Source organism: Alkalibacterium sp., assembly GCF_046484155.1.
Lineage (GTDB): Bacteria > Bacillota > Bacilli > Lactobacillales > Carnobacteriaceae_A > Alkalibacterium.
In genome coordinates this window covers 1-57,671 of the sequence record NZ_JAWOBT010000104.1, presented here as the reverse complement: position 1 = coordinate 57,671, position 57,671 = coordinate 1, and the positions used below count along the sequence as shown (strand labels likewise).

General features: G+C 37.6%; 54 protein-coding genes, 1 riboswitch and 1 other annotated feature (1 of these 56 running past the window's edge). Of the genes, 3 read left to right on the top strand and 51 right to left on the bottom strand.

Translation table 11 applies throughout. The annotated features are described in order from the left end of the window. The 17 genes from R6U02_RS07590 to R6U02_RS07510 all read right to left on the bottom strand — a co-directional run. Nucleotides 1-220, bottom strand: the beginning of a protein-coding gene (locus R6U02_RS07590) for an ECF transporter S component (protein WP_410263010.1). It extends 392 nt beyond the left edge of the window; only the first 220 of its 612 coding nucleotides appear in the window; its start codon is at nt 218-220; its stop codon lies off the left edge, out of view. 159 nt (nt 221-379) lie between these two features. Continuing rightward, nucleotides 380-497, bottom strand: a riboswitch (FMN riboswitch). A gap of 90 nt (nt 498-587) precedes the next feature. After that, nucleotides 588-2,390, bottom strand: a complete 1,803-nt coding sequence (locus R6U02_RS07585) for an ATP-binding protein (RefSeq protein ID WP_410263009.1) — start codon at nt 2,388-2,390, stop codon at nt 588-590. A 4-nt stretch (nt 2,391-2,394) separates the two neighbouring features. Next, the gene (locus R6U02_RS07580; protein ID WP_410263008.1) at nt 2,395-3,141 is read right to left on the bottom strand and encodes a response regulator transcription factor; all 747 of its coding nucleotides are present in this window, start codon (nt 3,139-3,141) and stop codon (nt 2,395-2,397) included. Nucleotides 3,142-3,264: 123 nt separating this feature from the next. Beyond that, entirely contained in the window at nt 3,265-3,984 is a 720-nt protein-coding gene (locus R6U02_RS07575) for a pseudouridine synthase (RefSeq protein ID WP_410263007.1), read from the bottom strand. Beyond that, the gene (gene scpB, locus R6U02_RS07570) at nt 3,938-4,549 is read right to left on the bottom strand and encodes an SMC-Scp complex subunit ScpB (RefSeq protein ID WP_410263006.1); all 612 of its coding nucleotides are present in this window, start codon (nt 4,547-4,549) and stop codon (nt 3,938-3,940) included. Before scpB ends, R6U02_RS07575 begins: the two co-directional genes overlap by 47 nt. Next, on the bottom strand, nt 4,542-5,315 hold the full coding sequence (locus tag R6U02_RS07565; RefSeq protein ID WP_410263005.1) for a segregation and condensation protein A: 774 nt from the start codon (nt 5,313-5,315) through the stop codon (nt 4,542-4,544). The genes scpB and R6U02_RS07565 overlap by 8 nt, the downstream gene beginning before the upstream one ends. A 34-nt stretch (nt 5,316-5,349) precedes the next feature. Beyond that, on the bottom strand, nt 5,350-5,703 hold the full coding sequence (locus R6U02_RS07560) for a GNAT family N-acetyltransferase (protein ID WP_410263004.1): 354 nt from the start codon (nt 5,701-5,703) through the stop codon (nt 5,350-5,352). Between the two features lie 18 nt (nt 5,704-5,721). Beyond that, nucleotides 5,722-7,053, bottom strand: coding sequence for a diaminopimelate decarboxylase (lysA, locus tag R6U02_RS07555; RefSeq protein WP_410263003.1), 1,332 nt, complete (start codon nt 7,051-7,053; stop codon nt 5,722-5,724). Between the two features lie 156 nt (nt 7,054-7,209). Next, on the bottom strand, nt 7,210-8,031 hold the full coding sequence (locus tag R6U02_RS07550; RefSeq protein WP_410263002.1) for a purine-nucleoside phosphorylase: 822 nt from the start codon (nt 8,029-8,031) through the stop codon (nt 7,210-7,212). A 23-nt stretch (nt 8,032-8,054) separates the two neighbouring features. After that, nucleotides 8,055-9,224, bottom strand: a complete 1,170-nt coding sequence (gene deoB / locus R6U02_RS07545; protein ID WP_410263001.1) for a phosphopentomutase — start codon at nt 9,222-9,224, stop codon at nt 8,055-8,057. Between the two features lie 121 nt (nt 9,225-9,345). After that, nucleotides 9,346-10,245 carry a site-specific tyrosine recombinase XerD gene (gene xerD, locus R6U02_RS07540; RefSeq protein WP_410263000.1) on the bottom strand — a complete coding sequence of 300 codons (900 nt, stop codon included), beginning with the start codon at nt 10,243-10,245 and terminating at the stop codon, nt 9,346-9,348. 14 nt (nt 10,246-10,259) lie between these two features. Then, on the bottom strand, nt 10,260-10,718 hold the full coding sequence (locus tag R6U02_RS07535; RefSeq protein ID WP_410262999.1) for a Fur family transcriptional regulator: 459 nt from the start codon (nt 10,716-10,718) through the stop codon (nt 10,260-10,262). Between the two features lie 104 nt (nt 10,719-10,822). Further along, the gene (locus tag R6U02_RS07530) at nt 10,823-11,689 is read right to left on the bottom strand and encodes a S1 RNA-binding domain-containing protein (RefSeq protein ID WP_410262998.1); all 867 of its coding nucleotides are present in this window, start codon (nt 11,687-11,689) and stop codon (nt 10,823-10,825) included. 151 nt (nt 11,690-11,840) lie between these two features. After that, complete coding sequence (gene pyk, locus R6U02_RS07525) at nt 11,841-13,598, bottom strand: pyruvate kinase (RefSeq protein ID WP_410262997.1); 1,758 nt, start codon at nt 13,596-13,598, stop codon at nt 11,841-11,843. A 71-nt stretch (nt 13,599-13,669) separates the two neighbouring features. Then, entirely contained in the window at nt 13,670-14,632 is a 963-nt protein-coding gene (pfkA, locus tag R6U02_RS07520) for a 6-phosphofructokinase (protein ID WP_410262996.1), read from the bottom strand. 199 nt (nt 14,633-14,831) lie between these two features. After that, on the bottom strand, nt 14,832-18,140 hold the full coding sequence (gene dnaE / locus R6U02_RS07515; protein ID WP_410262995.1) for a DNA polymerase III subunit alpha: 3,309 nt from the start codon (nt 18,138-18,140) through the stop codon (nt 14,832-14,834). A gap of 116 nt (nt 18,141-18,256) precedes the next feature. Next, the gene (locus tag R6U02_RS07510; protein ID WP_410262994.1) at nt 18,257-18,598 is read right to left on the bottom strand and encodes a metal-sulfur cluster assembly factor; all 342 of its coding nucleotides are present in this window, start codon (nt 18,596-18,598) and stop codon (nt 18,257-18,259) included. A 185-nt stretch (nt 18,599-18,783) separates the two neighbouring features. On the opposite strand from R6U02_RS07510, the gene R6U02_RS07505 reads away from it, so the two are divergent. Then, nucleotides 18,784-19,596, top strand: coding sequence for a Cof-type HAD-IIB family hydrolase (locus tag R6U02_RS07505; RefSeq protein ID WP_410262993.1), 813 nt, complete (start codon nt 18,784-18,786; stop codon nt 19,594-19,596). A gap of 151 nt (nt 19,597-19,747) precedes the next feature. On the opposite strand, the gene R6U02_RS07500 is transcribed toward R6U02_RS07505, so the two are convergent. The 12 genes from R6U02_RS07500 to R6U02_RS07445 form a co-directional block, all read right to left on the bottom strand. After that, entirely contained in the window at nt 19,748-20,419 is a 672-nt protein-coding gene (locus tag R6U02_RS07500; RefSeq protein ID WP_410262992.1) for an ABC transporter ATP-binding protein, read from the bottom strand. 9 nt (nt 20,420-20,428) lie between these two features. Further along, the gene (locus tag R6U02_RS07495; protein ID WP_410262991.1) at nt 20,429-21,520 is read right to left on the bottom strand and encodes an ABC transporter permease; all 1,092 of its coding nucleotides are present in this window, start codon (nt 21,518-21,520) and stop codon (nt 20,429-20,431) included. Between the two features lie 182 nt (nt 21,521-21,702). Then, nucleotides 21,703-23,577, bottom strand: a complete 1,875-nt coding sequence (locus R6U02_RS07490; protein WP_410262990.1) for an oligopeptide ABC transporter substrate-binding protein — start codon at nt 23,575-23,577, stop codon at nt 21,703-21,705. Between the two features lie 19 nt (nt 23,578-23,596). Beyond that, a complete protein-coding gene (locus R6U02_RS07485; protein WP_410262989.1) occupies nt 23,597-24,544 on the bottom strand; it encodes an ABC transporter permease in 948 nt (315 codons plus the stop codon). Nucleotides 24,545-24,580: 36 nt separating this feature from the next. Next, nucleotides 24,581-25,540 carry an oligopeptide ABC transporter permease gene (gene opp4B, locus R6U02_RS07480; RefSeq protein WP_410262988.1) on the bottom strand — a complete coding sequence of 320 codons (960 nt, stop codon included), beginning with the start codon at nt 25,538-25,540 and terminating at the stop codon, nt 24,581-24,583. Between the two features lie 2 nt (nt 25,541-25,542). Next, nucleotides 25,543-26,535: an ATP-binding cassette domain-containing protein gene (locus R6U02_RS07475; RefSeq protein WP_410262987.1), complete on the bottom strand. Its 993-nt coding sequence runs from the start codon at nt 26,533-26,535 to the stop codon at nt 25,543-25,545. A 1-nt stretch (nt 26,536) separates the two neighbouring features. Further along, nucleotides 26,537-27,541: an ABC transporter ATP-binding protein gene (locus R6U02_RS07470; protein ID WP_410262986.1), complete on the bottom strand. Its 1,005-nt coding sequence runs from the start codon at nt 27,539-27,541 to the stop codon at nt 26,537-26,539. Nucleotides 27,542-27,779: 238 nt separating this feature from the next. Continuing rightward, nucleotides 27,780-28,019 carry an acyl carrier protein gene (gene acpP, locus R6U02_RS07465; RefSeq protein ID WP_410262985.1) on the bottom strand — a complete coding sequence of 80 codons (240 nt, stop codon included), beginning with the start codon at nt 28,017-28,019 and terminating at the stop codon, nt 27,780-27,782. Between the two features lie 174 nt (nt 28,020-28,193). Beyond that, nucleotides 28,194-29,195, bottom strand: coding sequence for a phosphate acyltransferase PlsX (plsX, locus tag R6U02_RS07460; protein WP_410262984.1), 1,002 nt, complete (start codon nt 29,193-29,195; stop codon nt 28,194-28,196). 24 nt (nt 29,196-29,219) lie between these two features. Continuing rightward, nucleotides 29,220-31,253, bottom strand: a complete 2,034-nt coding sequence (gene recG / locus R6U02_RS07455; protein WP_410263061.1) for an ATP-dependent DNA helicase RecG — start codon at nt 31,251-31,253, stop codon at nt 29,220-29,222. 85 nt (nt 31,254-31,338) lie between these two features. Next, on the bottom strand, nt 31,339-32,991 hold the full coding sequence (locus R6U02_RS07450; RefSeq protein WP_410262983.1) for a DAK2 domain-containing protein: 1,653 nt from the start codon (nt 32,989-32,991) through the stop codon (nt 31,339-31,341). A gap of 45 nt (nt 32,992-33,036) precedes the next feature. Continuing rightward, nucleotides 33,037-33,402, bottom strand: a complete 366-nt coding sequence (locus R6U02_RS07445; protein ID WP_410262982.1) for an Asp23/Gls24 family envelope stress response protein — start codon at nt 33,400-33,402, stop codon at nt 33,037-33,039. 377 nt (nt 33,403-33,779) lie between these two features. On the opposite strand from R6U02_RS07445, the gene rpmB reads away from it, so the two are divergent. Next, on the top strand, nt 33,780-33,968 hold the full coding sequence (gene rpmB, locus R6U02_RS07440; RefSeq protein WP_410262981.1) for a 50S ribosomal protein L28: 189 nt from the start codon (nt 33,780-33,782) through the stop codon (nt 33,966-33,968). 61 nt (nt 33,969-34,029) lie between these two features. Here rpmB and R6U02_RS07435 read toward each other — a convergent pair whose 3' ends face one another. The 22 genes from R6U02_RS07435 to R6U02_RS07330 all read right to left on the bottom strand — a co-directional run bounded on the left by R6U02_RS07435 (nt 34,030) and on the right by R6U02_RS07330 (nt 57,295). Then, on the bottom strand, nt 34,030-34,677 hold the full coding sequence (locus R6U02_RS07435) for a thiamine diphosphokinase (RefSeq protein WP_410262980.1): 648 nt from the start codon (nt 34,675-34,677) through the stop codon (nt 34,030-34,032). Further along, nucleotides 34,670-35,329, bottom strand: coding sequence for a ribulose-phosphate 3-epimerase (rpe, locus tag R6U02_RS07430; RefSeq protein ID WP_410262979.1), 660 nt, complete (start codon nt 35,327-35,329; stop codon nt 34,670-34,672). The genes R6U02_RS07435 and rpe overlap by 8 nt, the downstream gene beginning before the upstream one ends. After that, nucleotides 35,329-36,243, bottom strand: a complete 915-nt coding sequence (gene rsgA / locus R6U02_RS07425) for a ribosome small subunit-dependent GTPase A (protein WP_410262978.1) — start codon at nt 36,241-36,243, stop codon at nt 35,329-35,331. Before rsgA ends, rpe begins: the two co-directional genes overlap by 1 nt. A 15-nt stretch (nt 36,244-36,258) precedes the next feature. Continuing rightward, nucleotides 36,259-38,271: a Stk1 family PASTA domain-containing Ser/Thr kinase gene (gene pknB / locus R6U02_RS07420; protein ID WP_410262977.1), complete on the bottom strand. Its 2,013-nt coding sequence runs from the start codon at nt 38,269-38,271 to the stop codon at nt 36,259-36,261. Then, the gene (locus tag R6U02_RS07415) at nt 38,272-38,991 is read right to left on the bottom strand and encodes a Stp1/IreP family PP2C-type Ser/Thr phosphatase (protein WP_410263060.1); all 720 of its coding nucleotides are present in this window, start codon (nt 38,989-38,991) and stop codon (nt 38,272-38,274) included. 127 nt (nt 38,992-39,118) lie between these two features. Then, nucleotides 39,119-40,471: a 16S rRNA (cytosine(967)-C(5))-methyltransferase RsmB gene (rsmB, locus tag R6U02_RS07410; RefSeq protein WP_410262976.1), complete on the bottom strand. Its 1,353-nt coding sequence runs from the start codon at nt 40,469-40,471 to the stop codon at nt 39,119-39,121. Further along, entirely contained in the window at nt 40,446-41,408 is a 963-nt protein-coding gene (fmt, locus tag R6U02_RS07405; RefSeq protein ID WP_410262975.1) for a methionyl-tRNA formyltransferase, read from the bottom strand. The genes rsmB and fmt overlap by 26 nt, the downstream gene beginning before the upstream one ends. A 16-nt stretch (nt 41,409-41,424) precedes the next feature. Then, entirely contained in the window at nt 41,425-43,839 is a 2,415-nt protein-coding gene (priA, locus tag R6U02_RS07400; RefSeq protein WP_410262974.1) for a primosomal protein N', read from the bottom strand. A gap of 13 nt (nt 43,840-43,852) precedes the next feature. Next, nucleotides 43,853-45,052 carry a bifunctional phosphopantothenoylcysteine decarboxylase/phosphopantothenate--cysteine ligase CoaBC gene (coaBC, locus tag R6U02_RS07395; protein WP_410262973.1) on the bottom strand — a complete coding sequence of 400 codons (1,200 nt, stop codon included), beginning with the start codon at nt 45,050-45,052 and terminating at the stop codon, nt 43,853-43,855. A 151-nt stretch (nt 45,053-45,203) separates the two neighbouring features. Further along, nucleotides 45,204-45,416, bottom strand: coding sequence for a DNA-directed RNA polymerase subunit omega (gene rpoZ / locus R6U02_RS07390; protein ID WP_410262972.1), 213 nt, complete (start codon nt 45,414-45,416; stop codon nt 45,204-45,206). Further along, nucleotides 45,417-46,034, bottom strand: a complete 618-nt coding sequence (gmk, locus tag R6U02_RS07385) for a guanylate kinase (protein WP_410262971.1) — start codon at nt 46,032-46,034, stop codon at nt 45,417-45,419. It lies immediately after the preceding gene. Nucleotides 46,035-46,116: 82 nt separating this feature from the next. Continuing rightward, on the bottom strand, nt 46,117-47,478 hold the full coding sequence (locus R6U02_RS07380) for a patatin-like phospholipase family protein (protein ID WP_410262970.1): 1,362 nt from the start codon (nt 47,476-47,478) through the stop codon (nt 46,117-46,119). A 172-nt stretch (nt 47,479-47,650) separates the two neighbouring features. Then, nucleotides 47,651-48,283, bottom strand: coding sequence for a V-type ATP synthase subunit D (locus tag R6U02_RS07375; RefSeq protein WP_410262969.1), 633 nt, complete (start codon nt 48,281-48,283; stop codon nt 47,651-47,653). Between the two features lie 5 nt (nt 48,284-48,288). Next, the gene (locus R6U02_RS07370) at nt 48,289-49,665 is read right to left on the bottom strand and encodes a V-type ATP synthase subunit B (protein ID WP_410262968.1); all 1,377 of its coding nucleotides are present in this window, start codon (nt 49,663-49,665) and stop codon (nt 48,289-48,291) included. Further along, nucleotides 49,658-51,442, bottom strand: coding sequence for a V-type ATP synthase subunit A (locus tag R6U02_RS07365; protein ID WP_410262967.1), 1,785 nt, complete (start codon nt 51,440-51,442; stop codon nt 49,658-49,660). Before R6U02_RS07365 ends, R6U02_RS07370 begins: the two co-directional genes overlap by 8 nt. 12 nt (nt 51,443-51,454) lie before the next feature. Continuing rightward, complete coding sequence (locus R6U02_RS07360) at nt 51,455-51,766, bottom strand: V-type ATP synthase subunit F (protein WP_410262966.1); 312 nt, start codon at nt 51,764-51,766, stop codon at nt 51,455-51,457. Beyond that, the gene (locus R6U02_RS07355) at nt 51,756-52,760 is read right to left on the bottom strand and encodes a V-type ATPase subunit (protein WP_410262965.1); all 1,005 of its coding nucleotides are present in this window, start codon (nt 52,758-52,760) and stop codon (nt 51,756-51,758) included. The genes R6U02_RS07360 and R6U02_RS07355 overlap by 11 nt, the downstream gene beginning before the upstream one ends. Nucleotides 52,761-52,773: 13 nt before the next feature. Beyond that, complete coding sequence (locus R6U02_RS07350; protein WP_410262964.1) at nt 52,774-53,355, bottom strand: hypothetical protein; 582 nt, start codon at nt 53,353-53,355, stop codon at nt 52,774-52,776. Between the two features lie 92 nt (nt 53,356-53,447). After that, complete coding sequence (locus tag R6U02_RS07345) at nt 53,448-53,924, bottom strand: V-type ATP synthase subunit K (protein WP_410263059.1); 477 nt, start codon at nt 53,922-53,924, stop codon at nt 53,448-53,450. A gap of 16 nt (nt 53,925-53,940) precedes the next feature. Continuing rightward, entirely contained in the window at nt 53,941-55,899 is a 1,959-nt protein-coding gene (locus tag R6U02_RS07340; RefSeq protein ID WP_410262963.1) for a V-type ATP synthase subunit I, read from the bottom strand. Then, nucleotides 55,886-56,212, bottom strand: coding sequence for a hypothetical protein (locus tag R6U02_RS07335; protein ID WP_410262962.1), 327 nt, complete (start codon nt 56,210-56,212; stop codon nt 55,886-55,888). The genes R6U02_RS07340 and R6U02_RS07335 overlap by 14 nt, the downstream gene beginning before the upstream one ends. Before the next feature lie 40 nt (nt 56,213-56,252). Further along, nucleotides 56,253-56,299: a sequence feature (sodium ion sensor (DUF1646 type); this cis-regulatory element may regulate processes involved in with the transportation of sodium ions), on the bottom strand. Between the two features lie 123 nt (nt 56,300-56,422). Further along, entirely contained in the window at nt 56,423-57,295 is an 873-nt protein-coding gene (locus tag R6U02_RS07330; protein WP_410262961.1) for a DegV family protein, read from the bottom strand. 150 nt (nt 57,296-57,445) lie between these two features. On the opposite strand from R6U02_RS07330, the gene R6U02_RS07325 reads away from it, so the two are divergent. After that, nucleotides 57,446-57,671, top strand: a 226-nt coding sequence (locus R6U02_RS07325) for a hypothetical protein (RefSeq protein ID WP_410262960.1), incomplete at its 3' end; no start/stop codon positions are given.

The following is a 57,671-nucleotide window of genomic DNA, read 5'->3' as shown; positions in this document are numbered from 1 at the left end:
CACCTTTTTGTGCATAGGATAGAAGTGAGCGGATAAACGCAATGGTAATACCGGCAGCTGGACCATAAACATACATCCCGAACAACACGGCTAAATCACTAAAATCAACTTTCAAAAACGGTGACCCCGGCAGTACCGGAAATGCTAACATAGAAATCACCCAAGCCAATGACGCTAACATGGCAACGCCTACCAGCTTCTTCGTCTTACTGTTTGTCATAATAAATCCTCCTGAAAGGATTCATCCTACTAAGGGTGAACTTCTCTGAACACAACCATGTCACTATCGCCTGAAGTATGAGGATACAAAAAACTCTATTTATCCCTGTACTTCAGGTGACAAATAGAGCATTAGACAGAGTTATATTCAGTCAAAAAGCTCCATCTTCTTTATCCAGACTTTACTGTCGGTACTGGAATTGCACCAGTTCAGCAATTTTAATCGCTCGTGGACTTTACCACCGGTCGGGAGTCACACCCTGCCCCTGAAGATGAATCATAAATTATTTTATTTTCAATACTAATTATAAAGAATTAATTGAACAAGTCAAATCTGTTGCACCTTACGCAGATATTATCTTGATGATTTAATCTTCCTGGTTCATTGGTATATGAATAATAAAAGAAGAACCTTCATTCATTGCTGATTCAACTTCTATATATCCTCCATGTGCTTCAACAATATTTTTAACTAGCGATAAGCCTATCCCTGTTCCTTTGGTATTAGGTGCGTAATTATTTCGAGATTTATCCGCTTTGAAAAAACGATCAAAAATATAGGGTAAATCATCCTCCGGGATACCTGTACCTGTATCTTTAACGATCATGACGACTTCTTCAAGTTTCTCTTCTTTAAGTAGTTGAAGCGTCACTATTTTTTCTTTTTTATCAGTCATGCTTGTGTGTCTGATTGCATTATTAATAATATTAACGAAGACCTGGTCCATCTTATCTTTATCAATCATTTGATGCACAGTTTCTTTAGGGGCTTCCATCTGCAATGATACTTCAGCATCGCTCGCCATATTATCAAAACGGAACAAAAGGTTTCTTAAATAGCTGTTGAGATTGACTTCTGATTTTTGTAATTCAATATATCCCGCTTCCATCCGAGATAAGTCAAGCATTTCATTTACCATCCGATTCATTCTTTGAGACTCATCTCGGATGATCTGAGCCATCTCTTTTTTCTCTTCAACACTTTCAGCAACATCATCCAGTATCGCTTCACTATAGCCTTGGACCATAACAAGCGGTGTGCGCAGTTCATGTGAGATATTATTTATAAAATCTACTCTCATTCGATCTAATCGATGTTCTTTCGTTAAATCTTTAGTCGAGACGACTAAGCCTCTAAGATCATTACTGTCAGATTCCATTAGCGGTAAGATGGTCACCACATAAAACGTTTCTTCCATTTCTATAGTAAATTCCACCGATGACTTAGTGTCGATTACTTCGTTTAATTTTTCATCAACACTAACAAATTTATCATGGCCCGAGAAGTTAGATTCTTCCACCTGGTATTGAGTTACAAACAAGTCTCCAACAGGGTTAGATAATAACAAGGTTTTATCAATATCGTAATATAAAATCCCTGTTTCGATATTTTCTAAAATATGGCTCAACAATTCTTTCTCTTGCTTGACCACGGTTCGATTCGTTTCGAGAGAATGGCCCATTTTATTCATAGCCATGGCAAGTTCAGACAAGTCATCACGACCCGAAATAGGTAGTTGATGGCTGAAATCATCTCGAGCAAAATCGAAAGCTATGTTCGTCATAGCGTTGATAGGCTCCGAAACGTTACGTTTCAAATACATATAATAATATAGAGCAGCTAACATATGGGCAATAATCAAACCTGTTAATAAAAAAGTCATGCGTCTTTCTATATCAACAAGAAAGGACAGATCTCCGTAAGAATAAAACAGAGCATCTTCCCCGTCAATTTCTGTGGGTTGAATATGAAAAACATGTGGGATATTTGTTTTATATTCTTCAACTAAATCGGAACGAATTTGTACAGGCTCGCTGGAATCAATATTATCCATGATCCCCGGTTTGTTTTCCATACTTTCTTTTTTTTCTTCTGCAAAGGGCAACAGCCACTCTTCATCGTTAGGAGTATACGTGTCATCTAATAACAAAGCAAAGTCTATATGCATATGGAAATCATTAATTGCTTCAATATTTTCCAACAAAAAATGCGGATCCGCTAATGCAAGGCGCTCCACATTTATAATAACCTGTTCATATTCATTCATATAATTATCTTTGATTTGTTGAGAATAAAAGACACCATAAAATATAGTCGTAATGACGAAAGATAACAAGGTGATTCCAAACGTAATGAGCCAAATTTTAATTGCCACTACATTTAACTTCATACAATTACTCCTCTTCGTCATCAGGATAAGAATTTAATTTGTAACCTAGACCCCATACTGTTTCAATCATTTTAGAAGCGACATCTGATTCTTTTTTGAGTTTCTCTCTTAATCTTTTAACATGTGTATCCACTGTTCTTAAATCACCAAAAAATTCATATTTCCATACTTCTCTGAGTAACTGTTCTCGGCCAAATATTTGATCTGGAGAAGACATCAGATAATGGAGAAGATCATATTCTTTTGGAGTTAAATTAACTGGCTGGCCGTCGGCAGTAACTCTTCTTGAATCATTATCAATTTCTAAATGAGGTAACGTGAGCGTGTCCGATGTGTCCCCGTTGGTACCACTTGGTGTATCACTTTTAGTACGTTTCAAAATAGCCGCTACACGCAATACTATTTCCCGTGGACTAAATGGTTTGACGATATAATCGTCGACACCTGCTTCAAAACCTTGAATACGATTCAACTCTTCTCCTTTAGCTGTCAGCATCATGATCGGTGTCTCTTTTTCTTTTCTGATTTCTTCAGCTACTTCAAGACCATCCATTTCTGGCATCATCACATCTAAAAGAATGAGATCATAATCATTTTCTAAAGCCATTTCTAATGCTTTTTTTCCATGTTCAGCCTCTTCAATACTGTAATCTGCTTTTTCTAAATACATTTTCAGTAGTCTTCTGATTCTATCTTCATCATCAACTACTAGCAATTTCTTTTTGTTGTCTTGATTAGTCTCTTCGGTCACGTTTAGACACTCCTCTAATTCATACTTTAGTCATGGCTAGATATCAAATACTTTCAGCAAACCTCATCTATGATTATTATAACGAATGTGATCTGTTTCTGCCAACATATTCACTTTTAGGAGTTATTCTTTTATAAGTTCTTTTAATTTGTTTACTTCAAACGTTTTAAGTTGACGCCATTCTCCCGATTGAAGACCTTCTGTTGTTAAAAACCCATATTTGTCTCTGTTTAATTTCTCGACAGGAAAACCAACCGTTTTAAGCATTTTTTTCACCTGATGATTTTTGCCTTCATGAATAGTTAATTCAACCATACTAATATTTTTCTTAGGGTCGATATCGATAATTCTTGCTTTAGCGGGTCTTGTTTTGTAACCATCTATATTCAGGCCTTTTTCCAATTTGGAGATAGCCGTTTTATTGATCAAACCTGTCACTTTAGCAACATATGTTTTTTCGATGCCATATTTTGGGTGTGTCAACTGGTTGGTCAGTTCTCCATCATTCGTTAATAAAAGCACGCCTGTAGTATCGTAATCTAAACGTCCAACTGGATAGATACGCTGATCGATGTGTGAGAAGAAGTCCACAACCGTTTTTCTTCCCTTGGGATCATCCGCACTTGAGATAACACCTCTGGGTTTATTTAAGAGAAAATATAACTTTTGTTCTTTAGCAATAGGAACACTGTCTACTTCAATAGTGTCGTCACTGCTTACATTTAAACCCATTTCGGTAACTACTTCCCCGTTCACTTTTACTCTGCCTTCTTTGATCAATTTTTCTGATGCTCTTCTAGAAGCTATTCCCGCGTGTGCCATTACTTTTTGTAGACGTTCCATAATAATCTCCTTTAAATTCTAATTCTTCACTAAACAAACTTTGACTTTCCATTTCATCTTCAACTTCTAATTCTGGTAGTTCAGTTAAATCATTTAATCCAAAATAATCTAAAAAATAATCTGTTGTTCCGTAGAGTACTGGTCGACCTGGTGCTTCAACTCGGCCGATTTCATGGATTAGATTTCTTAACTTCAGCTTCTGTAAGCTTGATGATAACTGTACGCCTCTAATATCCTCTATCTCCATCCGAGTGATGGGCTGTTTATAAGCAATGATAGCCAGCGTTTCAACCGAAGCTTTACTTAACTTTTTAATCAGAGGTGATTTTGCATATTGCTCTATTATGACTGAAAATTCTTTTTTTGTGACTAAACGGTACGTTTCAGCCGTTTCTATTAATTTCAAGCCACTATTTTCTTCATTCAAATATTGTTCTGATAGGTCTTCAAGGCATACTCTAACGTGGTCAGGGGTAGATTTTGTCAATTGAGCCAAGTCGTTCAACGTTATCCCTTCTTCGCCGGCCACAAATAACAAGGCCTCGTATGTAGCAAATTCATTCATTTTGCTCACTCAATCCTTTCTTTCCCTGTTGTACACTAGATAGATAAATTTCACCGAAACTGTCAGATTGTTCAATTGCTACTTTATTTTCTTTAATCATTTCTAGCAAGGCTAAGAACGTGACAACATACTCTTTTTTTGTCGGTTTAGTGAACAATAGTCGAAAAGGTATCGCTTGTACACTCGAGAATATCCTTTTTTCTAGCCATTCTATTTTTTCGTTAACGGTAATTCCTTCTAAATCAATCGTATTTGGAGTAGGATCCAGCCATTCTTTTCTTTTGAACAGTTCACCGAACGCTCCAATTAAATCACTTAATCCTAACTCCCCTGTTTCAAGTGGTATAAACTGTTGAAAGTGTGTTAAGTCCTCGTGTGGTTTAGAAAAATATTGTTCACGGTTCCTACGGTTTTCATCTAATTTACTCGACACATACTTGATTTTCCGATATTCTAAAAGTTTTTGTTGTAGTTTTTCAATTGAATCTTCTTCAACATTAAACTCTTCACCCACTTCTTCCCAAGATTCATTTCTTGGAAGGAGCGATTGACTTTTAATTGACATAAGGGTTGCCGCCATAACTAAATATTCTCCTGCCACGTCAAGTTGGAGCAGCTGCATAGCATGGAGATAATTTAGATATTGTTCGGTTATTTCTTTAATCGGTATGTCGTAGATATCGATTTCCATCCGGTTGATCAGATGGAGCAGCAAATCAAGTGGTCCTTCAAAAATATCTAGGTTAACTTTCCATTTATCACTCATTCAGTTTCCTACTTTATAATGTCATATTAATTATCTAAGCCTTTTGCCACTTAGTCAAAATAGATGCTGTTTCCAGCGTTCCAACAATACGTTTCGGTGCGCATTGTTTTGACAGAGCATTTAACATGCTGGATGCCATGCCTTCTTCTCGGTAAGACGGGTTCACAGCGATGTGTCTTAAAAGGACCATTTCTTCATCTTCTTCAATGCCGATAACACCAGCCAAATCACCTGTTTCTTCACTTTTCCATAAGAAAAGCTGTCGATTATCTTCTTGATTGTACCATTCCATTTCTTTTGTTAACCGACTTGTTTCTTTCAAATCAGGAATGTATGACAGTAATCCCATCGTTATTTTCTGATAATCAGCTTTGTATATGACGAGCATGAAAGTCCTCCTGTTTTGTTACCAATTTTCGATACTATTTTCTAATTTCAAATAGTCTTGAACTGTTTCTCTCTTGATTGCTAAAAAATCTTTACCCTTCTCTACAAATACCACTGCAGGTCTGGGTAAGCGATTATAGTTGCTCGCCATAGAATAACCATATGCACCGGTACTGAATATAGCTAAAATATCTTTATAAGTGGGGCGAGGTAACGTGATATCCCATATTAACATATCTCCACTCTCGCATGCTTTTCCGGCGATGGATACTAGTTCTTCACTGTCTCCGTTGACTCTATTTGCCAACACTCCAGTATACTCTGCTTGGTACAGCGCGGGTCTGATATTATCCGCCATTCCCCCATCTACCGAAACATATTTTCTGATTGCCGGAATATTTTTTTGACTTCCTACCGTATACAGACTTGTTCCAGCTTCTCCTACGATACTTCTACCTGGTTCAATCCAAATTTCCGGAAGATCTAGTTCGTTTATCTTGGCATGCTTTCTTACAGCATTCATAATAGCTTCAGCGTAGTCTTTCAAAGGAAGTGGCGTATCTGCCTCCGTATAGCGTATACCGAAACCTCCACCCACATTGAGTACGTTTAAGGTGAAATCAAATGACTTTTCCCACTCTTTTGCTTTGACTAAAAGTTTTTCAATGACTGCTTGATACCCGTCGACTTCAAAAATCTGAGAACCGATATGGGCATGTAAACCGATACAATTGATATTTTCAGCTGATTTTATCTTTTCAATAGCCCCTTCCACTTGTCCTGAGGCTAAATCAAATCCGAACTTTGAATCCGCTTGTCCGGTCGTGATATACTCATGCGTGTGTGCTTCGACACCTGGTGCTACGCGAATGAGAACATCCATTACGCGATGATGTTTGTTCGTTAATTCTTCCACCATCTCAATTTCATAAAAATTATCGATCACTATGCATCCAATATTCTCTTGAATGGCAGTATTTAGTTCGTCGTATGATTTGTTATTGCCATGAAAATGAATACGCTCCTTAGGGAATCCGGCTTCTATAGCTAAAAACAGCTCTCCGCCCGAAACAACATCCAGCGATACATCTTCTTTTGCTAATAATTCGTATAGCGCCAGCGACGAAAAAGCTTTACTGGCATAGGCAACTTGCGTTTTATTTTCGTAGTTCTCAAACGCCTCTTTAAACATATTTATTTTTTCTTTTATTAAAGAAAGATCATAGACATTAAGGGGTGTCCCGTATTTATTAACAAGGTCTATCGTATCTACACCGTCAATGACCAAATGATTGTGCGTATTGATCTCCATATTACTCATTAATCGTTTACTGTAATTATCTTTATTCATCTTTTCCCACTTTTCTTATAAGTTAATCGTTCACAACGAAAGAAATTCATTCATGACAATCATACCTATTTATCAAGTAAAAATCAAACGGATCATGATTTACAGACAGAAAAAGAGCGAAAGTCAAAAACTTTCGCTCTTTCTCTCAACACTTATCTATAAATTTGAAATGATTGATTTAACTAAATTTTTGAATGTTTCTCTCACTCGAGTGGTCACTGCTACGACTTCATCATGATTTAAACTCTCTTGCATCCCAGCAGCATAGTTCGTTATACAAGAGATCCCTGCTACTTTAAGACCGGCATGATTTGCCACGATCACTTCAGGAACCGTTGACATGCCTACTGCATCGCCACCTAACGTGCGTATCATTCGAACTTCTGCAGGTGTTTCATATGTTGGTCCGGACATGCCCATGTAGACACCTTTTTGGATAGTAATATCTTGTTCCTTCGCAACATCTTCAATCATACGTTGGTACTCTTTATCATAGGCATTACTCATATCCGTAAATCGTGGTCCTTGAGTATCATCATTTGATCCATGTAATGGATTCTCACCTATCATGTTGATATGATCAGTGATGATCATCAAATCGCCTGGTATAAATTTTTTATTTACACCACCGGCAGCGTTTGTAACTACAAGTGACTCAACACCCAAAGCTTTCATCACTCTAACCGGGAAGGTCACTTCTTTCATTGAATAGCCTTCATAGTAGTGGAAACGGCCTTGCATCGCTAATACTTTTTTTCCACCTAGGTCACCGTAGACCAATTGGCCTGCATGACCTTCAACGGTAGAAACTGGAAATCCAGGGATATCTTCATAAGGGACAGCTATGGCATTATCAGCTTCATTTGCCAGTTCCCCTAATCCAGAACCTAAAATCAATCCGATCTTTGGAATTTCAATTCCCTTTTCTCTTAAATAAGCTGTTGCTTTTTCAATTGCCAAAGTATAAGTGTCAGTCATTCATTGATTCTCCTTTTAATGTTTTATTTTAATTTCTTCAAGAAACTATCGCCGAATCCAGTATTTTTGACATCGAAGTTTTCAGCAATCGTTGCACTGATATCTGCGAATAAGCCTTGAGGTAGTTCTTCACCTTTTTTAAACTTAGGTGAATAGATTAAAACCGGCACGTACTCTCTTGTGTGATCGGTCCCTGGTGCTGTTGGGTCATTCCCGTGGTCAGCTGTAAGGATCAGTAAGTCGTTCTCTTTCAGAGCATCATAGATTTCTGGTAAGCGAGCATCAAATTCTTCCAAGGCATCTCGGTAACCTTCCACGTTTCTACGGTGACCGTATAATGCGTCAAAATCAACTAAATTGGTAAAGCTTATCCCGTTGAAATCTTTGTTCATTACAGCTATTAATTTATCGACACCATCCATGTTAGATTTTGTACGCACGGATTCTGTGATACCTTTTCCATTAAAGATATCGTCGATCTTACCTACTGCAATAACGTCTTTTCCGTCTTCTTTAAGAAAATCTAATACTGTATCACCAAACGGACTTAATGCATAATCGTGACGGTTACTGGTGCGTGCGAACTCTCCAGGTTCACCCAAATAAGGACGAGCAATAATGCGTCCGATCATGTATGGATCCTCTTTTGTGATTTCTCTAACATACTCACAGATTTCATAAAGTTCTTCCAGAGGAATGACATCTTCATGCGCTGCAATCTGCAGTACCGGATCTGCAGACGTATAAACAATCAAGTCCCCGGTTTCCATTTGATGTTCACCGAGTTCTTCAATGATTTCAGTACCAGATGCTGGCTTATTGCCTACAATTTTTCTTCCTGTGTGTTCTTCGATTTTTTTAATTAAATCGTCCGGGAAGCCATCTGGAAATACTCTGAATGGGGTTTTAATATGTAGTCCCATTAATTCCCAATGACCTGTCATTGTATCTTTTCCTACTGATTTTTCTTCCAGTTTAGTGTAATAACCTTTAGTAGTATCAACGGGATCAATGCCTTTAAGTGTCGCAATGTTGCCTAAACCGAGCGTTTGCATATGAGGAACATTCAAGCCTACTTCTTCAGCAATATGACCTAAAGTATGGGCACCCTCATCATTGAACTCTTTAGCATCTGGAGCTTCACCAATGCCTACAGAATCTAAAACAACTAAATGTATACGATCAAAATTCATTTTTTTTCCTCCTTATATTATCTCTTTCTTTCAGAATAAATGAGTACGCTTAACAATGCAAGAACGGCACTGTATTTAGCCCTTTTATGAAAAAAGATTTAGACGTTACACATTTAATTCATTAAGCTCTCGGATGATAAGTAGAATAAACATCTTTGAGTCGATGCTTGGTAATGTGAGTGTATATTTGTGTCGTTGAAACATTCGCATGACCCAACAGTTCTTGTACAACTCGTAAATCTGCTCCATTTTCGAGCAAATGTGTTGCAAAAGAATGTCGCAAAGTATGGGGAGTTATCGATTTTTTCAGCCCTGCTTTTTGAGCGAGCTGTTTTATTTTTTTCCATACGCCTTGTCTGCTTAATGGTCTCCCTCGAGAATTCAAAAATATGACAGAAGTTTCTTGTGAAGCTTTCTCTAGCAGTTTCGGTCTAGTTGTTGTCATGTAATAATCTAACCATTTACAACCCATGTCGCCTATCGGGATCAATCGCTCTTTGTTTCCCTTTCCAACTATTTGTATGAGTTTCATTGATAAATGGACATCATTCGTTGTCAACTCAATTAATTCTGTAATTCTTAGCCCGGTTGCGTACATCACTTCTAAAATAGCACGATCTCTTATGCCTAAAGGTTTTGTCGTATCTGGCGTTTGCAGCAATTGGTCTATTTGCTGCATAGAAACTATTTTAGGTAGAGAATCTGCTTTTTTTGGTGTCTTCACGTACAACATGGGATCTTCCTCTGCATATCCTTCTTGTTTTAAGTACTGGTGAAACTTTCTAACACTTGAAAACATACGAATGATCGTATTATCTGCTTTTTTCAATGCTTTCTGTTCACTAAAATAATCAAGAAGGAGATAGCGATCTATCTCCTTCCAAGATTTTATTTTATGTTTATTGAGATAATCAATATATTGTCCAATATCTCTTTGATAACTGCTGATTGTATTGTTTGCCAATCCTTTTTCGATTTTCAAGAAGACAATATAGTCATCAAACGGCTCAAGATTTAACATACAATCATCCTCATTTAACCCAATTGATTCTTGGCACATTCGTTACATATACCATGGAAAGTCAGTCTATGATCTTTCACAATAAAGCGATACTCTTTTTCGATTTCCATTTCAATTTCTAAAAGCATATCATTTTTCACTTCTTCAATCTTCCCACATTTCAAACACAATAAATGATGATGCTGGTGTTTATCCTCATTCATATTCAAATCATAGCGGGCGATGCCGTCTTGAAAAGTTAGTTTATTGATAATTTGTAGTTCTGTCAAAATTTCAAGCGTTCGGTAGACAGTAGCTAAACCGATGCCTGCGTTTTTGGATTTCACTAAAAGATACACTTCTTCGGCACTTAAATGATCTTTTTCTTTTTCAAGTAACACCTCAACGGTCAGTTCTCTTTGAGGCGTTAATTTAAAACCTGCCTCATGTAACTTTTTTCTGATAACTTTAAATGAAGAGTCTAATTTTTTCATGCTGAACTCCCTTGGATTGAATCGATTCTTATCTATAAATTATTTACACTTAATCCTTATCAGGATAAGTATAAAATAATATGACCAAAGTCTCAACCTAATTCTTAATCCTCTAAAGGAGTCTCAATCAATTTTGTTCCGGTTTCATCTTGCGTGACTAGTCCTTGTTTCATTAAGCGACCGACAGCACGCTTGAATTGTCCCTTGCTAATGTTAAACTGTTTTTTTATTAGCTCAGGATCTGTTTTATTGTGGAAAGGAATGTGATGATCTTCAGAACGTTTTAACATCTCCAACAGCATCATTGCATCGTCATCAATGACTTCATGAGCTCTTGGTTGCATAGAGGTATAGAGTACGCCATCTTCTCTTAAACCAATGACCCGACCAGAGACTTCTTGACCTAATCTTGGCTCTTTATCCTGCTCGCTAGGATGGACAAACAGAATATGTTTCTCTTCTGTAATAACGTAAGTGCCACTTTTTTTCAGGTGAAAAACAGTACCCGTGACGTCTTGATTTTGCATTTGTTTCGTGCCTTCTACATAATCTTCAAAGAATTTTTCTTCATCGGCTAAATTGCCCCAGATACGATCTTTGTTATCTACTTTTATGGAAAGGTAAAGTCTGTCTCCTTCTTTTGGCCAAAGGCGTCCTTCAGCGGGTAAATCATCTATTGATACGACTACATCTTTATCTTGCCAATCAACGTCTACAAACACGCCTAAAGTCCTGTTTACTTTAACAACGGTTCCCCATCCAAATGTTTCTTTATTAATTTCAGGTATAACTGTAGAAAATACTGCCTGATCTTGCTTATCGATATAAACAAAGCCTTTTAAAGTATCTCCGATAGATACATCATCTTCTGAAAGTACTTTATAGGTCACACCATTTTTTTGAACAAATGCATCTTCTTCATTTTTATCAGTAACTATAGCTGTTATCTCTGTTGCTAGATCATTATTCATGTTAATCTCCTTTTTATTTCTAAATATTTATAAAATAAAAAATGAGGCAATGATTGAATATCATTTCGAAGATGCTCAAGAACATCAATCCTACGAATTCTATCAACCATTGTCTCATTCATAACTTATTTAACTTTATTTATCCTCTTGATTAAATTGCTGTCGTTGCGCCACGGTAGATAATACCACGACGTGCATCTACAGTAATCAATTCATTTTGTTCAATCAATGCTGTAGCATTTTCAGCAGATACAATGACTGGAATTCCCATTGCAATACCGATAACGGCTGCATGTGAAGTTAATCCGCCTTGTTCTACCACAATAGCTGCAGATTTTTCAATAGCTGGAAGATAATCTTTATCTGTACTCTTGACAACTAAAATGCCGCCTTCAATTGCACGTTCGATTGCTTCCTCAGCAGTTTCGGCTACAACAGCTTTTCCTATTACTGATTCAGAACCGACACCTTGACCACTTGTTAATTTTGATCCAATTAATTGAATCTTCATAACGTTTGTTGTGCCACGTTCTCCAACTGGTACGCCAGCAGTGATGATGATTAAGTCTCCCTCTTTAGCGAATCCTTTTTCAACTGTAGTTTGTGTAGCTAAATTGAACATATCATCAGTTGATGCAGGTTTTTCTGAAACGGTTGGTTGAACACCCCATTGTAAAGCCAAACCTCTAGCAGTTTCATCACTAAATGTAACAGCTAGAATATCAGCTTTAGGTCTGAACTTAGAAATCATACGAGCTGTATGTCCTGATTCAGTAGCAGCAACAATAGTATGAATATTTAAATTCTTGGCTGTGTGTCCAACAGCTTGTCCAATTGCTTCCGTCATATCACTTTGGTCATAAGCTCTCAGTGCGTATGCATCTTGGTTGATTATTGCTGCTTCAGTACGTACAGCAATGTTATACATTGTTTGTACTGATTCTACAGGATAATCCCCAGCTGCTGTCTCACCGGAAAGCATGATAGCATCGGTACCATCAAAGATAGCATTAGCAACGTCTGATGCTTCTGCTCGTGTTGGACGTGGGTTATCTTGCATAGAGTCTAGCATTTGTGTGGCAGTAATAACTGGTTTACCGGCATTATTACACATTGCAATCATACGTTTTTGAACAATAGGTACATCTTCAGTTGGGATTTCCACACCTAAATCACCACGAGCGACCATTAAACCGTCAGCAATCGCCAAAATTCCTTCCAGGTTATCGACACCCTCCTGGTTTTCGATTTTAGGAATGATTTGAACATGCATTTTTCCTTGTTTTTCTAAAATTTCAGTAATATCTAACACGTCAGATGGACGTCTGACAAAAGAGGCTGCAATGAAGTCGATATCATTATCTAGTCCAAATTGAATATCTGAGCGATCTTTTTCAGTTAATCCTGGTAAGTTAACAGATATACCAGGTAAGTTAACACCTTTTTTATTTTTTAGTACGCCTGTATTTTGAGCTGTTGTTACAATTTCACCTTTGTCATGTTCGATATCAGTAACCAATAAATTAATTAGCCCATCATCAAGTAATATGCTTGAACCAGGTGTGACATCATTAATTAAGTCAGTGTAAGTAACTGAGAATTTTTCTTTAGTTCCTTCAACCTCTGACATGGAAATACGTACTGTTTCACCTTTAGTCAAAGTGATGGCGCCGTCTTTCATGTTGTGGGTTCTTATTTCAGGACCTTTTGTATCCAGCATAATGGCTACCATTTTACCAGTTTTTTCAGAAGCTATACGGATATTTTTGATGCGATTTAAATGTTCTTCATGATCACCATGTGAAAAATTCAAACGTGCAACGTTCATTCCTGCTTCGATTAATTTTTCCAGTGTTTCTAATGACTCACTTGCAGGACCTATGGTACAAACTATTTTTGTTTTTTTCATACTTTAACTCTCCTATTTAATTTATTTTTAATATAATGATGACATAAAGTTAATGACCTACGTAAACTTAATTAGTTTGAAATCTCTTCATTAAGTTTATATAAATCTAAGTTAGGTGTGTGTTTCATATTGTCAAGCGTTTCAGCAATATCTCTAACGATAAGTTCTTCTTTATATATAGCAACGCAAACTCCGCCACTGCCTTCTTTTAATGCTTCAACTGCTTTAGCACCAAGTTGAGAAGCAAGAACTCTATCTCTAGCTGTAGGTGATCCGCCTCTTTGAACGTGACCCAACACTGTTACTCGAACATGGAAATTATCAATAGCATCAAGTTTCTCAGCAAATTCCTGTCCATCCATTACACCTTCAGCCAAGACTATGATGGAATGTTTCTTCCCTCTTTCTCGACCTTCACGAATATTTTCTGCAACTTCAGTGATATCAAATCCTTTTTCAGGGATGATGATCTGCTCCGCTCCACTAGCGACACCTGACCATAAAGCAATATCTCCAGCATTTCTTCCCATTACTTCGATAACAAAAGTACGAACGTGAGAAGTAGCAGTATCCCTGATTCTATCTAGTGCATCGAGTACGGTATTGATAGTTGTATCGAATCCAATAGTATAATCTGTTCCAGGTATGTCATTATCGATTGTTCCAGGCACACCCACACAAGGGAAACCATGTTTAGTTAGAGCGTAAGCTCCTCTATAAGAACCATCTCCACCTATCACAACCAAACCTTCGATACCAAAACGTTTGAGTTGTTCAATGCCTTTCAGCTGACCTTCTTCTGTTGCGAATTGAGGATAGCGTGCAGAATACAAGAAGGTTCCCCCGCGTTGAATCATATCTCCAACGTCTCTCTGGTTTAGTTTTCTAATATCTCCAACTACAAGTCCGGCAAAACCATAGTTCACACCGTAAACTTCCATACCTTCGTAAAGCGCTTTTCGGACGACTGCTCGAATAGCTGCGTTCATGCCTGGAGCATCTCCTCCGCTTGTAAGAACTCCAATTCTTTTCATCTTATATCCACCTTCAATGCAATTTTTCTTTCCACACTTACTAGATAGTCTAGCAAAGATATGTAAAACATATTGAGTAAAGAATATGCTCTTTACTCAACCAACCTTAAATCATCATTTGATTACATACATCTATTATCTTATCACTTTTTCTCGTAATTGTCTTATAAAATACAGATATATAGCTAAATTTTTTAAATTATTTTAAAATTACGTTTTTTCTGCCTAATATATCCTCAATTGTTTTAAGGCTTGCTGTCTGCCTATTTAAATTGTACTTAGGTTTCAATTTTTCTTTCCTATCTGCCGCCTGATCATAAATGATCACTTCGACAGTGCCGACTTCATCCTCCAATACTTTTAAGATTTCAGAAAATTGTTCCTGTTGTTCTTTTATATTCTCAAATCTCAAATATAATTGATGGCTGTGATCCATTTTCAGCTCTTCAGGATTGCTCATGTTGGATACTAAAATATTCCATTTGTTTTTTTTGAATTCCGCTTTACCTCGGATGACAAAGATACCGTTCTCAACTAACTCTTTCGAGTACTTCCGGTAAACATCAGGAAACAAAACGCAGGTTGCTTCTTTTGAAGCGTCAGTGACCTCTAAAAAGGCCATAGGTTCGCCTCGTTTAGTCTGGATTTTCTTCACTTCTTGAACGGAGACAATATAGGTCTGTGTTTTATTATTTAACGAGTCAGTTAAATATATAGCTTGACTATTGTATCTTGTATCCATATATTTGTCTGTCGGATGACCAGATAAATAAAAACCCGTCACTTCAAATTCCTGCTTCAAACGTGCTTCTATACCGTACTCTTCTTTATAGTGGATTTTTGGTGAAAGTGATTCAAACAATTCGATATTACCATGACTCATGTTTACGCTATTGATCATTGACTCTAATGAATCAATGAGTGTGTGACGATTATGTTCTAATCGATCAAAACATCCCGCATAAATCAGCGGTTCTATATATTGTTCTTTTCTCCATCTTTCATCAATTCGATTAATGAATGACAGTAGATCTTGAAACTTCCCCTGCTGTTTTCTTTCATACAATATGTGTTCGATAAAATCTTTACGAACACCTTTAATTGAATTGAATCCAAAACAAATACCTTTATCGATCACTTTAAAATTCTCTTCACTTTGGTTAATATCCGGATGAACAAGCTCAATCTGTCTTTGTTTAGCTTCCAATAAATATTTAGTCAATTTTTCTTTGTTGTTTGTTGAGGCTCGCATCAGTGAAACAAAAAAAGCTGCTGGATAATGCGCTTTAAAATAAGCAAGTTGGAAAGCTAATTTTGAATAGGAGACTGCGTGCGAACGATTAAATCCATAGTCAGCAAACCTTTCGATATGGGCATATATACGCTTAGCTACATCTTCGCTATAACCTCTTCGCTTGGCACCTGCAATAAACTGCTTGCGACCTGCATCTATTTCTTTTTTGATTTTTTTTGATATGGCTCGCCTTAAAATATCGGCTTCTGCTAAACTATATCCCGCAATTTTTGAAGCTACCTTCATGACTTGTTCTTGATAGACCATTACCCCGTTTGTCACTTCAAGAATATCTTTCAAATCGTCGTGGATATAATCTGTTTTTTCAGCCCCATGCTTTCTTTTAATAAATACATCGATTTGTTCCATTGGACCTGGTCGATACAAAGCATTAACGGCTACAATATCTTCAAAATCTGATGGTTGTAATTTTCTTAATACATTTCTTATTCCACTAGATTCAAACTGGAAGATACCATTTGTGTCCCCCTTTTTGAAAAGATCAAGCGTCTTCTGATCATTTAAAGGTATCGTTGCCAGTTTATCTCTAACTGAACCTTTTAACTCTGAAACATTTTTTAAGCAATCAGCAAGAATAGTTAAATTCTTTAAACCCAGGAAATCCATTTTCAGTAGTCCCACTGTTTCAATATCATTCATCGTATACTGAGTTAAGGGCATTAAGCCATTCCCTTCTTGAAGAGGAGCTGTCTGGATTAATGGATCTCTTGAGATGACTACTCCTGCTGCATGTGTGGAAACGTGTCTTGGAAGTCCTTCTAGATTTAGAGCTATCTGAAATATTTTTTTATTAAGATCACTTTGATTCACCATTGTTCTTAATTCTTCTGATTCTTTATACGCTTTGTTTAAAGTTATGCCTAAGGAGCCCGGTATCGCGTCTGACCATCTCTTGAGTTCATTGGTCGATAAACCGAACACTCTCCCTGTATCACGCAAAGCCATTTTTGCAGCAAATGTCCCAAATGTCGCAATTTGAGCAACATGTTCTTTTCCGTATTTATTTAAAACATATTTAAGGATGCTATCCCGTTTATTGTCCGGAAAATCTAAATCGATATCGGGTAATGTATATCTCTCCTCATTTAAAAAGCGGTCAAACAAAAGTTCGTACTTTACAGGATCGACATCTGTGATATTCAAAAGGTAAGAAACAAGTGAGCCAGCCGCTGATCCCCTTCCAGCTCCAGTCACTATTCCGTTCTGGTGAGCATATTTCATTAAATCCCAAACAATCAAAAAATAGTCTGCAAATCCCATCTTGATTATGACTCCCAGCTCTTTTTCAATTCTCTCTTCATATTCTTTTGAATGATCAGGCAATTTATTCTTTAACTGAGTATTCACGAGTTTAATCAGATAGTCTGAAGAATTCAGATTCTTCGGAGTGGTATACTTTGGTAAAACACTCTTCCAGCTCAAGTCCAGTTGAATGGATTCTGATATTTTCACTGTATTACTTAATGCTTCAATCAAGTTGTTTTGTGAATACCACTCGATTTGTTTAGCTTTATCCTTCAAATAATAGAAAGATGAATCACTTAACTGCTTATCAGAGTCGATCGTTGTTTGATTACTTATTGCTTCAAGCACCCTTAGCGATAAAGAATCATTTTCCTGTAGTGATTGAATGGGTTCATTTACAACTAACGGTATATTAAGATCATTAGAGAGCTGCTTTATCTCATCTATCACTTTCTGATTGCTGCCATTGCAGTATATTCCTAAGAATAAATGATTGAAATTCCGCTTAAGATCTATCACTACGTTCTTTTTATTGTTTTCTCTTTCTAATACTATATTTTCAAGACTTTCATAATTTATGATACCTATTAATTGAGTAGAATATGATTTCATTATATCCAATGTTATTTTTTCTCGATCATATTTAATTAAACTTGATATAGCTAATAAATTTTGATATCCTCCGGCATTCTTAGCCAGTAAAATAACAGACAAAGCCGTTTCCGATTCATCATTCTCGTAAATATCCACTGTAATCCCTAATATAGGTTTAATACCTTGTTCTTTAGCCTTTAAATAAAACTCTACAGCTCCATGCATAACATTTTTATCGGTGAGTGCTATGCTAGTGTAGCCCAGACTTTTAGCTTGTGCTATTAATTTTGGGATCTTTATTGTACTTTCCAGTAACGAATAAGAACTTATAACGTTTAAAGGTATGTAATTCATTTATACTCTCACCTCTTTTAATTTGCAATTTAAATACCACATACTATTATAACAGTAAAAAAATCTCAATAAAGCATTAGGGATAAACTATTCCTAGTGCCTTATTGAGGATTGAATCATCTAATTCCTAAAGCAATTCTGGCATATCTGCTCATTCTCGACGTGTCCCAAGCGGGATACCAGACTAACTTGACATCGGTTTCTGTAATTTCAGGTATTGTTTTCACGGCATTCAATATATCTTCAGTAATAACATCAGCTAATGGACAACCCATCGTTGTTAATGTTATTTTTATTTCACAATACCCACCATTAAAAACATTGACCTCATAAACGAGACCTAAATTAACAATATCTATGCCAAGCTCCGGGTCAATAACTTGTTCCAAAGCTTCCATAATACGTTTTTTTATATCTTTTATTTCTTCTTCGGGCCATACTTTTTTATCTTCATTCATTAAATTTCCTCCTTACACACCTATATTTTACCATATTTATTATAAAGATTTCACTTAATTCTAAAAAATTTAGTTGAACAAATCGTTTCAACTATTCTGATGTAAACATTTATTATACTTTTATTGATACCTTTGCTATACTAGTAAAGAAAATGAATGACGATCAGTTAAAAGGATGATTTAATATGAAAAGAAAACTTATTGCTATAGATTTGGATGGGACTACTCTAAATGACCATTCAGAAATATCTTCAAGAACCAAAAAAACATTAACGCGTCTTCAAAATGACGGTCATATCGTCTCCATCGTTACTGGACGTCCTTTTAGAAACAGTTACTACTACTACGATCAACTTAAATTAGATACTCCCATCGTTAACTTTAACGGAGCATGGTGTCACAATCCATCTCAAAAACTATGGAAATACGGGTATCACAAAACCTTGAGCAAGGACCTTGCTTTATCTATGCTTTCTCTAAAAGACAATCCAGAAGTGCAACTCATCGCTGCAGAGTCTCGATCATCAATTTATATTGAAGGTGAGTATATTCCTTATCCAGATTTCTTTCCGGATGGTATTCATATGAGTAAGCAGTTAAGACCTGAAATCTTATTGGAAGACCCTACATCTATAGGCGTATTTACGTCAACAAGCCAATATCAGCCAGCAATAGAACAAAAGATCATAGATATCTATAAAGATTCAGTTGAAGTCCGCATGTGGGGCGGAAAAACCCCTTGCTTGGAAGTAGTCGCTGCTGGCGTCCAAAAAGCTATGGGAATAGAGCGCATAGCTAGTTATTATAATCTTAATCGTGAAGATATTCTGGCCTTTGGTGATCAGGAAAATGATTTCGAAATGATTCAATATGCTGGTCACGGTGTTGTGATGTCAAATGGTACTGAACGCTTAAAATCCATCAGTAATGATATCACCATCAAAAATAATCACGAAGATGGCTTAGCAAATTATCTGGAAAGTTATTTTAAACTATAGTCTAAAAAAGCAAGAAAGAGGAAGTCTCTTTCTTGCTTTTTTTTATATAATTTTACACATAACCAGCATTCTTCAATCGAGTGGCACTAGCTGCCCCCACTGACCCAGCAACCATCGTGCTAATTTTTTCCCTGTTAATGATTGGCTACTTTTATTGATTTTTTGTCAATACGCCATCTTTCATCGCATAGACTGAATCACAATACTCAGTTAAGCGCTCGTCGTGAGTGACCATGATGGTCGCTTTCTTTTTTTTCTTTGTCTCCCTAGCTAAAATTGCAACAACTTCAAACGCACGGTCAGTATCTAGACTAGCTGTTGGTTCATCCGCTAAAATAACAGCTGGATCATGGTACATTGCACGGGCAATTGCTGCTCGCTGTTTTTCTCCACCAGATAAATCGCTTGGATATTTATCCATCAAATTATCAATGCCAAGTTCCGATAGCAGCTTTTTTATTTTGCTTTCATCAATTTTTGATTTTTCAACTTTATTGACCAGTCTCAATTGATCTTTCACAGTGAGGAACGGAATAAGATTAGATGCTTGTAATATGAAACCAATTTCATTAAATCGCTTCGTGGCCCGTTTTTTTTCTTCGAGTTCACTGAATTTATCGTTTTTGATGAATACTTTACCTTCGGTTGGTGTTTGTAGTCCACCTATTATCGTAAGAAACGTACTTTTTCCCGATCCACTCGGACCAATAATAGCTACGAACTCACCCTCTTCGACTGAGAAATTGGTCGACTTCAATGCTTCAATCGTTTTTCTGCCATCTTTAAATGTTTTTTTAACGCCTTTCAATTCAATAAGTTTCATTACTAGCTCCTAATCTATCGCTTCTAATGGATCGATTTTTACAACGGTACGAACAGAGAAGAATGCTCCTGCAACTGCTACAACTATTAACATTGTCGTGATAGATATCAAAAATAACAGATTATTTTGATACGGTACAGCTGCCGGTAAGACAAGTCCTGTTCCTAAAGTTAAAACTAAACCTGTAAAGACACCTATGAACGAAAGCAAAAATGTTTGTCCTACCACAGACTTAGCAATGTATTTAGATGAAATCCCTTGCGCTTTCATTACACCAAGCATTGATGATTTTTGTAGAGTCAATACGTAGATAAATATGCCTATGATCATTGCAGCAATCAACACTAAAAAGCCAATCATAAGTCCAAATGTGAGAACTTGGGCAGTATAACCAGGTAGATTAGAGATGAATTCCCCAGTTGAATATAAGTTTAAGTCATTATCATTTAACTCGATATCTGAAATTTCCCCAGAACCCCCACGCACAGCAATCGCACTAATGATTTCATCTTCTCTTTCACCAAAACCACTTGCTCTGATCCGCTGGTACGTCGGGTGATTCGTATATAATACGGGTCCAACGCTGAACTTGGCATTATCAGTAAACCCGACGATTTCTACTGTTAAATCCATTCCGGCTAAAGATAGTTCATCTCCAATATTTATGCCTTCTTCGTTCTTTAAGCTGATATCGGCGATGACTTCATTTTCTTCACTAAAACCCTCACCTTCTATTACTCCAGGATAAATAAATTCTTCTTTATCGATACCAAAAAAAGTCACATTAACCTTACTTTCTTCATCTGTTTTCTCTTTTGGCTGGACAACACTTGATGTAACCCCGAGAGAGGCCTTCTCATATGCATTAATAGTTTCCATTTGATCTTTAGGGAACATAGACATATTGATATTTAAATTAGACTCATCAGCCAAAACAATGCCATCCGCATCCCACTTATCGATACTCATGCGATTTTCTTGTGCTAAACCATATGCTAAACCTGTCAGAAAAAAAACAAGGTAAGATATAAGTACTACCACTCCAATAATTAATGCAAAACGCGTTTTTGAATATTTAATCTCTTGCCATGCTAAAAACATATGTAACCCTCATTATCCTATAGTTTGAGTCCGTATTTTTATTTAAAAAACTCACAGAATCCATTTATAATCATACCTGATTTTAAAACTAACTACAAATATTTTTTGCAAAAAAACACCCAAGGATTAAGCTCCTTGGGTGTTTAGCATTTACTTTTTATTGAAATTAATAATTAAAAATATTATTCAACTGCACGTTCTGTACCAGTTAGGTAAAGTGTATGCAAGCCTGCACCAGGAGTGTCTGCATCTACACCAACATTGATGTCAAATGAGCCCACACGGTTATTAACTGGTGTGACAGCTTTACGGAATAATGTTGGGATAATTGGTAATTCTTCCATGAAGTATTCCTGCCAATCGTTAAATACTCCTGCACGCCATTCAGTATCAAAACCTTCTGGACTTGTCATTTGTTCCATAAACTCGTCATTTTCTTCTGATGCCCAACGAGTAAAGTTAAATTCAGCATCACGACCATATAATTCTGAAGGAGTTGGATCGGTACCTGTTCCCCATGCTCCTTGATAAATATCGATTTCAGGATCATCAGCTCCAACGCGGTCATAGAATGAGTTGAATTCGTGTAAACGTCCGTCTAGAAGTTGAACGTTTAAACCAACTTTTTCCCATGATTGCATGTAATATTCCACGATAGGTTCAGCAACTTCTCCACCTGACATAGAAGCAAAGTTGATAACTAACTCTTCACCCTCAGGGTTTTCACGCATACCGTCTCCGTCGACATCTTCATATCCAGCCTCATCAAGCAGTTCGTTTGCACGTTCTGGATCATGTGGATATCCTTCCAACGCTTCATTATAGTAATCAGCGAAGTTAGGGATAATTGGTGAGTTTGCGCGACGACGTAACCCTTGGTAGAAACGAGCGCCTACAGCATCGTTATCTATTGCGAAAGCCATAGCTTGTCTCAATTCTTTATCAGCCATTTTTGCATCTGGATTTGGAACGTTTTGAGCGGGTTCTACAATCTCGTCTCCATCCATTTCAGCATCTTGCCATTCGCCTAATTTGAATCCGATGTACGTATAAGCATTTTCATCCTGACCTAATATTGTATAGCCTGGAATATCTTTGAAGGTTTCATATTGGTCTGTTGGCATACCCACAAACACGTCATATGAAGCATTTTCCATAGCCGCAACAGCAGAAGATGTCGGAACAGTTTCTAGTTCGATACGATCTAATTTTGGAGCACCACGGTAGTAATCTTCAAATGCGGTATATGAAACAGATTCGCCTGGAACAATGTTTTCAACTTTGAATGGTCCAAACCCAATTGGATTTTCACGAATTTCTGGAGATGATTCAAGTTCACCCACTGGAATATCTTCTAGATAGTGACGCGGTGCAGCATAAGCCCATACACCACCACCCGCTTGAAGCATTTGAACGCCAACAGATTGGTATTCAATTTCAAGCGTTAAGTCATCTATGACACGAACGCCTTCGATACTATCTGCTTCGCCACTTTTGTATGCTTCCATACCAACGATATTAGCTATATCACCACTATAACGAACACCAGTGTAATCTGGATGACCGATGATTTCGTGTGTAAATGCAATATCCCCAGCAGTTACTTGTTCTCCATCATGCCACAAAATATTATCTTTAAGTGTGATGGTAGCCACATTTGTATCTTGATCTAATTCAAAAGTAGCTGCACCAGAATCATCCCATTGATAGTTCTCGTCGTAGCCTAATACTTCTCCCATTGTGTAGCCCATTACGATTGCATCTGGGTTACCAGTGTATAGTTCCCAACTGAAGATACCAGTAAATGGTGAATCGGAAACATACCCAATGTTTAAAGTGCCGCCTTCCATTTCTTCGCCTTCATTTTCAACACGCTGTTCAAATGTGATTGGTTGAGGTCCGTCTTGTTCCCCGTTAGAACTTTCCTCACCTGAATCTTCTGTACCATCTGTCCCACTATCAGTTGTGTCATCAGTTTCCCCGTCACCACAAGCTGCTAAAATAAATGCGACTGCAGCAGTACTTGCCAACATGCTATATTTTTTCTTGTTTGACATATTTTTTTCTCCCCTTCTCTTATCCTAATCTTTGTTTTGCGTCTGCCGAACGTTGTAGCGCGCGACCGACGTAGTTTATACACAGCACCAACACAAGAATCAAGGTTGAAGCTGGTAACCAAACCCAAGCTTTATTCTCCAGAATATCTGGATTAGTAGCATAGGAAACTAACGTACCTAAACTTGGTGTTCCGGTTGGTAAACCGAATCCAAGGTAGGACAACCCTGTTTCTAAGCCAACACTACCAGCAAAGTTCAATGTTAAGGTAACAATGATCAATGAACTTATATTTGGCATCATTTCGCGAAGCATAATCACAATCGATGGTGTACCCATTGTTTTAGAAGCACTTATAAAATCTAGACGCCCTACTGTCAGAGCACGTCCACGAATAAATCTTGCCTGACCATGCCAGTTAAAGAGAATAAGTATTCCTGCAAAAGTGACAATGTTATAGTTTGGTACAATCGTTACGAAAATAATAATAATCATTAGTTGAGGCAAAATCATAATAAAGTCAATAATACGCATGATGATGTTGTCTACCATTCCAGCATAAAACGCTGCTAAAATCCCGACGACAATACCGATTGCACTGGTTACCATTGCAACCGTCCATCCTAAGAGGAGTGAGTTACGTGCACCGATCAGAAGTAAACCGAAGATATCTCGTCCTGCTGAATCAGTTCCCAGTATATAACGTGTTCCTTCGTAAAGTGGATCAATACTCATTGACATGGGCGGTAAATAAGAATCCCACAAACTGATTCGCTGTACCGCTGTCTGATCGACAATAAAAGACCAGACAAAAATCGTCACTAACAATACGACTAATAATATCAAAGAACCTAATGCTAATTTATCTCGCATAAATTCGCGAACAATCACTTTAAATCCCATCGGAGGGGCAGATGTGGGCTTAACATTCGATAAAACTGCCGCTTCTGCATCTTTATTTGTTGCCATAAGAGTTACTCATTCCTTTCTATAAAAATCTTTAGATTAATCAATACGAATACGTGGATCAACAGCCATAAGAATCAAGTCTGATAATAATGTTCCTATTAAAGCCAGGAAACCATAGAATAAGACAAGAACAAAAATAACGCTGTAATCTCGTGTATTGATTGATTGGAGGAATAAATATCCCATCCCACGGTAAGTAAAGATTTGCTCGATGAAAATAGATCCTGAAAACAGACTAACGATTGTAAAACCAAATCCTGAAGCGATTGGTAATGATGCATTTCTGAAAATGTGTTTTGTATACACTTTTTGAATCGGCACACCTTTAGATCTGGCAGTTTTGACATAATCAGAAACTTTCGCATCAATAATTTCACTTCTTAAAAATTGAATGATTGAAGTCGTCCCTAGTATCGCTATCGTTATCGATGGAAGTAATAAGTGGTACAATTGACTCCACCATATTTCCCACTGAGTGGTTGCAGCAATATCCACGCTGCCTCGAGCCGGGAACCAGTTTAAGTTGTAACCGAAGATCCATACCATAAGTAAAGCTAATACAAAAATCGGAACAGCAAAACTGACAAAGTTATAAACTAAGATCGTTTTATCTACAACAGATTCATTGTAACGACCGGCGACAATGCCGAGGGGTAATCCAACCGCATAAGTTAATATCACTGAAAGCAATGATAACCTTACAGTATTACCTAATCGCCCAGCAATAACTGCTGTTACAGGTTGCTGATAATTGAAACTGCGTCCAAAATCACCTTGGAAAGCATTTGTCATCCATCTAACATATTTAACCGGGAGCGGATCATTCAGTCCATAAGATTCTCTCATCGCTTCGATTTGTGCAGGGTCTAAGTTGGGATCGATTAACCCAGTAAACGGATCCCCCGGCATAAAGTCAGCAATGATAAAAATTAAAATACTTAAGATAAGGATTTGAGGGATCATTAGAAGTAAACGTCTGATAATTGTTTTCCACATGTTTAACTTTCCCCTCCTGTTTTAAGATTTTCATTTTTTAAAGACGCATTTGGTTCTTCCGGTTTCAATGCTACATAATGATTATCCTCAAATTTTTGAAGATCATAGACACGTCCTTTTGGATCGTAATACTCGGCTTCTTGTGCATCATATGATGCTTCGACACGTTGTCTTTCAACTTTGTGCGCTTTACGAGTTGTTGGATCCATATCTGGAATTGCAGATAATAGACGTTTAGTATAAATATGCTGCGGATTATTGTAGATAGCTTCTTTAGAACCTTGTTCCACGAATCGGCCTCTATGCATGATAGCTATGTCATCTGACATATGTTGTACAACACCCAGATCATGAGAAATAAAGAGATAGCTTAACCCATATTCTTTTTGAATACGTCTCATAAAGTTAAGCACTTGAGCTTGAACAGATAAATCAAGTGCAGATGTTGGTTCGTCAGCAATGATCAATTTAGGATCACTTGCTACTGCCCGAGCAACGCCGATTCTTTGTCTTTGTCCCCCAGAAAATTCATGTGGGTATTTATACATAGCTTCAGCATTCATACCAACGATTTCAAGTAAGTCTGCTACTCTCTTTTTGATTTCTTGGGGTGTGTAATTAAAATAATTATGCATTGGTTCAGCCATAACATCAAGGATACGCTTTTTAGGGTTCATGGACGATGTTGCATCCTGGAAAATCATTTGAACGTCTTTATTGTAATTAGCGTATTTCTCTTTTCTGCTTCGAGCTTTATTAGTAACCTTTTTACCTTCATACATTATTTCCCCAGATGTTGCTTTTTCTAATCCAATAATGGTTTTACCAATTGTTGTCTTACCAGATCCGGATTCGCCAACTAAACCATATGTTTTACCGCTTTCGATTGACATATTAATACCATCAACGGCTCTAACATAATCTTGAATCGTATTTAAGACTCCTCCACGAATCGGGTAATGAACTTTTAAATCTTTAACTTCTAAGAAAGCCATTCTATTTTTCCTCCCCTTCAAAGTGGAAGTGTTTCCAGCATGTACATCTCACTTTGTGGTTAGGACTAATTTCATGTAAAACTGGATTTTCTTCATGCGCTTCTTCTGGAATCCACGGAATACGCGGAGCAAAACGGCACCCTTTTCTTGGTAAATTTTGTAATGATGGAACAGTCCCGTGAATAACATGAAGTTCATCATCATCGTCAGCAAGTTCATGTGGAATAGAATTCAACAGTGAACGCGTATAAGGATGTTTCGGATTGGCAAACAATTCTTCTACGGGTGCTTCTTCAACAATTTGTCCAGCGTACATAACAGCTACCCTATCTGCTGTTTCAGCAACAACACCCAAGTCGTGTGTGATTAAAATAATTCCAGATCCTGTTTCATCTTGAATATCCACCATCAAGTCCAATATTTGAGCTTGAATTGTAACATCTAAAGCTGTTGTTGGTTCATCAGCAATGATAACAGGGGGTTTGTTTGCTAAAGCTATTGCGATAACGACTCTTTGTCTCATCCCACCTGACAATTCATGTGGGTAGTTTTTCATGATGTATTCAGGTCTAGGAATTCCTACTTGATTAAGTAATTCTAAAACTCGGTCTTTTCTTTGCTGATCATTTAAATCAGAATGATATTCTAATGATTCGGAAATCTGATTAAAAATTGTCATTAATGGATTTAATGACCCCAACGGATCTTGGAAAATCATTCCAATATCATTTCCTCTAATACGGTTATACAACTTTTCATTCAAATCGAGTAAATTTAAATCTTTATAAATTACTTCGCCTTTGATTTGGGTATTCTTTGGATCATGTAATCCCATAATAGATGTAGCCAGAGTAGATTTCCCACATCCGGATTCACCAACAATAGCTAAAATTTCATTGTTTTCTAATGTTAACGAAACATCGTCTACTGCGTTATGATATACATCACCAAAACGAAACCCAGTTTCTAAGTTGTTAACCTCTAATAAACTACGTTCGACGGCCACTACTTTACCTCCTATGCTATCCTTCCTTAAAAATAATTCTTGAATTTTCTAAAGAAGATTATTAAACTTTCATTCATTTCTAATCAAAAGCTTAATAATATAAACAGAATTATACACCGTAATTCTTATTAAATCAATGCTTTTTTTTAGTTTTATAACAATCGGTTAAATTTTCAAGCATTTAATTATCATCTGTTTTTAATTATATTATAATAATTACATTTCTTCAACTATCATTTTATGAATTCGAATATATGTAATCCACTGCTTTTCCAACTGTTGTAATTTGTTCAGCATCTTCATCAGAAATTTCTCTCCCAAATGTATCTTCCATTTCCATAACGAGTTCAACAACATCTAATGAGTCTGCTCCAAGATCATCTTTAAAAGACGTATCTCTTGTGATCTTATCTTCGTCGACACCCAATCTTTCGACTATAATTGCTTGAACCTTGTCAAAAACTTCTTGTTCTGTCATTTTTATTCACTCCTTTTAAAGTAATAGTTATTTGTTATGTTTTTATAATAGTACTGTTACCAAATTATCATTCAATTCACAACTGTTATTGTATCGTATTCTTTTTGTAATTTCCATCTTTTCCAGGAAAATTCTTGTTTTAATCGTTAACTCTTTGTTATATATATGCTTTTTTCAATCATTTTTTTCAAAATATTCGATCAAGTCTTCAAGTAATTGTGATTTTAACATCTCTCTAATTTGACGAATAGTATGATAAACGGGTTCTTCAGTGGCAGATCCATGCGTTTTTATAACAGGTGCTTTTAATCCAAATAATACAGCTCCACCATACTTAGAATAATCCAATAAATCTTTCATGTTTCTCAAGCTATCTTTGAGCAACAGCCCTCCGACCTTTGCTTTTAACCCATTGTTATAAATAGAGTCCTTCAAAACGGTCATCATTGACATGGCTGTCCCTTCGATCGTTTTCAAGACTGCATTTCCTGTAAAGCCATCTGTCACTACGACGTCTGCGACTCCATTCAACAGCTCTCTCGCTTCAACATTACCAATGAAATTGATTGCCTTGTTCTCTTTAAGTAGCTGATACGCATCTTTTGCAAGCATATTTCCCTTATTTTCTTCCGTACCATTATTTAATAAGCCTACTCTTGGGGACTCGATTTCATGAACATGTTTAGCATACTGCGAACCCAAAGTTGCATACTGGCTAATATTAAGTGGTCTAGAATCGGCATTAGCTCCAACATCTATAACGTGGAACAATGAGCTCTTGCCGGAAAGAGACGGAAGGGTTGCGAGCAAACCTGGTCGATCGACACCTTTCATTCTTCCTATCAATAATGTCCCCGCCGCCAACAAAGCCCCTGTATTTCCGGCAGAGAATAATGCATGGTTTTCACCATTCTTCACTGAAAAGGCAGCTTTGACCATTGATGCTTCTTTTTTTCTTCTTACTGATTGAACAGGATCATCTTCGCTTAGTATTTTTTCATCAGTATGCACAATTTCGATATTTGGTAAACTTTCATCCAGTTCTTGACGAATGAGGTCTTCTTTACCATATAATACCAGTGTGACATCACTAAATTCTCGGGCCGCTTTGACACATCCCTTAACGATTTCTCCTGGAGCATTATCCCCGCCCATAGCATCTACGGCTATTCTCATTTTTTGTCCTCCTCTATATCTAAACTAATCTAAAATCATTTCACTATTTGCATGAATGCCTAAACTTTCTCTTAAAACTTCGTACTCTTCTTGCATATAAAATTCTCTGGATTGAATTAAATTTTGTGCCACTGATCTAGCTTCTTCCAATATATCAAAATCTTCGACTATATCAGCTATTTTAAATTCTGGAAGTCCTGACTGTTTTTTTCCGAAAATATCTCCCGGTCCACGCATTTCCAGATCTCTTTGACTCAAAACAAATCCGTCTGACGTTTCCGTAATAATCTGCATACGCTCTGCGCCTTTTTCGCCTTTGGGGTCTGCAATAAGGATGCAATAAGATTCCTGATCTCCTCGACCGACTCTTCCCCTCAATTGATGGAGCTGTGCTAAACCAAAACGATCCGCATCGTGAATAATCATTAATGTCGCATTAGGCACATTCACACCGACTTCAATAACTGTCGTCGAGACCAGGACTTGAATGTCGTTTCTCTGGAACGCTCCCATAGTTGTCTCTTTTTCAGATGGGTTCATTTTACCGTGGAGAAGCCCCACGGTATATCCATCACCCAAAATTTCTTTGTATGTGTGGTAAAGTGCTGTAACATTTTCCAGATCCAACGTCTCTGATTCTTCGATCAATGGACTTATTATATACACTTGGTTCCCTTTGGCTAATTCTTTTTTCAAAAAGCTTGTCATTCGGTCGAAATGTTTAGGCCTGATCCAGTACGTTGATATAGGTTTTCGCCCCGATGGCATTTCGTCAATGATCGAAACGTCCATTTCTCCATACGCTGTAATGGAGAGCGTTCGAGGGATAGGGGTTGCTGTCATGAATAAAACATCTGGGTTTAAACCTTTTTCTCTTAACGTCTTTCTCTGATTCACTCCAAATCGATGTTGTTCATCCGTAATGACTAATCCCAGCGACTGAAACCCCACATCATCTTGAATAAGCGCATGTGTGCCTATAATACAATCCAGCTCTCCGGTTTTCAATTCTTCCAATATGGTTTCTCGTTTTTTTCGTTTGGTTGATCCTGTTAACAACGCTACCTTTATCTCTGTTTTCTCAAACATTTCATCTAAAGACTGTTTATGTTGCGTAGCTAAGATTTCAGTCGGCGCCATTAATGCAGACTGCCTGCCTGCTGTTTTGGCCGCTAAAATAGCCGAAGCTGCCACGACCGTTTTGCCGCTCCCCACATCGCCTTGAAGGAGTCTAAACATTTGACCGGGGATTTTCAAATCTTTACATACTTCGTTCACTACTCTTTTCTGGGCTTGCGTTAACTCGTAAGGCAGGGAATCAAAGAATACCTTTAATTGCGTCACATCATAATTCATGGTCGCACCGTTTTGGGCTAGTTTCGTCTGTTTTTTTATCCAAGCCATTTTTAATTGATAAATGAAAAATTCCCTAAAAATCACAGAGTGCCGTGCTTCTTCTAATTCTATGCCATCATTTGGAAAATGCATGCGGTATATCATATCTTTCCGCGACACTAAATGGTGTTTATCAAGTATGACCTGAGGCAAGTCCTCCGGTATGACTTCATGGTATAACTTCCAAGCCGCATCAATTAACTTTAATATCGTTGATTGTCTGATTTTCTTCGAAGAATGGTAAATAGCTTCTCTATTATTCGCCAAATCAGTTGAAAGTATCTTCATTCCATTTAATTGTTTTCTAATGCCGTCCCATTTCCCGAATACTTTGATCTCTTTACCTGCTTCGACCTGTTTTTTTAAATAGGGTTGATTAAAAAAAGTGACGGAGACGATGACATGGTCACAGTTCATCCGAAACGTTAACCGATTTCTTTTTCTTCCGAAATGAGAAACAACACCATCAGAGATCGCCACGCCTTCAAGCACAACTTTTTCATTGTCTTCAATATCTTCAATTGATTTTACTGTTAAATCTTCAAATCGAAAAGGATAGTAGGTCAATAAATCGATAATCGAATGAATTCCTAATTCATTTAGAGCCTCAACTCTTTTCTCTCCAACGCCACTTAATACGGCCACTGAATCTAGAATAGACAGTGTCATAGTCTCCCTCCTTTCTGTTTAAAATAAAGAAGAATAAAGAAACAACAGAATAATAAGTCGTTTCTCTATTCCTCTCCTTTTATTCTACTGAAATTAAATAAGGATATACAGGTTGTCCACCTTGATGTATCTCTATTTCGATATCAGGATAATTCTCTTCCATGAATTCAGCTAATTTATCCGCCTCTTCTTCAGAACCCTCTTTACCGATCAGCACTGTCACAATCTCACTTTCGTCATCTAACATGGCTTTAATCGTCTCTAAGGCGGTATCAAAGAGTCCTGGAGCAGTTACTTTAATATCTCCATCTATAATACCCATATAATCATCCTTATTGATGGTTAATCCATTTAACTCAGTATCTCTTACCGCGAAGGTCACTTGACCAGACTTGACTAACTCTATTTCATCAGTCATCGCTTCACTATTTGTCTCAATATCTTGAGAAGGGTTATAACCCAACATTGCCGTTAAGCCCTGTTGGATCGTTCGTGTTGGTACTACAACAGCTTCGGCATCGATGACTTTCGTTGCCTGCTCAGCAGCCATAAATATGTTTTTATTGTTCGGTAAAATGATGTATTGTTTAGCCGGGACACTTTCCATCGCTTTCACGATATCTTCAGTGCTTGGATTCATCGTTTGACCACCCTGCAGAACGCAATCGACACCCAAACTTTCAAACAATTCCTTGAGTCCTTCTCCGGCTGCAATAGCTACAACAGCGAAGTCTTTCACTTCTACCTGTTTAACTTTATCTCCGGACAATGCAGAATGCTGTTCGCGCATGTTATCAACTTTGATTTTCATCAATGATCCAAATTTTTGACCATAGTTCATGACTTCACCTGGTCGTTCTGTATGAACATGAACTTTAATGATTTCATCATCAGCAACGACAAGTAAGGAATCGCCCATCTCATTTAAATGATTACGAAACTCGTCATAATCAAATTCTTTTTCAACTGTTTCGCCTTCTCCGATATGCACCATGATTTCAGTACAGTATCCATAAGTAATATCCTGAGTGTTCACGTGTTCATGAACCCCACTTCTGTGATGTTCAGCTCGAACCATTTCTTCCAAGTTATTATTTCCTTCCTCAACAGGCGCTTCGCCTGTCAACGATGATAAAAACCCTTCATAGATATAGACTAGGCCTTGACCACCACTGTCAACGACACCCACTTCTTTTAAAATAGGTAACAAGTCAGGCGTTTTCTTAAGTGAACGTTTGGCAGCTTTTAAAACTGTTTCCATTAATTCTATGATATCATCAGTTTCTTCTGCTTTTTTCAGACCGGCTTTAGCTGATTGTCTAGCCACCGTTAAAATTGTTCCTTCAACGGGCTTCATTACTGCGTTATAAGCCGTTTCAACACCGCCCTGAAAGGCTTGTGCGAGGTCTGCTGCATTAACTTCATCTTTTCCTTCTAATGCCTTTGCAAATCCTCTAAACAATTGGGACAAAATAACGCCAGAGTTTCCTCTCGCACCCATAAGTAATCCTTTGGCTAATGCTTGCGTAATTTCTCCCATTTTTTCACTGGAAGATTCTTTCACTGCATTGGAACCGCTAGTGAAAGAAAGATTCATATTTGTTCCTGTGTCTCCATCTGGAACAGGAAAGACATTCAACGAGTTAACATAATCTGCATGTTCTTCCAGACGCTGTCTGCCCACAGTCACCATTTCTCTAAACTTTTTCGCTTTTAAACTATTTACATCCACTTTTCCGTTATCCTCCTTTGTCACTTAAAAATACGTGACTTTGGCTTACAAATCGTTTTGAACTCTGACGCCCTGGACAAACACATTTACTGAACTTGCTTTTATCCCTAAGTCGTGTTCAAGCTGGTATCTAACTCTTTCTTGTACATTTTTAGATACTTCAGTAATCTTTGTCCCGTAGCTTACAATAATATACACATCTACAGCTATATCTTTGTCTTCTTGTCTTACAATGACACCCTTAGAGTAGTTATCTCTATTTAATATTTCATTGATACCGTCGCGTACTTGATTACGACTGGCCATTCCAACTATGCCGAATATTGCAGTTGCAGCGCCACCGACTACTGTAGAAATCACATCACTCGACATTTCTATATTTCCATAATCTGTATTCATTTGTATGCTCATACCTCAATCTCCTCTCAATTGGTAGAAATAATTATCTGTCATTTTTCCCTTTGATATTCAAACATATTTTAGCATATTATGCACAATAAAAAAAGACAGTGTCACATCTTATCATCATACTCATTAATATCTGGAACTAAAAGGGTTGATTTTCATTACACTTCATACAGTATACACTGTAACAGGATACTTTTATAGAGAGTTTTATTGTATAGTGTTGAAAGATACCGATTTCATCTTTCAATTTCATCTTCTGTAAAGGTAAAACACTTGATTCTTTTTTAAAAAATACTTGCTTCATTCTCTTAATTATGCTATTTTAGATAAGTATGAGTTAGCTTTTATTAGTTAAAGCTAAGCACGAAGGAGGAGAAAAAATGGCTAAAGAATGTTTTGTAACTGGACGTAAAGCTAGAAGCGGAAATAATGTCTCTCACGCTAATAACAAATCTAAACGTACCTTCAGTGCGAATTTACAAAAAGTTCGTATTATGGTTGATGGTAAACCTAAAAAAGTTTGGGTTTCAGCTCGCGCTTTAAAATCAGGTAAAGTTGAACGCGTTTAAAAACGATAAAAGAACGGATATCTATCAAGAGGCTTTAGCCTCTTATAGATATCCGTTCTTTTTATTTATCTCCACTTTGAATAACCGCTAAAATCCCTTTTTCAAAAGTAAACCGGCATTCTTCTTCTGAAAATTCGTTACTCACCAAAGCTACTGGATAGTCATAAGATTTGTTGTTTAGGGGATATTTCACACTCTTTAAAGTCAGCTTTTCTAAAGCGGTCATGCCTATAAAAGAAAGATACGTTTTCGAATCTTCTTTCACTATCGTGTAACCGCCCGGATGATAAAAATTTATTGTGTTTGCCTTATTGATCAGTGTGATCGAACCAATCTTATCAATAAAACGCGGCTGATAAACCATATATAAGATACTCAATAAGTGATCAAGTCGTCCCCCGGACCAATTGTATACCGAAATTTGACTCACTGTTTCGTCTTTCACAGCCAGACTCAATGCAATCTCTGCATCTGTGTCATCCTTATCCGCAGCGTGCTCGATATAAAAATCGGCAGTTGCCTTCAAATCAGCTTTTTCTTCAGCAGAAATAGAATCGAAATCACCCACGGCTGTCGTTACAGTTATGCCTCTAGACAAACATTCAACCGCACCTCTGTCCACACCTATCACAATATCCTCTGTCCGAGGGGTTGGGAATACTGCGTTATCTGTAGGAGCTCCAAGGACAATATGAGCGGTCTTAGGCACTATCTCTCACCGCTTTTTTTAATGATTCGATGCGTTCTTCAGGATTGGATGAATTAAATACATAAGAACCAGCTACGAAAACGTCTGCGCCGGCTTCGGCACATTGTTTTATTGTTGTTGTGTTGATGCCGCCATCTACTTCAATTAGAAAGTCACACCCTTTTTCTTTTTTCCATGTATCTAACGTTTTAATTTTACTCAGTGTTTCATAAATAAACGATTGACCTCCATATCCTGGATTAACCGTCATAACCAGCACCAGATCTACCATGTGAATAATATCCTCTAAAAGACTGACCGGGGTAGCTGGATTTATAACGATACCTGCTTTGACGTTAAAACTCTTAATCAATTGCAGAGCGCGTTGAACATGAGGCGTACTCTCTAAATGAATAGAGATATAATCCGCTCCTGCCTCGGCAAATTCTTGGATAAAGTAATCAGGGTTTTCTACCATCAAATGACAATCGATGGGCAAGTGAGTATGTGGTCGAATGGCTTTGACTACAATGGATCCGAAAGTTAAATTGGGAACAAAGTGACCGTCCATTGAATCGACATGGATCCAATCTGCGCCACCTTCTTGAACTTTGATAATATCTTCTCTTAAATTAGCAAAATCCGCACTTAGTATCGAAGGTGCAATTTTCATTATTTTTCCCCTTTCTTTCCGTAACGTGGTTTCCTATTTTTAATTTCCTCTAATAAGGATAAATAGTTTTTGTATCTGTACTCCATTATTTCACCATTCTTGACTGCTTCTTTCACAGCACAATTGGGTTCATTAAGATGAATGCAGCTACTGAACCGACACTTTTTACCTTCTTCCCATATTTCGGGAAAGCATTCACTTAATTCCTGTTCAGTTACTTTATCAAATTGGATTGCACTGAAACCAGGTGTGTCTGCTATAAGGCCTCCCATCACAGGAATAAGTTCCACGTGCCGTGTGGTATGCTTCCCTCTTCCAAGTGATTTAGATGTGTCTGCCGTCTTGATGTTTAAATCAGGATCGATCTTATTTAATAATGTGGATTTCCCCGCACCAGATTGTCCTATGAAGACAACTGTTTTATCCTCAACATAAGACTGTAAGCTTGCTTTAACATCCTCGGGCTCCATTTCTTTTTTATGCTCAGGTAAAATAACCGTGTATCCTATTTTTCTATATTCTTCACACCTTGCTTTAGTTTGGCTATAATCTGCTTCAGTAGCGATATCCGTTTTGGTCACGTAAATGATTGGCTCGATATCTCTGTATTCCAATGACACAAGAAACCGGTCTAGTAAGGATGAAGAAAAATCAGGACTGCTGATAGACATGACGATAATCCCTAAATCGACATTGGAAACGGAAGGTCTGTCCAACTCGTTTTTCCTCGGAAAGATTTTTTCCAAGGTTCCCTCTTTCTCTGTACCGTAACTGAATTCGACATAATCACCAACTAAAGGTGTAATTTTATTCTTGCGAAAAATGCCCCGTGCCCGTGTCTGATAAATTGTCCCTTCAGCCGTTTTGATATAGTAAAACCCACTCAATGCTTTAATAATCTGACCTTTATTCAAGTAATCACTTCCTCTCTAATCATTTGGCGTAATATCTGTCTCTTCCATAATGATTTCACCATTTCTCACAACTCTATAGCTGGCCGTGTTTCCCTCTTCGATATTAAAAGAAATAATTTCGGGGGTGTCCTCAAAGATATCAAATTTACGGTAAATCTTATCAAATGAATTTTCAGCATCGTCTACGTATATTTCAATTTGATTCGGTTCCTTAACTGCTTCTTCAGGTTCAGGTTCGGGTTCGCCATTTTCATTTACCGGTTCTCCTTCACTCGTTTCAGCGTCTTCTTGAATATCCACGTATTTTATAATAATACCTTTATCGAAGGAAATAATTTCCGCTTCTTCTGGTCCTGTAGAAAAGACAACTGAAATACGGGATCCGTTGTAAACGACCGATCCCGGTTCAGGAGACTGACTCGCCACTTGCCCTTCAGGAATCGTCCCGTGAGGTGCACGAGTAATCGTTACAGACAAATTATAATCATCGGCATATCTTTCCACACCTTCTGGCGAATAACCCGTTAGATTAACTAAATTGTGCCCTGCAGGCCCTTCGCTTACGGTTAACACGATAGTTGTCTCACTAGGAATGATTTTTTCGTCCGGTTCAATGCTTTGAGACATGATATGCCCCTCCGGTATCGTGTCGTCATTGTCGTCTTCTCTTTCTACAGTAAAACCTAAATCAGTCAGTTCAGCTCGGACGTCTTCATACACTTTTCCTTCATAGTTATCGATTGTCACGGGAGCTTTACCGAGACTGATGTATAAATTCACTTCACCGGCTTCTCTCAAAACAGAATCTGCATCAGGATTCGTTCGTATAATTAGACCTGTCCCAATTTCTTCATGATTCTGTTCAAATGTTTCTCCTACATTTAAATTTAGATTTACTAACTCACTTTCTGCTTCACCGGCCGTCATTCCTTGAAGATCAGGAACTTGCACTTCTTTCGGCTGGGTAAAGATAAACAACAAAATAACTAGTACCGACACGATAAGCACAGCAATGATCATCAAGAGTACTTTTTTCCGTTTCCCCGACCGAGCCGATTCTGATCGGTTCGTATTGTTTTTTTCATTCGTATCTTTTTCCTCAGGAGTAGATGCTGACTTTTCTGTCACTTCAGACTTTCCCAGAGGTCTAATCACTTGTGTCTCATCATCAATATGATCTGTAGGAACAAATTTTTCTTCATCAGCTCGACTCGGTAAAAGCGCGGTTCTTATGTCCTCTTTCATTTCATATACAGATTGATAGCGATGTATCGGATCTTTTGCCGTAGCTTTTAAAACGACATTCTCCAGCGCTTGCGGTAAGGATGCATCTTTTGCTCGCAGCGAAGGCATTTCATTTTGAAAATGTTTAAGGGCAATAGATACAGCCGATTCTCCATCAAAAGGAACATCTCCTGTGAGTAGTTCATATAATAATATACCAAGCGAATAGATATCCGACTGCTTAGTCGCCATACTTCCTCTAGCTTGTTCTGGCGAAATATAGTGTACAGAACCTAAAAGTGAATTTGTTTGTGTGATAGAGTTCTCAGACAAAGCTACAGCTATTCCAAAGTCAGTAATTTTAACTGTTTCGTCGTGATCGATTAAAACATTTTGAGGTTTAAGGTCTCTGTGAATGATATTATGCTTGTGAGCATATTCCACAGCTCCCAAAATTTGAGTCATGATTTTCACGGTTTTTTTATAAGGAATGGGGTGATGCTCTTTGATGTATTCCTTTAAATTATAGCCTTCAACGTACTCCATCACAATATAAGGCGTTTCATCTTCTCCAACGTCGACCACATTGACTATGTTTGAATGTAGTAATTCAGTTGTAGATAACGCTTCTCTTTTGAAACGCCGAATACTGGACTCATCATTGTGAAAATTGTAAGCCATCAGCTTGACAGCGACTTGACGTTCCAGAATTAAATCTTCTGCTAAAAAAACTTTAGCCATGCCGCCCGATCCTATTTCTCTGATGAGTTTGTAGCGATTACTTATTCTTTCACCGACTTTCATCTATTTACCCTCCTCTCCTTCACTGTCTGTATCGAATTTATTATTAATTATACAAACCGTTATATTGTCTGTAGATCCATTTTGTAACGCATTTTCAATCAGTATGTTACCTCTATCGTTTATAGAATATGGACTTGTCAAAATTTCACTCATTAATTCATTCTCTAATCCATTTGAAAGTCCATCTGAACACAACATGAGAATCGAATCATTAGACTTTTCAAAAACAAAAAAATCTATCTCAACTTTATTGAAAACGCCTAACGAACGTGTCAACGTGTGTCGTTGACGATGATTTTTTGCTTCTTCTTCTGAGATCTCACCTTTAAGTCTCAGCTCGTTCGCAAATGTATGATCTTCAGTGATCAATGTCAAGTCTTCTTGATTAAAGTAATAAGCCCGACTATCTCCGACATTACCAATGATTATGTCATTATCTACATATGCGGCGGCGACGATGGTCGTTCCCATTCCGTCTAAGTCACTATAGGACTTAGCCACCCTATATATTCTCTGATTTTCTAAATTAATGTGCTGATCGAGCCATTCTTTTGCTTCATCACTGTCACTAAAAGATGTTTCTGCCCAGTGGTTACCTATTTGCAAGACAGCCATTTCACTCGCAATATCACCTGCTTTATGACCGCCCATTCCATCACATAAAATAGCTATCAATTGATTATCTTTATTTAAAAATGTTTCAACGTAGTCTTGATTGATTGAACGCTTACCAATAAGCGTCTTCTTAAAAATTTCCAGTTTTATTCACTCCCGCTTAACTATTATTAATCTTTACTATGTAGAGGTGAAAACGAAAAACATCCCGTCATTCGTTTTGACCTCTTGTTTATTTTTGTTTAATTAGACTGGCTATAAAAAATCCGTCAGTATCAAAATAGTGAGGGTATAAGTTGACATACCCTTCTTTAGAAAGTTGCACGACCCCTTTATGCGTATAGACTGGTTCAACTGTAAAATCAGTATTGTCTCGCAAAAAGTTTTCGATTACTTCATTGTTTTCTTTTAATGTAATTGTACAGGTGCTGTAAAGCAGTCGTCCGCCTTTTTTCAATAAAGGAGCAACGTTATTTAATATATCCAGTTGCACTTTTTGTAAAGAAAAGATATCATCCATTGATTTTTGATACCTGATGTCCGGTTTTCGCCTCATTAAACCAAGCCCCGAACAAGGAGCATCCACGAGTATCTTATCAAACGTTTGGCCGGCAAATACTTCAGTGCTTTTTCTAGCATCCAATACTTGGGTTTCAATGAGCGCAGAAACGCCTAGACGTTCAGCGTTCTCGTGAATTTTCCCTAATTTATTTTTGTGTAGATCAAGTGCCACAATAGACCCTTCTGATTCATTTAAATAATTGGCCATATGCGTCGTTTTCCCACCGGGAGCAGCACAGGCATCTAGAATTTTATCCGTTTCGTCAATTTGCATAGCTTCTGCAACAAGCATGGAGCTCTCATCCTGAACAGTTATAATCCCTTTTTTAAATAAATCGGACTGTACAGGTAAACCATTCTCACAAATCAATCCATCTTTTGCTATTTCACTTTCCCTTACTTCGAATCCCTCTTGAACCAGTTGTTCAATGACATCATCCATCGCTTTTAATTTTGTATTGACACGCAGACTCACTTGAGCTCGTTTGGATAATGACTGGGCAATTTTTTCGGTTTCTTCTTTTCCAACTTCTTCAATCAATAGTTCAATTATCCATTTTGGATAACTATATTTGATTGAAAGATAAGTCACCGGGTCAGCGATGTCCTCAGGAGAGCGAACACCTTGTCGATCGATACTTCTCAGCACGCCGTTTACAAACCCGGAAATCCCTTTATGTCCTCTTGCTTTTGCAATACGAACAGCTTCATTCACACTTGCGTGGGTCGGGACTTTATCGAGCTGAGTCATTTGATACAAAGAGAGGCGAAGTAATTGTTTGACCCAATTTTCCACTTTATTAGGTTGTTTAATAAAGGGTTCAAGCTGATAATCCAATAACAGTTTATTTTGAATGACTCCATAAACAAGTTCTGTCAAAAGGCCTCTGTCTTTATCTGATAACTGGTGATTATTCACCGCTTCACTCAACAGGACATTGCTGAATGATTGATTCTTTTCTATTTTTTCTAATATGGTAACCGCAATATAGCGGCTGCTATTTTTCAAGTTTGTCTTCGTCAAAGCGCATTCCTTCTTCTAAATAATTTAAAGCCCCAGCTAAGAAGTCTTTTATCTGCATCTTAGGTTTTCCAAAGGGTTGAACTTCTTTAAGTGATAGAGCTGTTTGGTTTTCGCAATTTACAATACATTCATTCTTGTTTAACTTGATGATTGTCCCAGGTTTTTCATCGCTAGCTATTTTTAATGTGTCAGCTTTCCATATTTTAAATCGCTGACCGTTAAAAAAGGTATATGCTCCTGGAAAAGGATTCATCCCTCTGATTTTATTATTGATTTGTTCGGCTGATTTTGACCAGTCTATTTTTTCTTCTGCCGGTGTAATCATCGGTGCGTAGGTGATTTCTGATTCATTTTGTTTTTGCGGCTTGATTTCCTGGTTAAATACCTGCGGTAATGTTTCCATTAAAAGATCTCTGCCTAATATACTTAATTTTGTAAATAAGCTTCCTACTGTATCGGAATTTTCGATAGTTAAAGGTCTTTGAGATATAATATCTCCTGCATCCATTTCTTTTTCCATATACATTATCGTCACGCCTGTTTCTTCTTCTCCATTGATCAAAGCATAATGAATGGGTGCAGCACCTCTATACTTAGGCAACAATGATGCATGCACATTAATGGCTTTGAATTTGGGTGTATGAAGAAGTGATGTTGGCACGTATTGGCCATATGCAGCTGTAATAACCAGATCAGGTCTCAATGCTAATACTGCTTTCAGTTCGTCACTTCCGGATAGCTTTTCAGGTTGAAAAACAGGAATGTCGTATTCCATTGCTTTTTCTTTGACCGGAGTGGCTGTTAACTTTTTTTTCCTCCCGACTTTCCTGTCAGGCTGGGTCACAACAGCGCTCACTTCACATAAATCGCTATCTACTAAAGCTTCTAAAATAGGCACTGAAAATGCGGGTGTTCCCATGAAAACCACTTTATACATTTGTTATTCCTCGTTTCTAAATAAAATCTAAAGGCTGATAATCGATGGATATGAACACACCTTTAGCCTGTTCTTTCTGTGTTTCCTGTAACAAGTCGTGTATTTTTTGAGTTAATTCCGCTTCTTGTTTATATTTAATCAAAACCTGAAAATGATACCGGTTGTGTGTCCTGGCGATAGACTTTGGCGTAGGTCCTAACACGATCGCTTGGTCAGATAAAGCCGGACGAATATAATCCGTATATTGACTGATTTTTTTAGCGGCGGTCATTTCATTTTCATGACTCACAGAAATTTTAAGCAGGAAATAATACGGACTGTATTCACTTAAATGCCTTAAATGCATTTCTCTTTTATAAAAAGCATCATAATCATGTTTTTTGGCGTATTGTATGGCGTAATGCTCAGGATTGTAAGACTGAACGATCACCTTACCTTCTTTTTCGCCCCGACCGGACCGCCCACTCACCTGAGTTAGTAGCTGAAATGTTTTTTCTGCAGAACGAAAATCTGGCAGGCTTAACGCCGTGTCGGCATTGATGACACCTACTAAGGTCACTTCCGGAAAGTCCAAGCCTTTAGCAATCATTTGAGTACCAAGCAGTATGTCCGCTTCTTTTTTTTCAAATTTATTAAATAATTTTTCATGCGCGCCTTTTTTCCTTGTCGTATCCACATCCATACGAATAATCCTTGACTGTGGAAGCAAGGTTTTAAGTTCTTCTTCTACTTTTTGTGTGCCAGTCCCATAGTATCGGATAGATCGGCTATCACACTTCGAACATTTTTTGGGGATGGCCTCTTCATGCCCACAGTAGTGGCACTTCATCGTCTTGGTATCCATATGCAGTGTCTGAGATATATCACAATTAGGACATTCCAGTACATACCCACAATCCCGACACATCACAAAGGAAGAATAGCCTCGTCTATTCAATAATAACACTGATTGTTCTTTCCGTTCAATCCTCTTTGCTAAAGCTGCTAGCAATGATTCAGAAAAAATTGAATGATTCCCTTTTTTAGCTTCATCCCTCATATCGATAACATCGACTTCTGGCATAGGATGATTATTCACACGCTTATTCAATTCCAATAAAGTGAAGATACCTTTGGTCGCGCGTGCCCGCGATTCCAGAGAAGGTGTCGCACTGCCTAAAACGACGGGACAATCATGGTACTCTCCACGCCAGATAGCGACATCTCTCGCATGATATTTAGGAAATTCTTCTTGTTTATAAGTTGTTTCATGCTCCTCGTCAATTATAATAATACCGATGTTTTTTAACGGTGCGAAGATACTCGAGCGGGCACCGACAACGACTTTGGCTTCTTCTTTTTCGATTTTACGCCATTCATCGTACTTCTCGCCATTAGATAACCCACTGTGTAAGACAGCTACTTGTTCGCCAAAGCGACTCTTAAACCGATGGACCATTTGAGGTGTTAAAGCAATCTCCGGAACCAGCATGAGTGCGCCTTTGCCCTCATCAATGACCTCAGCGATCGTTTGTAAATAGACCTCTGTTTTACCACTGCCAGTGACCCCTTTGAGAAGATATACGTCATGATGGTGGTCTTTGATTGATTGGTTGATTTGATTGAAGGCATGTGTCTGCTCTATTGTCAGAGACATGGCGTTCGTTCGTTCAAATTCAGAAGAAGCAAATGGATCTCGGTACACTTCTTCATCAAAAACTTCACACCATCCCTTTTTCGCTCCGGTCAGAACCGTCGATGAGGAAACATCCCATTCTTTTAATTCTGAATAAGATAATGAAGATGCTTTACCCAAAGATTGCAGAATATCAAGCAACAGCTGTTGCTTGATTGCATTCGAACGAATCTCTGCTTTAATTTCCTCGTACTCTTCAAAATCAAGCAGTGCTCTTACTTTTTTTATTTTTTTCACCGCTGCTCTATCGCTCACATCATACTCGATTTCGACTTTATCTTGTTTTTCCAGCTGAATAATCTGACTCAAAACATTTTGTTTTTCAGCTTCTTCCCAGCTCAATTCATCTTTTCCTTTAAATACATCCCACAAAAGTGATTCTGGAATTTCATCTATAATTCTGATGATTTTACTGTATTTAGCCCGCATCACCGCAGGGAGCATGGTTTGATAACACTTTACTTGAAAACTGAATGTCTGATGTGACAAATATTTACCCAAGCGAAGCAGCTCTTGTGTTAAAACTGGGTAACTATCCATTAATGACTCGATAGCTTTTAAATTCATATCAGGTGATACGTTATCGTTAATTCCAACGACAAATCCCTGTACTTTTCTCGATCCATTCCCAAAAGGAACGACCACACGCATACCCGGTTCAATGATTGTTAAAAACTCTTCCGGTATACTATATGTGTATGGTTTGTTTGTCTGTAATGTAGGAACATCTACTATGATATTTGCAACTAGAGACATGTGTCATCTCCTCTTAATTTATAAATTCTGTGATCCAATCAATAATGTCTTCGGCTATATCTTTTTTTTCTTTCAGCTGAATTGTCTGCGGCTCACGTTGGTGACTAATAAAGGTCACTTCATTTTCATCAACGTTGAAGCCTCGGTCACTTTTTCCGACTTCATTAGCAACGATCAAGTCTGCCTTCTTTTCCACTAATTTCTTTTTCGCATAATCCGTCAGATTTTCTGTCTCAGCAGCAAAACCGACCAGGCATTGGGATGGACGTTTACGTTTACCCATTTCCTTCAGAATATCGGGAGTTTTTGTGAGTTTCAAATCTAAATGTTCTTGTTTTTTCATTTTTTGATTGTAATTTCTTTCGGGCGTGTAATCAGATACAGCCGCTGCCATGATTAAGGCATCACTAGTATCAAATTTTTTAGACACCGCCTCATACATTTCGTTTGCCGACTCCACACGTTCAACTCTAATATTCGAAGATATTGGCAATGCACTAGCGGTGATCAGGATCACTTCGGCACCTTTCTCCCAGGCGGCTTCTGCGACCGCATGCCCCATCTTCCCTGATGAATCATTAGATATGAAACGCACTGGGTCTATACGTTCTTTTGTCCCTCCTGCGGTGACTAGGATGGACTTGCCTTCAAGTGGCAGGTAACTGTTTGACTGACGTATAAACAGATATAATTCATCGATAATACGTGACTGTTCAGGAAACCGTCCTTTCCCGGAATAACCTTCAGCTAAAAAACCTTCATCCGGATGCATGACATATACTTGTCTTCCACGTAACGTTTCAATATTAGCCTGTGTTGCCTGGTTTTCGAACATATGGTGATTCATTGCCGGTATGGTGAATACAGGACACGTGGTAGCCAGCAGGGCTGTGCTTACAAAATCATCGGCCATGCCGTGTGCCATTTTAGCAAGTGTATTAGCTGTAAGAGGGGCGACTATCGCAACATCTGCCCAGTCTGCAAAATAAATATGGCTGACTTGTTGTGGGTTTTCCTCTGTAAAGACATCTATATACACAGAATTTTTACTTAACACCTGAAACGTTAAGGGAGATACGAATTGCGTAGCAGCTTCAGTCATAGCTACTTGAACCTCTGCCCCTAATTTAATTAATGTCCTCATCAGATCTACGACTTTATAAACGGCTATTCCTCCAGTAACATATAATGCAACTTTTTTTCCTTTTAACATTTCTCACACCTCACATTTCTTTATTAGCAATAATCATTAATATCATCATTGCGACTCTGTCAGCTTTCTTACATACTAGAAAAAACCTCTGCACTTAGTATTTTAAAAGAGAGGCTCTTATAAAATACTTGGGACAGAGGTTGGTTTTTATTTATTTTTCAATGCTGTCAGGATCGATAACTAAATCTCCAGAAATTATCTCTTCTAAAGACTTACCAACATTTTTAACACTTTTATAATCTTCCAACATAGGTGTTACCTCTCCATTATGTAATTGTTTAGCTCTTTTGGCAGCTAAAATTACTAATGAATATTTTGAATCGATTTTTTTCAATAAATCATCTTGTGAAGGATATAATAACATTTATTCCATCTCCTCTATTCTATGTGCAAATTCTTTCAAGTTTCTCGTAACTTTCAAGTGCTCACTCTCAATAATGTTCCGTATTTTCCGTGCAGCATTTTCAACCGTATCATTTTCGACTACGTAGTCATAATACTGGATCAATTTTAATTCTTCTGCAGCTTTTTTCATTCTTTTTCCAATCATTTCATCACTATCTGTTCCGCGATTCACGATGCGAGAATTCAATTCTTCCAGGTTAGGTGGGGATAAAAAGATGAAAATGGCTTCCGGCATTTTTTCTCTAACTTTTAAAGCCCCTTGGACTTCGATTTCTAAAAAGACATCTCTTCCTTTGTCTAAAGTCTTATTCACATATTCCATTGGTGTGCCATAATAATTACCTACGTAATTGGCATATTCAAGTAGACCATCTTCTTCGATTAGTTTCTCAAATTGTTCTTTCGTCCTAAAGAAATAATCAATGCCTTCTACTTCGCCTTCTCGTTTAGGACGAGTCGTCATAGAAATAGAATAATCAAAGCTATTGGAATGATTTTCGAAAATAGCTTTCCTTACTGTCCCTTTACCAACACCAGAAGGTCCAGATAACACAATTAGTAAACCACGATCTCCCATTTGAACTTCCTTCCCAACTCATACTATCAATAAAAACTTATCCCCAATTCTACCATATTAATGAGAGAAAATGAAATGATTTTCAAAAAAAACCTTCTTCTTTCGAGAATAAATACTTACAATATAGGGCTAATATCATAGGCAAGGGTTTTGCTTTTATAATGATGTTAAAAAGGGGGTGATCCCAAGTGATCGAATCATCTGTAAGCCACTTCATTATTTGTAGGGTCATTCTTCGATTTGATATTAAGGGTAACTCTTCAAATAATTCTTTGCTCCATTCCTTCCTGCTAAGTATATAGGAAGACTCAAAGGCTTTTATAGGTTCCGTTTTTTCGGCTTCCATCAATTCAGTCACTCGGTTTTTAATAGCTTCTTGAAATTCATTTATAGCATACCTTTTATCCGGGGTTATTTTAAATGTTTTTCCTGTCAATTCAAGAACAGCCCACATCAAATTTTCTTTATTTACTACCTTTTTCCATTTCTTTGATAACTCTTTTAATAATTCCTGCTGGTATCCTTCTTTGTCGATATGTTTAAATAATCGATTGGATTGCTGGCTGATCAGTAATTGATGTAAAACAATATAAAACTCTTTATTTTCTTTAGTGTACTGATCTGGATCAAATGTATACCAGTATCCCATATATTCGGCTGCTTTTGCTAGTTTCATTGTCTCCATATAACCTAGACTAACATTGATTTCTGTTCTCTGTTTATCAAAAAGCAGCATATCTCCAAGAGGCCAGTTCGTTTTGATCCATTCATATTCAACATCATCTATTCGCTGATCGTGTCTGAAAATGCTGGGACCGTGAATATCTACGACGACCATTTGATCGGGGTTTTTTTTGAGAGCTAAATCGATAGGTATGTTATTTCTATACCCACCATCGATATAAGGAACCTCATCAATATAATATTTTTCCATAACCGGATATATTGCGGCACTGGCAAGCAAATAGTCTTTTAATCTTCCTTTTTCTATATCTTCTAAATAATAATTTTCAACTCTCATGGTTTTGAAATTGATTGTAGAAAGTCCAAAAATAATGTCTTTACTGCGTATTTCATGTTCATCATCAACATATTTTATGACCATTTCTTCTAAGGGTTTGGTACTTAATCCTTTTTCCTTTACAATTTTAACAATAAAATCTGATACCGTTTTTCTATAGTCTCCGAAATTGGCCACTTCAATCGGCAATTCAAACCCGAGGACATCATTGGTTTCAATTTCTTTCCACATTTCCTCTGCTTCCGCTTGATTACCTAAAATATAAAGTGCACCATTTAAAGCTCCCACTGAAGTTCCCGTTACAATGTCTGCATGATAACCTAATTCATCCAGTGCTTTCCAGACACCGATTTCAAACGCACCTCTCGCACCGCCACCTCCAAAAACGATGGCCCTTCTTACATTTTCTTTTTGAAAAAACATTGAATTCAAAGCAATTCACCTCTCTCCGTAACAAACAGGCTATTTCCCAGCTTTTTAACTCACTGATATGTATGCCTTTATTATAACGGAAAAATTTTTTTTGGCTACAAAATAAAATCACTACGAAAAGTTAACTGTTCTAACTTCTCGCAGTGATTCACTATTAAAATTATTATTGACCCATATCTTTAACTTTCATCAATCGAGTAATCGCTGCACGTTCACTTTCATCCAGCTTCATTCTAATGAAATAGATGGTTTCTTCCAGTTGCGGAATAGTCATATATTCCAAAGCATTCACTCGACGTCTCGTTTTCTCGATTTCATCTGCCAACAATTGACATGTTTTTTCAATTTCTGCTAATTCAAGCATTTTAGGCATGACTTCTGTGAGATACTCAAAAGTTAAATCCAATTCACCATTAGAGTTCAAATAACCGTAACTTAATGCACTAGCATCCTCAATATTATCATCATATTGGAAATTCATTTGAGGAACTCTTACACTCATAATATTCTTTCGCCCCATATTCAATGATACGCTACGGCTAGGAACAGCCATCAGTTCTTCAATATAATTCTCATGTAGTAATGATTTAGCCATAGCAAAAGACTGCATTGCTTTTTCGAGTTTTTCTTCGACATGGTTTCTTAACTCATTATTCTTCCTGATCAACTGAATGAACTGTCGCATGAGTTCATCCTGCTTATCTTTTAACAATTTATGACCTCGAGTTGCTAAACTTAATCGTTTCTTCAAGTTTGCAAGCTCCATGCGAGTGGGGTTGACATCTATCTTAGCCATTTACCTCACTCTCCTTTTGGCATATATTTGTCTAACATATCGTCTTTGATACGTTTTAGTTCAGATCTTGGAAGAACTTTCAGCAAGTCCCAAGCTAAGTCCAAGGTTTCCTGAATAGATCTGTTTGTATAGTTCCCTTGGTCAACGTATTCTTTTTCAAATTTATCTGTAAACTGAACATATTTTTTATCCGTCTCAGATAGTGCAGCTTCACCTAACACCGCAGATAATTCTTTGGCTTCCTTACCTAGGGCATATGCTGAGAACATCTGGTTCATCGTTGCCGCGTGGTCTTCTCTTGTTTTTCCTTCTCCTGTACCTTTGTCTTTCAAACGTGATAAGGATGGTAAAACATCAATAGGCGGTTGATAGCCCTGGTTATACAGATCACGAGACAAAATGATTTGTCCTTCAGTGATATAGCCTGTTAAGTCAGGAATCGGATGGGTAATATCGTCTTCCGGCATTGTCAGGATCGGGATCTGTGTAACAGATCCTTTCGTTCCTTCCAATCGTCCTGCACGTTCGTACAGCGATGCCAGGTTGGTATACAAGTAACCCGGATATCCACGACGACCAGGTACTTCACGACGGGCAGCCGAAATTTCACGGAGTGCTTCAGCATAGTTGGTCATATCTGTCATAATAACAAGAACGTGCATGTCTTTTTCAAAAGCTAGATATTCAGCCGCTGTTAAAGCCATACGTGGTGTAGCAATACGCTCGATCGCAGGGTCATCTGCTAAGTTAATAAAGAGGACAGAACGATCGATCGCTCCTGTTTCTTTGAAGTCATTCATAAAGAATTCAGCTTCTTCAAAGGTGATACCGATAGCAGCGAAAACAACCGCGAATTTTTCTTCTTTGTTGGTAACACTCGCTTGTCTGGCAATTTGAGCAGCCAGCTCTTTATGTGGTAGTCCAGAACCAGAAAATACGGGCAGTTTTTGACCACGTACTAATGTATTTAAGTGGTCAATAGTAGAAATACCTGTCTGAATAAATTCATCCGGATAGTCACGTGCGATAGGGTTGATTGCCTGACCATTGATATCCAGACTTTTTTCTGGAATCAAATCTGGTCCGCCATCATTTACTCGACCCATGCCGTCAAATGTACGACCAATCATATCTTCTGATACATCGAGTGATAAAGGCTTACCTAAGAAACGGACTTTAGTATCCTCCAGGTTGATTCCTGTTGATCCTTCAAACAACTGAACAACTGCTTTATCCCCATTGATTTCTAATACTTGTCCACGACGACGTTCGCCGGTTTGTAATTCAATATCAACTAACTCATCAAATTTAACACCCTCAACGCCTTGAACAGTCATCAACGGTCCGACGATTTCTGAAACTGTTTTATATTCTTTAAGCATCTGATTCCACACCACCTTTCTCAAGCACTACTCTAACTTCTTTTTCAATTAGTACATTAATTTCTTTGATGCGCGTTAACTCTTCTTCAGGTATGAATTTCATACGAGCGATTTTTTCACGTGCATTTTCCGTGCCTTCGATAATTTCATCGTAGTATGCACCTAAATCCATTGCTCTTTCCGCTTCTTTTTGATAAAGCAGGATGGCATTCAACATTTCATATTGTTTATCTCTAGACGTATACGTATCAACGTCATCAAAAGCGTTTTGCTGCAGGTAATCTTCTCGAATCATACGAGCGGTAACTAGCTTCAAACGGTCTTTCTCAGAAAGTGATTCCACACCAACCAGACGTACGATCTCTTGTAATTCTGACTCGTCCTGGAGTAATGATTTTGTATGAACAACCATACCACTCCAGTCGACATCCAGTTTTTTACTGACAAAAGCATTCATGTCATTAGAATATAGTGAATAAGACTTTAACCAGTTAATTGATGGGAAGTGACGTCTCTGGGCTAATGAACTATCCAGTCCCCAGAATACTTTAGCTACTCGCAAAGTGTTTTGGGTAACGGGTTCGGATGTATCTCCACCAGGAGGCGATACGGCACCGATGGCAGTAATACTGCCTTCTCTGCCTTTGCTCCCTAATGAGATAACTTTTCCGGCACGTTCATAAAATTCAGCTATACGACTACCTAGATAAGCAGGATATCCTTCATCCCCAGGCATTTCTTCAAGCCGTCCAGACATTTCACGTAGAGCCTCAGCCCAACGCGACGTTGAATCAGCCATGATTGCTACCGAATAGCCCATGTCACGGAAGTATTCCGCAATAGTGATACCTGTATAGATAGAAGCTTCACGAGCTGCTACAGGCATGTTAGAAGTATTAGCGATCAATACCGTTCTTTCCATAATTGATTCGCCTGTATTAGGATCGATCAGTTCTGGGAATTCATTGATTACGTCTGTCATCTCATTACCACGTTCACCACAACCAACATAAACAACCAAGTCAACGTCTGCCCATTTCGCAATTTGGTGCTGAACAACTGTTTTTCCGGCTCCAAATGGTCCGGGTACAGCAGCAGCTCCACCTTTAGCAACAGGGAATAACGTATCAATAACACGTTGTCCTGTAATTAATGGTTCAATCGGATTCAATTTTTTTGCAATGGGTCTACCCTGACGGACAGGCCACTTTTGCATCATAGTGAATTCTTTGTCACCATCGTCTGTATCTATGACATAGATATTATCTGTTACAGTGAAAGAACCTGTTTCAACAGATTTCACTTTTCCTTTAACGCCAAACGGAACCATAATACGGTGTTCAATCACATTCGTTTCTTGAACAGTCCCTATGACATCGCCTTCAGCAACCTCTGCTCCGACTTCTACTGCTGGAACAAATTCCCATTTTTTATCACGGTTTAAAGGTGCAATTTCCATTCCACGTTCTAGAAAGTTACTATTTGTTTTTATCTTGAATTCATCCAGCGGTCTCTGTATACCATCAAACATTTGAGAAATCATGCCCGGAGCCAATTCTACAGATAATGCTTCACCAGTAGTTTCAACACTTTCACCAGGTCCAATCATCGAAGTTTCTTCATAAACCTGAATTGAAGCGACATCGTCACGCATTTCTATAATTTCACCAATAAGGCCTAAACGCCCAACTCGACATATATCTTGTATATTTGCTGATTCCATTCCACTAGCCGTAACTAGAGGTCCGGAAACACTCACAATCGTTCCTTTACTCAAATTCGTACCCTCCTATAAAATATTTTGACCCACAGCTTTTTCCACATTATCCTGGATTCGTTTCTTACCGATTCCTCGCGATCCAGTATGATTGGGGATCAAAATGATGGCAGGTTTCAGTTTTGCATCATAGCGTTTTATGGTTTCTGGAACCATCTCTGCCAATTGTTCAGTTAAATATATTACTCCATAGTCTTTATCCGCCATACTATCAATAATCAGACGAGCTTCTTTAGCTTCAGATGCGAAAGACACTGAAAAACCCAACATCTTAAAGGCTAAAACAGAATCTTTGTCTCCTACAACACCAATTTTATTCGGCATAGTTTAAACGCATCCTTTCTCTGATTTGATCTGCAGATAATCCATTTTCTTTACCCGATAAAATCAAACGTAAATTTATTACTTCTATTTCTTTAGCATATAGATAGGCTACGATTGGCATTGGACCAAACGATTCTAGCCTTGCTTCACGCATTTTTTCCATATATGCGTTATCTGTTTCATAGTCAACTTTTACTGTTGATAATTCCCCGGTGTCACTATCCACTGCTTTATCAATAAGTTGACGGTAATCGGTCATCTTGTATGATTGAGCAATGGCGTTTAAATCTTTATCCATCAGATCTAATAAATCTGATTTAGGAATCGATCCTGAACTTGACAAAACAGTTAACATAAAGTTACGTGTGCGGTTTTGTTTCATTCCTCTTACGAGTGTTGAAAGGTTGTTATAATCAATATAACGTTCAATCAATGCCGGTATATCCGTTTCACCTGTTTCATCAGCTAAAAGACGCAAGTGTGTAAAAAATCTTCTGTCTAAAATAATATCCACTGACTGCACATTGTGATATTCTTCGTAATCAGTTTTCACTTCATTTATACTATCCATGTATGCTTTAGGCAGCACCTCTGATTTTCCAAGACGAACTGCTTGACGTAATTCAGAGATGGGGTATCGTCCAATAGGAATAAACAAGTGATCTAAATCTTGATCAGTTATTTCTTCTTTGAATAAGACTTTCAAGTTGTGATACGCATACCTTAATACAACTAGTTCAACTAATTTCTTATTAGGAACAATTTTAAACATCTCGTTGTATGTCTGATGTAACTCGTTCATGAACATAGAATCATAATTTTTGTCTTCTTTTATTCTGTCAACATCATTACGATAAGGTGTTTCGCGTAATACGTTAACAACCTCATCAAACGAATCTGATCTTAACATTCTTTCAAAATGAGCTCGAGTGAGGAGGTTATTCTCATAGACACGAATGAGAACATTACTTGAACCATAAGCGATATCTTTCAAATCTCTCTCCTCCTTAATTGAATAATTCTTCAGTTATGATGCGTATGAGCTCCGCTCTTGCATCTTCGATCAGGGCATCGAACATAAAGTTGTACTCGATTCCTACTTTCTTTATAAGTACACCAGCTTTATCAGCTACGGTCTCGTTTGAAAGTGTTGCTTGTAGCTGTTTGCCCGTTGTTTCATCAATCCATTCTTGAGAAACAAGTCCAGATGTTTTTTCACCCAATACGAGTTCAACGCTGCCTTCATCTTTGAACTGAGTCAGGATGTCAGCAAGAAACATCTTGAATGCAGGTGCTTGAATCTGATCAAGTTCCTGATTCGCATCTTTCAATACTTTTGAAAGATACGATTGTTTTGCTGCTAGAATATTGATTCTTTTTTGAACTTCTAATGTGTTTTTTCGAATTTTATATTTTTGTTGAGTTTGTTCATCGATTAGTTGCTTACGTGCAATTTTATCTTGCTCTTCTTTTGCATGAGCAGCCTGTACCTCTTCTTCAGCAATTTCACGTGCTTCTTCTACACGCTGACGGATCGCTGTTTTTTCTTTCTCAACAACTCTTTCTGTCAACAGTTTTAAATCTGCCATACTGAACCTCCTTAGTAGTTCTTTTTTTACGAAGAGTATGATAGCCCTGAAAAAGGGCTATACTCTGTTAAAGAAGTGATTCTGTTTTGGTATTATAAGGTAATCATTACTAAGGAAATAACGAAACCTAGAATTGCGTAAGTCTCAACCATCGCTGAGTAGATAATCCCTTTTGTAACGTGTTCTGGTTTTTGAGCCAAAATCTGCATAGCTGCTGCAGAAACGCGTCCTTGGTTACCACCAGAAGATAAACTTGTGATCCCAACTGGAAGACCAGCCATCAATAAATACCATCCTTGAGATACAGCCATGTCAGGAGAGATTTCAAGCAAGATCAATAGCCCGATAACGAAGCCGTAAAGACCTTGTGTTGCTGGAAGCATTTGTAGTACCAATGCACGACCAAATGCTTCTGGTTGTTCTTTAGTTAAAGCAGCAGCTGCTTCACCAGCAGTAGCAACCCCGCGTGATGAACCGATTCCTGAAAAGATAACTGCTACAGCAATTCCTATCGCTGCAAATACCTGACCCATGTTTTCTCCGAAAATTGTTTGTACAAAATCCATAATTTATTCCTCCATTTTTTTAATTAACTTCTTTTTTTAACCATATATATTTTTCAAGTGTTTTCAAAGGAACCAACGGCTTGCCGCCGCCCTCAAAGAATTTACCGAAAAACTCTACATATTGTAACCTAGACGAGTGAACGTACGCACTTAAGAAAGAAAGCGCGATATTTAAAGCCTGTAACCCAATGATCAGTACGACACCGACAGTAAATCTGATTAACGGCGGTAAGAAACCGATGATCATGTTAAACGCCATAGCAATATTCGCACTTGCTACACCAAGAGCCATTAATCGTGTATAACTTACGATATCTCCAACATAACCAGAGATTCCGTATAAGTTATATAAGCCAAGTCCAAATCCAAGTCCTTTGTTCTTGCTTGAGATAGTGGAAACGATCAGAATACCGACTACGTTGATCAATGCCAGTCCAATACCGATCTGAGACAGTAAAGGCATATCCAAGACCATTGAACCTAGTATATAAAGAACGACACCTATGAGCATAAACGCCCATGAATATCCATCGATGTAACTTGAGGCTCTCTGTCCTTGACGCCCTTTGATGATACCATTCATAAACAAACCGAATATTAATTGGAAAACTCCGATAGCTACGGAAAGAATCATTATTTCAATTACATCGTCTTGCAGAGAGAGCACTTGTATGGGTAGTTCTATCCCGAAGAAACTCCCATAGAATACTCCAACAGCCATAGTCGGATATGAAAGTATATGCAAGAATTTGATAAACCTTTGTGTAGACCCTTCAATATTAAGGTATTTCAAACCAACAAATGTTGCAGCCCATAATAATAGACCATAACCTAAATCAGCACCAATCATTCCGAAAAAAAGCATAAAGAACGGAAACATATACGGAGTGGGGTCAACTTCATTGTATTGTGGGTAGCTGAACATTTCAGTGATCATCTCGAACGGCTGAACTATTTTATTATTCCTCAGCACAATCGGTACATCTCTGTATTCTTCCATCTTAATTTCATCCGTCAAAATAACAACGTCGTATTCTCCGACTTCCTGGTTGATCTTGGATTTCAAATTCTTAATTTTTTCTTCCTCTATCCATCCAGTCATCAGGAACAAGTGAGGACTATCGATGAGGATACCCTTCGCTTTGTTTCTTTCGGATAAATTGTAGTAGTATTCTTCAGCTAACTGTAAATCTTTATACACTGATTTCCAGCCGTCCATTTCCTTCTTCAGATCAGCCATTATCCCTCTTTTTTCTTTCTGTTCCGAGAGATTTCGATAAAGCGCATCTTCAGGTAAAACGTCATAATGGTATTTCAATTCTCTGAAACTGTATTGACTGATACTATCCTTCAAGACTTTTTGTTCATCTTTTGGAAGTATGAATAAATAAGCAATTTCATCGCTTCTTCTATATACTTCATCATAATAAATCTTACCGTTTTCTTTAATTGTATCAATAAACGGTCCTGCTTGTTCTTTGTCTATCGTTCCAATCATGACATGCATCAATTTAAACTGATTGACCTCTATTGGCAAAAAATTAAGGCCGCGCCATTTCCTCAAGAATTGTTCTTCCTGTCTCAAGTTGTTCAGTTCTTCGTCCAGTTTGTTTATTTCCTGTTCTTTTGTTGAAACATCTTCAAGTAGTGAATCAATATCGGCTTTTTCAACATACTTTTCCAATTCTGCCAGAGAAAACACTTCTCTTTTAGACTTCAGCTTTTCAATCAATCCAGGTTTGGCAACATGATCATCTAGATAATCAATAGAATATTCAATGTCCGACAATTTACTCTGATAATCAATTTTTTCCGAATCAGATGTTTCTCTAGTGAACCCTATCAATAAGTCTTCTTCAACCTTGTCAGCAAGTGATATGATTTCGAGACTCTGCATCTCTTGAACACTTTTCAAAACATTATCTTTATGGATATGTTCTGCCAATAAAGTCAATTTTTTCATTTTAGCTATTGCCATATTTACGCAATACCTCCTCCGCTATTCGATTAGCTAACATCTCTTTTTTTCCTTTATAAGCAGCATCGAATTTTACAGTTTCTTCTTGGACTGTTTCATCTATCGCTATTTCATCTTTTCTTAAAGCTTGTTCAAGTTCATCATGCTTTTCTGCACGATAAGCTTCTACTTCTTGTTCTATGAGATTTTTTTGAGTATTTATTTTTTGTTCTTTATACTCTTCAATTTCTTTTATCTCGATTTCAGCATTCGCACGAAGTTCCTCAACTCTGGCTTCTGCTTCTTTAACATAATTTATAGCTTCTCGGTTCATTTTCTTCCCCCTTTCAAAAAAATGGGCGTAGCTAACAAGCCTCTTCTCACCCCAGAAGAAATTATCCTTGAAAGCTAACGCCCAACCGTATAATAAGTATTATTTATTCTATTACGAACGAAGTAAATATACCATATATCTTGGTATACTGTCAATTAATATACCAATTCAGACGCTTGGTTCTACCTGCTAGACACTGACTTTAAATAATCATACGGTTCTTTTTTCTCCGTAACTAAAGACGGATAATGAGCCATAACCAGTGTGAGCAGCTATGGTAGGTCCATAACTTAAAACGATAATCTCTTTAGGCTTTACTCTCTCAAGTAACCTTGCTTTAATAAATTCAGCTTCTTCAACAACACCAACGTGACCGATAAAAATAGAATGCTGGTCTGTTTCAGTTAAACGTTTGATTGTTTGATCAATTAAATGATTTAGAGCTTTCTTCCTACCTCTGATCTTTGCAGCGGGAACTAATTCACCTTCAGTATTTACAACAATGATCGGTTTTACATTAAGTAACGATCCGACAGTGGCCGCAGCAGCTGAAATTCTCCCACCACGCTGCAAATGTTTTATATCATCTACGGTTACCCATGAGTGGTAGTTTAATTTATTATCTTCCACCCAGTCTATGAATTCCTCACGTGTATAACCTTCTTGTTTCTTTTGACACGCTTCATAGACAAGGAGACCTTGACCGAGACTTGCCGCTTTTGTGTCAATGATATCTATATCAACTTCTTCATATTCTTCTTCAAGCATTTTTTTTGCCTGAACTGCTGAATTAAACGTCCCCGACATACCTGAAGAAAAAGCTAAATAAATGACAGGCATCCCCTTCTCGATATAATATTTGAACTTTTCTAAATATGAGTGCACATTAATTTGAGAGGTAGAAGCTGTTTCGCCATTCTTGAGTCGTTGGAAAAATGCATTTTTATCAAACTTTTCTCCCATGTCGTCGATCAATTCTTCTTCACCAATTCTGATCGTAAAATTGACAATATCTATATCGTATCGATTCACTAACTCCAGCGGTAAATCACTACCTGAGTCAGTTATAATCTGATAATCCACGGTTTGAATTCCCTCCTTTTTTACCACACTTTATATTATACTTATTCTCACAATAAATAGAAACATTATAAATTAATTATTCTAAATCAATTGACGAATGTATGTTCGTTCGCTATAATAAGGGTAACATACGTTCGGGAGAGGATAAATATGAGTAGATTAGCCGCGAATAAACATTCACTCGTTGATTATATAAAAAAAGGATACGGGACACTGTTTGCACCGATTGCAAAAGTTCAGTTACAGATGCCTAGAGATCAAATTTCTACATATTTAAAACTGGCTGTTAAGAATCGATATCCTATCGTTGTCCAAGTTAATCCTACGTCTCAATCAGAAAGTATTGTTGAGTTCTCTGGTATAGCTTATTTTTCAC

Bases quoted from the DNA above. Each gene is read 5' to 3' on its own strand.
- R6U02_RS07490 (WP_410262990.1), bottom strand. From the start codon at position 23,577: ATGTCAAACAAGAAAAAATATAGCATGTTGGCAAGTACTGCTGCAGTC.
- acpP (WP_410262985.1), bottom strand. From the start codon at position 28,019: ATGACAGAACAAGAAGTTTTTGACAAGGTTCAAGCAATTATAGTCGAA.
- R6U02_RS07360 (WP_410262966.1), bottom strand. From the start codon at position 51,766: ATGCCGAATAAAATTGGTGTTGTAGGAGACAAAGATTCTGTTTTAGCC.
- plsX (WP_410262984.1), bottom strand. From the start codon at position 29,195: ATGAGAATAGCCGTAGATGCTATGGGCGGGGATAATGCTCCAGGAGAA.
- R6U02_RS07485 (WP_410262989.1), bottom strand. From the start codon at position 24,544: ATGGCAACAAATAAAGATGCAGAAGCGGCAGTTTTATCGAATGTTAAG.
- R6U02_RS07340 (WP_410262963.1), bottom strand. From the start codon at position 55,899: ATGGCAATAGCTAAAATGAAAAAATTGACTTTATTGGCAGAACATATC.
- R6U02_RS07475 (WP_410262987.1), bottom strand. From the start codon at position 26,535: ATGGCTTTCTTAGAAGTTAAAGATTTAAAAGTTCATTACCCGATTCGT.
- R6U02_RS07375 (WP_410262969.1), bottom strand. From the start codon at position 48,283: ATGGCTAAGATAGATGTCAACCCCACTCGCATGGAGCTTGCAAACTTG.
- R6U02_RS07495 (WP_410262991.1), bottom strand. From the start codon at position 21,520: ATGTTTTTAGCATGGCAAGAGATTAAATATTCAAAAACGCGTTTTGCA.
- pfkA (WP_410262996.1), bottom strand. From the start codon at position 14,632: ATGAAAAGAATTGGAGTTCTTACAAGCGGAGGAGATGCTCCAGGCATG.
- R6U02_RS07370 (WP_410262968.1), bottom strand. From the start codon at position 49,665: ATGCTTAAAGAATATAAAACAGTTTCAGAAATCGTCGGACCGTTGATG.
- R6U02_RS07560 (WP_410263004.1), bottom strand. From the start codon at position 5,703: ATGCTCGTCATATACAAAGCTGATTATCAGAAAATAACGATGGGATTA.
- R6U02_RS07510 (WP_410262994.1), bottom strand. From the start codon at position 18,598: ATGAATGAAGATAAAAAAGTATGGCCCGAAGAAGAAATAAAAGATATA.
- xerD (WP_410263000.1), bottom strand. From the start codon at position 10,245: ATGTTAAATCTTGAGCCGTTTGATGACTATATTGTCTTCTTGAAAATC.
- R6U02_RS07565 (WP_410263005.1), bottom strand. From the start codon at position 5,315: ATGAGTGATAAATGGAAAGTTAACCTAGATATTTTTGAAGGACCACTT.
- dnaE (WP_410262995.1), bottom strand. From the start codon at position 18,140: ATGAATTACATACCTTTAAACGTTATAAGTTCTTATTCGTTACTGGAA.
- R6U02_RS07505 (WP_410262993.1), top strand. From the start codon at position 18,784: ATGAAAAGAAAACTTATTGCTATAGATTTGGATGGGACTACTCTAAAT.
- pyk (WP_410262997.1), bottom strand. From the start codon at position 13,598: ATGAAAAAAACAAAAATAGTTTGTACCATAGGTCCTGCAAGTGAGTCA.
- R6U02_RS07585 (WP_410263009.1), bottom strand. From the start codon at position 2,390: ATGAAGTTAAATGTAGTGGCAATTAAAATTTGGCTCATTACGTTTGGA.
- R6U02_RS07350 (WP_410262964.1), bottom strand. From the start codon at position 53,355: ATGGCAGATTTAAAACTGTTGACAGAAAGAGTTGTTGAGAAAGAAAAA.
- R6U02_RS07445 (WP_410262982.1), bottom strand. From the start codon at position 33,402: ATGAGCATACAAATGAATACAGATTATGGAAATATAGAAATGTCGAGT.
- rpmB (WP_410262981.1), top strand. From the start codon at position 33,780: ATGGCTAAAGAATGTTTTGTAACTGGACGTAAAGCTAGAAGCGGAAAT.
- deoB (WP_410263001.1), bottom strand. From the start codon at position 9,224: ATGAATTTTGATCGTATACATTTAGTTGTTTTAGATTCTGTAGGCATT.
- pknB (WP_410262977.1), bottom strand. From the start codon at position 38,271: ATGAAAGTCGGTGAAAGAATAAGTAATCGCTACAAACTCATCAGAGAA.
- priA (WP_410262974.1), bottom strand. From the start codon at position 43,839: ATGTCTCTAGTTGCAAATATCATAGTAGATGTTCCTACATTACAGACA.
- R6U02_RS07335 (WP_410262962.1), bottom strand. From the start codon at position 56,212: ATGAACCGAGAAGCTATAAATTATGTTAAAGAAGCAGAAGCCAGAGTT.
- coaBC (WP_410262973.1), bottom strand. From the start codon at position 45,052: ATGTTAAAAGGAAAAAAAGTTGCATTATATGTTACTGGAGGAATAGCC.
- R6U02_RS07575 (WP_410263007.1), bottom strand. From the start codon at position 3,984: ATGGAACGTCTACAAAAAGTAATGGCACACGCGGGAATAGCTTCTAGA.
- scpB (WP_410263006.1), bottom strand. From the start codon at position 4,549: ATGAATGAATTTGCTACATACGAGGCCTTGTTATTTGTGGCCGGCGAA.
- lysA (WP_410263003.1), bottom strand. From the start codon at position 7,053: ATGAATAAAGATAATTACAGTAAACGATTAATGAGTAATATGGAGATC.
- rpoZ (WP_410262972.1), bottom strand. From the start codon at position 45,416: ATGTTATTATATCCTTCACAAGATGATTTATTGAAAAAAATCGATTCA.
- R6U02_RS07500 (WP_410262992.1), bottom strand. From the start codon at position 20,419: ATGAAACTTATTGAATTGAAAGGCGTTAAAAAAACATTTAAAGATGGC.
- R6U02_RS07535 (WP_410262999.1), bottom strand. From the start codon at position 10,718: ATGAAAAAATTAGACTCTTCATTTAAAGTTATCAGAAAAAAGTTACAT.
- rpe (WP_410262979.1), bottom strand. From the start codon at position 35,329: ATGAAAATTGCACCTTCGATACTAAGTGCGGATTTTGCTAATTTAAGA.
- fmt (WP_410262975.1), bottom strand. From the start codon at position 41,408: ATGTATAAAGTGGTTTTCATGGGAACACCCGCATTTTCAGTGCCTATT.
- gmk (WP_410262971.1), bottom strand. From the start codon at position 46,034: ATGGGAGATCGTGGTTTACTAATTGTGTTATCTGGACCTTCTGGTGTT.
- R6U02_RS07380 (WP_410262970.1), bottom strand. From the start codon at position 47,478: ATGTTTTTTCAAAAAGAAAATGTAAGAAGGGCCATCGTTTTTGGAGGT.
- opp4B (WP_410262988.1), bottom strand. From the start codon at position 25,540: ATGTGGAAAACAATTATCAGACGTTTACTTCTAATGATCCCTCAAATC.
- R6U02_RS07550 (WP_410263002.1), bottom strand. From the start codon at position 8,031: ATGACTGACACTTATACTTTGGCAATTGAAAAAGCAACAGCTTATTTA.
- R6U02_RS07530 (WP_410262998.1), bottom strand. From the start codon at position 11,689: ATGAATAATGATCTAGCAACAGAGATAACAGCTATAGTTACTGATAAA.